Consider the following 55653-nt stretch of genomic DNA (forward strand, 5'->3'; position numbering starts at 1 on the left):
GGCATCGGACAAATCGACAGCCTTGTCGCGCTTGGTGCTGCGCTTCTTTTGGCGGTCGGCGCGTTACGCATTGGCAAAGGCGCGTGGGACGCGCTGATGGACCGGCAGGCTGACCCGGACATGATCGCCGGAATAAGTGCGATAGCAGCAGATTTTCCTGACGTTCACGGCTTTCACGACTTAAAGACCCGCGTCGCGGGCAGCCGCGTGTTCGTGAACCTGCATATCGAATTAGACGGACAGCAAAGCCTGAACGCAGCACATGCCATAGGCGCGGCGCTACGCCGGGCGATCACCGCCGCCTATCCCAACACCGATGTTCTCATCCACAAAGACCCCCTTGGTGTGGAAAAACACCCCGACGATCCGCGTCCTTAAGGTGGGTTTAAGCCCCACTAAGTGTTGAGTCCCCGCCCCTTCAGCAGCGCCTCGACACCGGGCAATCGCCCGCGGAACGCTTTGTATAGTTCTGCCGCGTCCACTGATCCCCCTGATGACAACACGGTGTCTTCCAAACGCCGCGCTGTATCGCGATCAAACGGGCTCCCCGCCTCCTCAAAGGCTGCAAACGCATCCGCATCCATCACTTCGGACCACATGTAACTATAATAGCCGCTGGAATAGCCGTCACCCGCAAAGACATGCGCAAAATGCGGGGTCGCATGGCGCATTCGAATTGCATGCGGCATCCCGATACCTTCCAGAATTTCCGCCTGTTTCTGCATAGGATCGACCGGCGCCGGGCCGTCGTGAAACGCCAGATCCACCAATGCCGATGCCACGTATTCGACAGTCTGAAATCCCATGTCATAGGTGGCAGCACCCAACATGCGATCCAACAAATCCTGCGGCATCGGCTTGCCCGTTTCTGCATGGATCGCAAATTCGGCCAATACCTCGGGGACTTCCAGCCAGTGTTCGTAAAGCTGGCTGGGCAATTCGACAAAGTCGCGCGCGACCGAAGTACCACTGATGCTTTCGTAGGTCACATCTGACAGCATCTGATGCAATGCATGGCCAAATTCATGAAATAATGTGCGCGCATCGTCATACGACAACAAGGCAGGCTTGCCCGCCTCGGGTTTGGCAAAGTTGCATACGTTGATCACGTGGGGGCGAACCTCTGAATCCAGCCGATTTTGCGACTGCATCGCCGAACACCACGCACCAGACCGTTTGGACGCGCGCGCAAAATAATCCCCGATAAACACAGCCACGTGTTCGCCGCGACGGGTCACGTTCCAAAGGCGCACATCAGGGTGATAAACCGGCCCGTCAATCGGGGCGAACTCCAGCCCAAACAACCGATTGGCACAGGCAAATGCGGCCTCGATCATCTTGTCCAATTGGAAATACGGCTTCAGCTCGGCCTCATCCAGATCATGCAACTGCTTGCGGCGCTGTTCGGAATAGTACCGCCAATCCCATGGCTCCAACGGACCATCCCAGCCATCAGCATGCAACATGCGCCCTAAGACTTTACTGTCTGCTTCGGCGGCAGCCTTTGCAGGCGTCCATACTTGCATCAACAAATCACGGACCGCAGCAGGGGTGCCTGCCATCTCGGTCTCGAGCTTGAAATCGGCAAAGCTCGCGTAACCCAACAATTTCGCGCGCGTCTCACGCAACGCCAGCGTTTCGGCGGCAAGCGCACGATTGTCCGTCTTGCCGCCATTTTCACCACGCGCTGTCCACGCTTCATAGGCCTTTTTCCGCAAATCGCGGCGATCAGAAAACTGTAGAAACGGCACGATAAGAGACCGCGAAAGCGTCACAACAGGCCCACCTGCATCCTTTTCCACGCCAGCCGCCCGTGCAGTAGCGACCACAAAATCAGGCAAACCAACCAGATCATCTGCACCAAGCTTCATCATCCATGCGCGTTCATCAGCCAAAAGGTTCTGCGTGAATTCTGTCCCCAGCACAGATAACCGCGCCTTAAGCTTGCGCAGCGCTGCGGCATCATCCCCCGCCAACTGCGCCCCGGCGCGCGTAAACCCACGCTGCGTCAACATCAGCACGCGCTGCTGCTCTGCGGTAAGGTCCAGATCATCGCGCACATCCCAAAGGGCCTCGACCCGCGCCACCAGCGCTTTATTTTCGGAAACCTCTGACGCATAGGCGCTCAGTTTTGGACCAAACTTGCGCTGCAGCTCCTCGCGTGCGGGATTACTGTCCGCCCCCGCCACACTGTAAAACGCACCCAATACACGGCTTAATGTCGCATCTGCGCGCTCAAGCGCTTCAATCGTATTGGCGAATGTCGGGGGCGCAGAATTTTCCGCGATCGCGGCAATATTCGCGCGCGACTCTGTCAACGCTGCATCAACCGCAGGCTCAAAGTCGCTGTCCGAAATCAGATCAAACGGCGGCAGGCCAAACGGCGCGTCCCAGATCGCAAGCAATGGGTTTGTCATGGCAAATCTCCTTTGCACAATAGCTAAGCCCCCGCCTCAGGTTTTGCCAGAACACTTGCCCTCGCTTTGTATAAAATACTCGAAACCCGCGTTCACCGCCCGCGCATACGGTGTTCAAACCGGCGCAACAGCAGCGACAAACTGATCGTCATCGTCAGATAAACAAGAGCGACAACATTATAGGTCTCGAAATACCGGAAATTACCTGCTGCGGTCACCTTGCCCAATTGGGTGACATCGGTAACACCCAAAACCGATACCAAACTCGAATCCTTGAGCATGGCCACAAAGTCATTGCCCAAGGGCGGCAAAATCGTCCGCAACGCCTGTGGAAAGACGATATGGCGAAACCGCTGCCAACGGCTCAGACCTAACGCCTCGGCGGCTTCGACCTGGCCCACATCAACCGCCTGAATTCCGGCGCGGAACACTTCGGCCAGAAACGACGCATAGGCCAAAGTAAGCGCGATTACCGCGCGCCACAAAAGCGAAAAATCCCGCGAACGCACAGGATCAAATCCCAGATGCCCCGCCAGCCAGTTCCAGGCAGCAACCATGCCGGGCGCGAAAACAAACGCGACGTAAAGCAGCAGCACGATAATCGGCACGCCACGCATGACCTCGACATAAAATCGGGCAATTTGGCGCACCAAAATCCGGCGTGACATCGCCGCCAAAGCAAGCCCCAGACCCAGAACACATGCCATCACATAGGCAATAAATGTGACATAGATTGTCACCCAAACCCCCTTGCGCAGGGTGGTCAGCACATTGTGATAGGTGTCATCAGTCAGGACGCGCCAAAACAGGAAAAGGCCGATCGCAATCACTGCAACCAGCCACCATGGAAAATCCTGTTTTTGGCCCTGTCGCGCCATCAGACCCACGCACCCCGGATAGAACCGGGGCACATGTATCGGCGGTTACTCACCCATTTTGTAGTCAAGAAACCACCGGGTGTTAAGGTCATCAATGGTGCCATCAGCCATCATATCAGCGATCGCCGCGTTAATCGGGGCGACCAGATCAGAGCCCTTTGGAAAGATGAACCCGAAATCTTCGGTGCCAAGCTTTTCGCCCACGATCTTCAAGGCGCCATCCGACGCAGCCACATAGCCATTGCCAGCGGTGCCATCCGTCAACACCAGATCAACGTCGCCCGTGCGCAACGCCTGCACAGTCGCCCCGAAAGTTTCCATCAACTTGATGCGCGGGTTGGCTTCGTCGCCATCAAGAACGTCGTAAACACCCACATAAAAAGGTGTCGTGCCGGGTTGCGCAGCCATCTGCAGACCAGGGTCGGCGGCAAAGCTGGCAGCATCGGCAAAACGGTCTTCGTCGCCGCGCACCAGCATCACCATTTCAGAGGTCATATAGCTGTCCGAGAAATCAATCACTTCGGCCCGATCGTCGCGGATCGTGATCCCGGTCATGCCCATGTCAAACTGCCCCTCTGACACAGCAGGGATCATCGCATCCCAGCTTATGTTTTGATAGGTAACAGTGGCATTCAGGCGCGCCGCGATCTCTGCCATTGCATCATATTCCCATCCGGCGGCAATCCCGTCTTGGTCCAGAAACTGTAACGGCGGATAGGCGTTTTCTGTCACCACGACAATCTCGCGGCCTTCCAGATTGGGCAGATGCCCCTCGGCAACAGACGATGTGGCAATCAGCATTGCGGCAAATGTTGCAAAAACTTTCATAGCGATCTCTCCAGAGAATACGTTTACGTCAGATTACGCGCCTTGGGCATGCACGAACAAGCCCTTGCCTGCGCAAACTGCGCAATCTGCGCGCGGCTTTATCTTAATGATGCGGGTCTGCGCATAGAGTGCATCATAAATCAGCAACCGCCCCTGCAACCCCTCACCCGCACCTGTGATCGCCTTCACTGTCTCAACCGCCATCATCGCGCCAATCACACCTGGCAACGGGCCAATGACCCCCGCCTCTGCGCAACTGGGCACCAGCGCTGGATCAGGCGCAACCGGAAATACACACGCATAGCACGGTGTTCCCTGCGCGGGGTCATAAAGACTGATTTGCCCTTCCCATTGGGTCAACGCAGCCGCGATCAAAGGCTTGCCCAGCGCCGCAGCAGTGCGGTTCACAAGATAGCGGGTGTCAAAATTGTCGGTGCCGTCCAACACGATATCGTAGTCGGCAAACAACCCATCCGCGATCTCTGGCGTCAAACGCCGCTGATAGGGGCGGACGGTGACAAATGGGTTTTGCGCACGCATCATCTCGGCGGCCGACTGTACTTTGGCCATGCCGATACTGCGATCCAAATGGATCACCTGTCGCTGTAAATTCGCATTTTCAACCGTATCGTGATCAATGACCCCGATGGTCCCCACGCCTGCCGCCGCCAGATACTGCAATGCTGGCGCGCCAAGCCCCCCAGCCCCGATCACCAGCACCTTGGCATCCCGCAGCGCCTTCTGGCCGGGACCACCGATTTCACGCAAGATGATATGGCGGGCATAGCGGTCAAGCTCGGTATCCGAGAACATTGCCGCAACGACCGGAGCCGCCGCTTGCGTGGCGATCCGTTCCCGCAGCTTGCGCAGCAGCGCCCGATAGCTTGCGATGATGCCGCCAAACGCGATCAAAAGCAGCCAAAGCCGGATATCGCTGCCAGTCGCCGCACGAAACGGATGACCGTCAGGCAACACAAGCTGAAGACCCATGACCCCAGCGATCAGCATTGCCAACATTGTCCAGCGCACGCGCATCGGCGCGCCCATAACGGCAAGGATCAGCCACATAACCGCGGCCATGGCGCCCACCATCATCATAGCCCGGTTGACCCGAAACCGCCCGCGTCACGCGCTGTCAGATCGAGCGCCGCCACGGATTTGAACCGTGCCTGCACCACCGGCGCGACAACCATCTGGGCAATCCGCATTCCGTGTTCAATGGTGAAATAATCCTGCCCCCAGTTGATCAAAATGATCCCGACCGGGCCGCGATAGTCGCTGTCAATTGTGCCGGGGCTGTTGACCAGGCCAATCCCGTGTTTCAACGCTAGCCCGGACCGCGGCCTGATCTGAACCTCAAACCCTTGCGGAATTGCCATGCGCAACCCTGTCGGCACCAGAACGCGGCGACCGGGCAGCAGCGTGATCGCGCGTTTGCCTGCCAAATTTGCGCGCAGGTCAGCGCCCGCCGCGCCCTGCGTTTCATACGATGGCAAACCGAGGGCCACATCGGCCCCGTCGTCCCATTGGATCAAAACGTCCGGCGTCATGTAATCGCCTTTGCGATACGTTTTGCCAATGCTTGGGCTGTCGCGTCTTTGGACATGCGTGGCCAATCCTCGGCGCCATCCGCCGTGATCAGGGTGACAGCGTTTTCAGTGCCGCCCATGATCCCTGTGGCGGGGGAAACATCGTTAGCGACAATCCAGTCGCACCCTTTGCGCAGACGCTTCGCGGTGGCATTCGCAGTGACATCATCTGTTTCCGCCGCAAAGCCCACCACCAGTTTTGGTCGACCCGTCGTCATCTGCGATACAGTCGCCAGAATGTCAGGATTTTCGGCAAATTCCAGCTTTGGCAGGCCCGTCTGGTCTTTTTTAATCTTGCTGCTGCCCGCATTTGCGACACGCCAGTCCGCAACAGCGGCCGCAAACACCGCCGCGTCCGACGCGGGCGCAGCACGTACAGCATCAAGCATCTCTTGTGCGGTCTGGACCCGCACCAAACGCACGCCCTGCGGCGGCGGGACATCCGCCGGCCCCGTCACAAACGTGACATCCCCGCCCAGCGCGACAAGCGCGCGCGCGATCGCCGTTCCCTGCGCACCCGACGACCTGTTTGCGATATATCGCACGGGGTCAATCGGTTCATGGGTCGGGCCAGAGGTCACAAGAATATGTTTTCCTTTCAGCGGACCATCAGACAAGGCCGCGTCGATCGCGGCGATTATTTCGGGGGTTTCCGCCAAACGACCGGGGCCAAATTCACCGCAGGCCATCACACCTTCATCAGGCCCGACAATAATCACACCATCGTTTTTTAATGTCGCAAGGTTGCGCTGTGTCGCTGGGTGGTCCCACATGCGCACGTTCATCGCGGGGGCTATCATGACACGTTTGTCAGTGGCCAACAGTAAGGTGGAGGCCAAATCATTGGCCAGGCCATGCGCCATCTTGGCCATTAAATCAGCGGTCGCAGGCACCACGACAACCAGATCGGCTGCGCGTGACAGCTCGATGTGGCCCATCTCGGCCTCTGCGGTAAGGTCGAAAAGGTCAGTGTATACCTTATTGCCTGACAAGGCGGACAAGCTAAGAGGGGTTACAAATTCCGCCCCTGCTTTTGTCAAAACGGGCGTGACTTTCACATCTTTCTCGCGCAGGCGCCGGATCAGATCAATTGCCTTAAAGGCAGCAATCCCACCGCCCACAATCAGCAAAATATGTTTATCCGCTAGCATAGTGTCTCTCCGATATCGACGCACCTGAACTTAGGGCAGTTGATACCGGAATGACAATGTCGCGTCTTACGCAAAAAACTGGCGAACCTCCGAACTTTGGCTCTCGAGGTTCTTGCGCATCTTCCCGAACGCCGCAGCTTCAAGCTGGCGCACGCGTTCTTTGGATAGACCCAGCTCTGTTCCCAAGCTTTCCAATGTCCGTGGGTCCTCGCGAATTTTCCGTTCGCGGATGATGAATTTTTCGCGGTCATTCAAAGAGGACAAAGCCATCGATAGCCAGTGCCGCAATGTGTCGTTGTCATGGCTGTTTGCGACCATTTCAGCAGCTTGCGGACTGTCATCTTCCAACGCGTCAACCCATGACCGGCCTTCGTCCTCTGAAGATTGCGTCGCATCCAAAGAATAATCCGACCCTGACAGACGTCCATCCATCATTTCAACATCATGTAGCGGCACGCCAACTTCTGTGGCGATCAGTTGATGCAGTTCGTGCTTTTCCAATGTACGCCCCTCGGCTGACGCTTCGCGCTCCAGCCGGGCCTGCACTCTTCTCATGTTGAAAAACAGCGACTTTTGAGAGGATGTAGACCCCGTGCGGACCATCGACCAGTTCCGCATGACATAGTCCTGCACCGATGCCTTAATCCACCACACCGCATATGTGGAAAATCGCACGCCCCGGTCTGGGTCAAATTTATCCGCGGCCTTCATCAATCCCACCGATGCTTCCTGAATCAGGTCGTTCATCGGTGCGCCGTAGCGTTTGAATTTTGACGCCATGGAAATCGCCAACCGCATGTACGCATTGATCAGGCGGTGCAATGCCTGTTCATCACGCTGGTCGCGCCACGCATACGCCAAAGAGAGTTCGGTTTCCGCATCCAGCAGTTCGGCTTTCATCGCCGTCCGCGAAAAACTTTGATCTGAAAGTCCGACAGTCGCCATCTGTTTTATCCCCGCTTGCTACATGAGCATTAACTTTGCTTTGTTCTTTCATTACGTATGGAAGGAACGTGCCGGATCAAAAAAAGGTTTCACAAAATATGTTGCCCAAACTCACACTCGTGCTAGGCGGGGCCGCGTCGGGAAAGTCTGCATTTGCAGAAGGCCTTGTTTTGGATACCAAATTATCCTCGATCTACATTGCAACGGCGCAGATTTACGATGAAGAGATGGCACAAAAAGTTGCGCGCCATCGCGACCAGCGCGGCACTGGCTGGCAGACAATCGAAGAACCGATCGCCGTCGCAGCCGCATTGGGGCGGGTCAACGCCGATCAGACGGTTCTGGTCGATTGCGCCACGTTGTGGCTGACAAACATTATTTTGGGCGGGTTGGATTTGGCCGATGAATGCAGTGCATTGACTGCGGCTTTGGCCAATTGCGCAGCCCCCGTGGTGATCGTGTCGAACGAAGTCGGGCAAGGAATTGTGCCTGACAACGCGCTGTCACGCCGGTTTCGTAACGCGCAAGGTACGTTGAACCAGCAGATCGCGGGCAAGGCCGACCTGGTGGTCGCTGTGATGGCGGGGCTGCCTTTGGTCTTAAAAGGACAACTGCCATGACCCGGCTCTGGTGGGTCCGCCACGGCCCGACCCACGAGAAAAACTTTGTCGGGTGGCGCGATGTGCCTGCCGATCTGTCCGATCAGGCGTTGATTGAAAGGGTGGCATCTTATCTCCCGGACCACGCGATTGTAATTGCCTCTGACTTGCGACGCGCCTCGGCAACCGCCAGTGCGATTGGCCGCAACCGCCAGCGGCTGCCCGACCATCCGGACCTACGAGAGTTCAATTTCGGGGCTTGGGACGGGTTACACTTTAGCGAAGTCGCAGAACGCGACCCCGACCTGAGCCGCCGGTTCTGGGAGGAACCCGGCGACTTAGCCGCACCCGAAGGTGAAAGCTGGAATACGGTCGCCTTGCGGGTCAATGCGGTCGTCGATGCGCTTTGCGCGCAGCACGTGGGACAAGACATCATTCTTATTGCCCATATCGGCGTCATCATGACCCAAATACAACGCGCGAGCGGCAGCACCGCCTATCAGGCGATGGGTCACAAAATTGATAACCTGTCCGTCACAGATATGACGCGCGGTCCCGATGGTTGGCAAATAGGGCGGATCAATCACATTCCGTGATGGAGGGTGTCAAAATTTGTCGTTGGCCAGCACCCGCAGCCCGCAATACACCTTTTGAAAAATAAACGGGATGACGGATCATGACATATGACCTTTACATCGGCGACCGGACTTTCAGCAGTTGGTCGCTGCGCGGCTGGCTGATGCTGGAAAAATTCGGACTGCCATATAACACGCATATGGTCGGGCTTTACGCCGGAACTTACCGTACCGAACTGGCGCATCTGGCCCCAGCCCGCACCGTACCCGCAATGCAAACCCCGGAAGGTTATGTGCTGACTGACAGCATGGCGATGGCCGAAACATTGGTCGAACGCCACCCAGATGTTGCACTCTATCCGCGCGACGGGGCCGCAAGGGCGCTGGCACGCACCATCAGTCACGAGATGCATTCCGGTTTCATGGCGTTGCGGGATGCCTGCCCGAATATGATCACCCATGTCTGGCAGGGCTTCCAACCGTCAGATCCGGTGCTTGCCGATCTTGCACGAATCGAGGAATTGTGGGCGTTGGCCCGATCCCGACACGGGCAAAACGGCCCTTGGCTCTTTGGGGATTATTCTTTGGCAGATGTTATGTATGCACCTGTCGCACTGCGCATTACGGCTTACGGCCTACCCGTGAGCCATGCAGCCCGAACGTATGTGAACACGCATCTCAGCGACCCTGCGTTCCTTGCATGGCGGGACGCGTCAAAATCAGAATCCTACGATCCATGGCCATATCCGTTGGGTTTACCGCGCAAACCCTGGCCTGGCGATCAATCTTAACCATTCGTAAACTACGACCGCGTACCCGTTAACCAAACGGGGGCACGATTATGGTGGCATTGGCCTATACGGTCGCATTTGAAGGCATCGAAGCCCGGCTGGTCGAAGTGCAGTGCGCTGTGACCCCGGGAATTCCTGCTTTTTCTATCGTGGGACTTGCTGACAAAGCAGTGTCAGAAGCACGCGAACGCGTACGCGCAGCGCTCACCGCGATGGCCATCGCGCTCCCTTCGAAACGGATCACCATAAACCTGTCGCCCGCCGATCTGCCAAAAGAAGGGTCACATTTTGACCTTCCGATCGCGCTTGCATTGCTTGCAGCGCTGGAAATCATCCCACGTGAAGATGCGGAACGCACGGTTGCGCTTGGTGAACTGTCGCTGGATGGGACATTGGTACCGGTCGTGGGTGCCCTTCCGGCGGCCATGACCGCAGCGAACGAAGATCGCACATTACTATGCCCCAAAGCCTGCGGCGCAGAGGCGGCATGGGTCGGCGCCGCAAATGTCATCGCGCCACGGACATTGGCCGATGTGGTCCGCCACTACACGGGGCAATGTGTGTTGGCCCCATCCGAGCCCGGCGAAGTGCACAATTTCAAGTCATCGCGCGACCTGTCAGAGGTAAAGGGCCAAGAGCGCGCAAAGCGCGCGCTTGAAATCGCGGCCGCCGGACGGCACCACCTGATCATGATCGGGTCGCCGGGGTCGGGGAAGTCCATGCTTGCGGCCCGCATTCCGGGAATTCTGCCGCCGCTATCTCCGGCAGAAGCTCTTGAAACCTCGATGATCCATTCGTTATCGGGTCTGCTTGACGAGGGGGGGATCAACCGTGAACGCCCCTTTCGCGAACCCCACCACACAGCGTCCATGGCGGCCATTGTGGGTGGCGGTCGCACCGCCAAACCCGGCGAAATCAGCCTTGCCCATAACGGCGTATTGTTCATGGATGAATTTCCCGAATTCACACGCACCGTCCTGGAAACACTGCGCCAACCGATTGAAACCGGCGAAGTCGTCGTCGCGCGCGCCAACGCGCACGTGCGATACCCATGCCGCTTTATGCTGGTTGCGGCGGCGAACCCCTGCAAATGCGGCTACCTTGCGGACCCGGCACGCGCCTGTGCCCGCGTGCCGCAATGTGGTGAAGATTACATGGGGCGGATATCGGGGCCATTGATGGACCGTTTTGATTTGCGCGTCGAAGTGCCGCCCGTGGCCTTCACCGACCTCGACCTGCCGGATGCCAGCGAAAGTTCGGCAGTTGTCGCGGCACGGGTGGCGGCGGCACGCGACATCCAGACCGCGCGGTTTGCCGGGCATGAACGCGCCCGGGTGAACGCCGACGCCGAAGGACATCTGTTAGAGGAAATCGCAACACCCGACCCCGAAGGTCGCGCCCTGTTAATCAAAGTCGCGGAACGGTTCGGTCTGTCAGCTCGCGGATACCATCGGGTGCTGCGGGTGGCGCGGACGATTGCAGACCTTGATGGGTCCGACAAGGTTCGCCGCCCCCACGTGGCCGAAGCGGTCAGCTATCGACTATCCATGGCAAAAGACATCTGAATGAATTCAGCGACCTCGCGCAGGGCAGCACGGGCTTCGGGGATGTAGCCATCAAACATGTGCCAGACGTGCGGCACGTCCGCCCATACCCGCAGGTCAGCCTGCGGCCCAAGCACCTGCGCCATGCGCACGGCATCATCGCGCAAGGCCTCGCCGCTGCCCACCTGAATCAGCACAGGCGGCGGGTTCACGAAGGTCGCAAATAGCGGTACGCGCGCGGGTCGGCGCGGTCCGCAGCACCTAAATACCGGTCAACGACTTCGGACATACGTCTTACGGGCAACAAGACCTCGGTTGCGGTCGTCAACGATTCACCCGCCAAGGTCAAATCCGTCCACGGCGACAGTGCGAACGCGGCACGCGGACGCTGATCGCGCAGCGTCAGATACGACAGCAAAGACAACATCAACCCGCCGCCCGCGCTGTCGCCCCCCAAGACGATATCCCGAGGGCGGTACCCTTTTTGCAGCAGCGCATCCCATGCAGCAACCGCATCATCCAAGGCAGCTGGAAACGGGTCCTGCTGCAAAAGGCGGTAGTCTGGCGCACAGACCCGCAGTCCCGTCAGGCTGGAAATGCGCCCCAAAAGGCCACTGTAGGCGGTGCCGCTTCCTGCAAAATACGCGCCGCCATGCAGATACAAGATGACACGACGAGGCTGGACTGGCCCGACGCTGATCCAGTGCAATGGGACCGCATTTGCAATTTCGGTCAGGTGACAAATGTAGGGCGGACCCGAAAAAATGAGCGGCGCAAACCTATCAAAGGTTCGCGCCGCACGTTCAGGCGAATTTGACAGGCCTAGAAACGGTCGCACCGCATGGCGCAAACCGAAATTCAATGTCCGCAATCGCAAACTAGGCTGCGCGGCGGCGCTCGATCGCTTCCCAGATTTTTGCGGCGATGTTGACGCCATCGAAACGCTCCAATTCTTGGATACCGGTGGGCGAGGTCACGTTGATTTCAGTCAGCCAGTCACCAATCACGTCGATGCCCACGAACACTTGGCCCTTTTCCCGCAACAGCGGACCAATGGCGGCACAAATTTCGCGGTCACGATCCGTAAGCGCCACTTTTTCAGGGCGACCACCCACGTGCATATTGGACCGTGTTTCACCAGCGGCGGGAACGCGGTTGATTGCGCCGACGGGCTCACCATCCACCAAAATCACGCGTTTATCCCCCTTGGACACCGCAGGAAGGTATTTCTGCATAATCAGCGGTTCACGATTAATACCGCTGAACAACTCGTGCAACGAGGCCAAATTGGCGTCCGCATGCGACAACTTGAAAACGCCCGCGCCACCGTTCCCGTACAGCGGTTTCAAAATGACATCGCCGTGTTGTTGACGAAAGCCGCGCAGGGTCTCAAGGTCGCGGGCGATCATCGTCGGCGGTGTCAGGTCCGGGAAATTCAGAACCAGCAATTTTTCTGGATAGTTGCGCACCCAGAACGGGTCGTTCACGACCAGTGTTTTTGGGTGGATCATGTCCAGAATGTGGGTCGTGGTGATATAGCCCATGTCAAACGGCGGATCTTGGCGCAGCCAAACCACGTCATATGTGCCCAAATCAACAGTCTGTTCGTCGCCAAGCGTAAAGTGATCACCTTTCACCCGCTGCACCGTCAACGGCCACCCACGGGCTGTCACCCGACCCTGATCAAACGCCAATTTGTCAGGCGTGTAATAAAACAGCGTATGTCCACGCGCCTGCGCTTCTTCTGCGATACGAAATGTGCTGTCGGCGTCGATATTAATCGGGCCGATCGGGTCCATTTGGATGGCGATTTTCAGCGACATGGGCAACCTCATTCTATGCGATGTTGGCTTGATACATGGCGCAGGGACAGGCGTTGTGCAATGGGGCAGTCAGAATTCCGCAAAGGCGTTTTCAATCACCTGAACCATGCCAATCCCGTTCACCAATGCCAAATCAAAACGCACATCAGTCAATTGGCCACGCGGTTCGCCCGCCAAAAACTCTGCCGCGCTTCCACAAATGCGGTCGATTTGGCGCCGCGAAAGACGTGTCGCAGCGCGGGCGAAATCGCGGCTTTTTTTGACCTCGACAAACACAACTGCATCACCGTCCCGAAAAATTAGGTCAATTTCACCGCTTTGACCGCGCCATCGACGTGCGGCGATGGCGTGATTGCGGCGTTCATAATCGCGCGCAACGATGTCTTCGGCCGCAAACCCCGAATGATACCCCACTGATCCCGTCATTCATCATCCTTCATCCCCAGCGCGATCTGATAGACCTGACGTCGCGGCAAGCCAAGCGCACCAGCGACCACTGCAGCCGCATCTTTGACGCGCATGGTTTTTGTCGCCTCGCGCAGGGCCGATTCGACGTCCATGTCGGCGACATCCGTTGCCCCTTCCCGTCCGACCAGCACCACCAATTCACCTTTTACGGCACGTCCGTCAAACGCGTCTGCCAAGTCATGCAATGTCCCGCGCGACACCTCTTCAAACTTTTTGGTCAACTCGCGGCAAACAACCGCCTGCCTGTCTCCGCCCAGTACATCGCGCAAATTTCCTAACATATCACCAACGCGTTTAGGGCTTTCGTAAAAGACTAACGTGAACGGCGTATCGCGCAGTGCAGCAATTTCGGTTTCGCGCGCTTGGTTGGACGCAGGCAAAAACCCAACAAAAGCAAAGCGATCCGTCGGCAATCCTGAAACTGTCAGCGCCGCTAAAACCGCCGATGCACCAGGTGCAGAGGTCACGGGCAAGCCTTCGGCAATCGCCGCGCAGCCCAATTCGTACCCCGGGTCAGCAACCAGCGGTGTGCCCGCTTCGGACACATAGACCACGGATTTACCGCCGCGAATATCTGCGACCAACCGCGCAATCGCGCCTTCACCACTATGATCGTGAAACGCCACAACCTTGCGCCCATTCAACGGAATCCCGTGAATTTCCATTAACTTGCGGGTTGTGCGCGTGTCTTCGGCAGCGATCAAATCCGCTGATGCCAAAATATCAAGGCCACGCAATGTCATGTCGCGCGCAGACCCGATCGGGGTTGCAACAAAGTAAAGTCCCGCCGATAGCGGCTTAATTATAAAATTCATGTCTGGACCCGGTTGCCCCCTGCTTTATGATGACGTCAAATGGCGGCGAAACTGCAGGCGACTTAATCCGCCGCAGCCTGCCCCACGATCCAGGAGAGATATTGCACATGTTTGCCCGTTTCAGAACCACCCGCAAGGCGGTAGCACAATTATTCGCATGGACGGCATTCGCGTGGCTGGCCGCATGTGATATGCCGTTGGCGCCCGACGCCAATACCGGCCCACAGATCGAACCAGGCAACCCAGTGCAGGTCGCGCTTTTGGTGCCGCGCGGTTCCGGATCGACCAGTGATGACTTCCTTGCACAAAACCTTGAAAATGCTGCCCGCTTGGCCATTTCCGACCTTGAGGGCGCAAAAATTGAATTGCGGGTTTACAGCACAGGCAGCGATCCAGCCACCGCCGCCGCCGTGGCCGTGGCAGCCGTGAACGATGGCGCGCAAATCATTCTTGGCCCGCTGTATGGTGAAGCCGCAAATGCCGCGGGCGTCGCCGTTGCAGGGCGTAACGTGAACGTTCTGGCGTTTTCCAACAACCCAAGCATCGCCGGCGGCAACGTCTTCATCCTTGGATCGACATTCAACAATACCGCCAACCGTTTGGTGCAATATGGCAACCGTACCGGAATTTCGCGCTATCTTATTGCCTATGGCGAAGACACCGGCGGTCAGGTCGGACGCGACGCGATCGCCAGTGCGATTCAGCGTAATGGCGCACAGGTTGTCGCCACCGAAGGCTATCCTCTGTCGCAACAGGGTATTTTCGGATCAACACAACGGATCGTCGCCAGCGTCCGCGATAGCGGTGCACAAGCTGTCTTTAGCACGGCAAGCGCGAATGCCGACCTGCCGATCATTGCAACGTCACTTCCCGATGCAGGGATGAATGTTGGCACGACCAAGCTGATCGGTCTGACACGTTGGGATACAGTCCCCCAGCTTTACGCGCTGCCAGGCGTTCAGGGCGGACTATTTGCAATGCCAGATCAGTCGACGGCAACGTTGTTTGCAAGTCGGTATGCGGGGACTTACGGTCAACAACCGCATCCGCTGGCTGGCCTAGCCTACGACGGGATCGCCGCTATTGGCGCATTGGTGGCCGGAGGGAAAAGCAATGCTTTGACCAAAGCCGCGCTCACGTCTCCGCAGGGGTTCCGCGGAACATCAGGTGCGTTCCGGCTTCTGCCAAATGGTCAAAACGAGCGCGCTCTCGCAATCGCAACAATTCAGAACAATCAGGTGGTCGTCCTTGAACAAGCCCCTCGTAGCTTCGCCGGCGCCGGTTTCTAATCAGGCCACCGACCTTACCCCTCTCACGCCGGACAGTTTCATCTGTCCGGCGTCTGATATTTTTGACCGGGCCGCCGTGGCGGCGCAGCTTGCCGATGCGATCGCGTCCGCAAGTTCTGAAAAAGACGTGCGCGCAGCGACTGTTGCCATCCTGACAGAAGCAAGGACTGCGGGGCGTAACGTGATCGCAGCCGCGTTCCAGGCCCAACCGTTTGCATCGCGGCCAACCAAACGGGCCTATAGCTGGTTGACCGACCAAGTGATCGAGCTGGTTCTCGATGTATCGATCAACACATTGCACCCTTTGCCGAACCCGACAGCGGGCGAACGCATGGCCCTGATCGCAGTCGGCGGCTATGGCCGCGGCGAGATGGCGCCGGAATCCGATGTGGATCTGTTGTTTCTGACCCCTTACAAACTGACCCCTTGGGCAGAAAGCGTGATTGAATCCATGCTTTACATGCTTTGGGATCTAAAGCTGAAGGTCGGCCATGCCAGCAGGACGGTCAAAGATTGCGTCCGCTTGGCCCGCGAGGATTATACCATCCGCACGTCGCTGGTCGAATACCGCTTTCTTGCGGGCGACCCGGCATTGGCGGACACGCTCGGAGAACGGCTCTGGCAGGATTTGTTCAAATCAACAGCGACCGAATTCATCGAAGCAAAATTGGCCGAACGCGCCGAACGCCATCGCAAACAGGGTGGTCAGCGGTACGTGGTCGAACCGAACGTGAAAGAAGGCAAAGGCGGGTTGCGTGACCTGCAATCCCTGTTCTGGATCAGCAAATATATCAATCACGTCCAACACGCATCTGAACTTGTCGGGCTTGGCGTGTTTTCCGCCGAAGAATTCGAAACCTTTCTGACGGCGGATGATTTTCTATGGGCGGTGCGCTGCCATTTACATCTGATCACCGGGCGCGCAGCCGACCAACTTACCTTTGACCTGCAGGTCGAGGTCGCAAGCGCGATGGGCTATACCGATCACGGCGGGCGGCGCGCGGTGGAACATTTCATGCAGGCCTATTTTCGCCAAGCCAACAGTGTTGGCGAATTGACGCGCATTTTCTTGACAGCCCTCGAGGCGACACATACCAAACCTGACCCAATGCTCGTGCGGCTTCTCAGCCGCCGCAAAAAGGCAAAGGCCCCATATGCGATTAAACAAAACCGGCTGACCGTCGCAGATGAAGCCGCGTTTTTTGCGGATAAGGTGAACCTGCTGCGCATTTTCGAAGAAGCCCTGCGCACAGGCACGTTGCTGCACCCGGACGCGATGCGCCTGATTGCAGCCAACCTTCACCTATACGACGATGACCTGCGTCAAAACCCCGAAGCCCACCGCATTTTTATCGATCTGCTGCTCAAACACGGCAACCCCGAACGGGCGCTGCGGCGGATGAACGAACTGGGTGTGCTGGACGCCTTTATTCCCGAATTCGCCCCCATCGTGGCGATGATGCAGTTCAATATGTACCACCATTACACCGTCGACGAACACACCATCCAGTGTATCAGCAACCTCGCCCAGATCGAACGCAAAGAACTGATCGAAGAGCTGCCCGTCGCCTCGGGCATTCTGGAAAGGGGCGTGAACCGCAAAGTGCTGTATGTCGCGCTGTTTTTGCATGACATCGGTAAAGGGCGTGACGAAGACCATTCCATCCTAGGCGCACAGATTGCCCGCAAAGTCTGTCCGCGACTTGGTCTGAACAAAAAGGACTGTGAAACCGTCGAATGGCTGATCCGCTATCACCTGCTGATGTCGGATGTCGCCCAAAAGCGCGACATCTCAGAACCGCGCACCGTACAAGGTTTTGCTAAAGCGGTGAAATCGGTTGAACGTCTGGACCTGCTGACCGTGCTGACCGTCTGCGATATCCGCGGCGTCGGGCCGGAAACATGGAACAATTGGAAGGCCGTGTTGCTGCGCAACCTGTACAAAGCAACCAAAGACGCGCTGGAAAACGGGCTGGAGGACATCAACCGCGAAAGTCGCGAAGCCGAAGCAAAACGTGCCTTGCGGACCGCGCTTGCAGAATGGACGCCAAAAGATCTGAAAACCGAAGTTGCGCGCCACTACGGCCCATATTGGCAGGGCTTGCCTCTGGCCACGCAAACGATCTTTGCCAACCTTCTGCGTGATATTCCGGACGATGAAATTCGGGTCGATATGATGCTGGACGCTGACCGCGACGCGACGCGGGCCTGCTTTGCGATGGTTGACCACCCCGGTCTGTTCAGCCGCATGACAGGCGCGCTGGCTCTTGTCGGGGCAAACATCGTCGACGCACGCACCTACACTTCCAAAGATGGCTACGCGACGGCCGTGTTCTGGATTCAGGACAACGACGGCAACCCCTATGAACATTCCCGCCTGCCGCGCCTGCGCCAGATGATCGTCAAGACCCTGAAAGGCGAAGTCGTCGCCCGCGAAGCCCTGAAAGAAAAAGACAAGATCAAAAAACGTGAACGGGCCTTTAAAGTACCGACGATCATCACCTTCGATAACGAAGGGTCGTCGATCTATACCATCATCGAAATCGACACACGCGACCGGCCCGGGTTGCTTTATGACCTGACCCGTACTTTGGCGAACAACTATGTGTATATCGCCTCTGCCGTCATCGCGACCTATGGTGAAAAGGTCGTTGACACGTTCTATGTCAAAGACATGGTGGGGCTGAAATACTACTCTGAATCCAAACGCGCGAACCTCGAACGCAAATTGCGCGAAGCCATTGCCCAAGGGGCAGAACGGGCCGCGACATGAAACCCATCCGTCTGATGTCCGGCTTTTTTACCGTCGGAATTTGGACCCTTCTCAGCCGGCTTCTTGGCTTTGTACGTGACATCATGATTGCGGCATACCTTGGCACCGGCCCCGTCGCCGAGGCGTTTTTGGTGGCATTTTCCTTGCCCAACCTGTTCCGCCGCTTCTTTGCCGAAGGCGCGTTCAACATGGCCTTTGTGCCGATGTTTTCCAAAAAACTCGAAGGCGGGGACGACGCGCATAAATTTGCACAAGATGCGTTTGTCGGGATGACCGTGATCCTGACCGGATTCACGATTGTCGGGATCATTTTTATGCCGTTTCTGGTCGCCGCGATGGCCAGTGGTTTCATCGGCGACGAAAGGTTCGACCTTGCCGTCGGCTACGGGCGGCTTGCGTTTCCCTATATCTTGTTCATCTCGCTGGCAGCACTGCTGTCGGGTGTTTTGAACGCGACCGGTCGGTTTATGGCCGCTGCCGCCGCCCCGGTGCTGCTGAACATTATATTCGTGCTGGCAATCGTTATTTCTGCGGCCATCGGTCGGCCCGCGTCTGATGCGCTTGGCATGGGCATCGACAATGCGCTGGGCCTTCAGGTGGGCGACAGCCTTGCCATGTCAGTCCCGCTTGCCGGTCTGGCACAAATGGCGTTGGTCTGGTGGGCGGCCAAACGCGCGGGATATCCGCTGCGCTTGCGTCGTCCCAAAATCACACCAGAACTGAAACGGCTTGCGCTTATCGCGGCCCCGGCCGCATTGGCCGGTGGGGTGGTGCAAATCAACCTGTTGGTCGGGCGGCAAGTTGCCAGCTTTTTCGACGGTGCGGTCGCGTGGCTCAATTATGCCGACCGGCTTTATCAACTGCCTCTGGGTGTGGTGGGTATTGCCATTGGTGTCGTACTGCTGCCGGATTTGTCACGCAGGCTGCGCGCGGGCGACGATACCGGCGGACAAAACGCGTTCAATCGCGCGTCTGAGATATGTCTTGCTTTGACGGTGCCTGCCGCCGTCGCGTTGATGGTTATTCCTTTGCCTTTGGTCAGTGTGCTGTTTGAACGCGGCGCGTTTGACAGCGACGATACCGCAGCCACCGCGCTCGCAGTGGCGGTTTACGGGCTGGGGCTGCCAGCCTTTGTGATGCAAAAAACGCTGCAACCGCTTTATTTCGCGCGCGAAGATACCAAACGTCCGTTCTATTTTGCGCTGGTGGCGCTGGCACTGAATGCGACGCTGGCCATCGGGCTTGCGCCGCTGATCGGCTATATCGCCGCTGCAATCGGCACGACCCTGACCGGCTGGGCCACGGTCCTTTTGCTGTGGAACGGCGCACGTAAGATGGGCGACGCGTCCCAGTTTGACGCGCGGTTCAAACGGCGGACTGGACGGATCGTTGTCGCGTCATTCGCGATGGGAGGCGTCTTGTGGGTGACCTCTGCTGTCATGACACCATTCTTTGGCATCGCGACCCTGCGTTACATCGCGCTGCTGGTCTTGGTGATCGTCGGGATTGTCAGCTACTTTGGTATCGGGCACCTGATTGGCGCATTCAAATTGGGTGAATTCAAACGCAATTTCCGCCGCTAGGACCGCTGGCGCATCCGCGCCAAAAACGTGGTCCAGCCACCCGGGGCAAGCAATGACGACAAGGCAAACCCGGTGGCAAAGCCGGACAACTCTGCGACCCAACCGTAACCCGCCCCGAAAATCACCCCGTAAACCAACTGAAGGCCCAGCAAAAATCCGATCAAGCGAAACGCCTGAAGCTGCTTATCGCCCTTTTGAGCAAGATTGACCCAAAGCGCATAGGTATACGCCCCGATCAAGCCATAAACCGGGGGAAACCCACCGATCAGCCGATATCCGGTGCTGACGACAAGGCCATAGACTGCTGCGCCCACAACGGCGCTTGCGATAAATATGCAAAACACCTTGAAGCCGCCATAAAAGTCGGCGGTGAATTTGCCCAAAGCCAAAGTCAGCGCCGCGCAAAACGCGACCTGCGTCGCATCGCCGTTAATGAATGGATAGGTGACGAACCGTTTGAGAACGTCAAATGAATAGTCGCCAAGGCGAATGACGCGGTCCATGACCGCGCCCGTAACCCCGTAGTCTTCGATCGCCATCATGCGCCAACCCACACCACGCGGACCACCGATCAGGCCGGAATTGGCCATTTGCAGCACCAGTTCGACACCGACAATCAGCGCAGCCAAAACTATAACAAAGGGCGAAATCGCGTTAATCGGGCTTTCAGGTTTCATCATGCGGCCTTGGGATGTTGAAGTTGACGGGTCCGTCTGGCATGGGTATGCCACGCCTGCCCTGAAATCCAGCCCGGACATGACACCAATGACAGATACCACATTCACGCCCCGCGTTTTCTCTGGGATCAAACCCTCTGGTGGATTAACGCTTGGCAACTACCTTGGCGCAATCAAACGCTTTGTCGGGATGCAGGGGCAGATGGAAACGATCTACTGCGTCGTGGACATGCACGCGATCACGGTCTGGCAGGATCCCAAAGAGCTAGCCAATATGACGCGCGAAGTCGCGGCAGGGTATCTGGCGGCAGGTCTTGATCCGTCGCAATCGATTTTGTTCAACCAAAGTCAGGTATCCGCACATGCGGAATTAGGCTGGATTTTCAATTGCGTGGCACGGGTCGGATGGATGAACCGGATGACCCAGTTCAAAGACAAGGCCGGCACAAACGCCGAAAAAGTATCGCTGGGGCTTTATGCCTACCCGTCGCTGATGGCCGCCGACATTCTTTTGTATCACGCGACCCACGTCCCTGTGGGCGAAGATCAAAAACAGCATGTGGAACTGACACGCGATATCGCCGCCAAATTCAATCATGACTTTGGGACCGATTTTTTCCCGATGACCAATCCGGTCATCGAAGGCCCCGCCATGCGGATCATGAACCTGCGCGACGGCACCAAGAAAATGTCGAAATCCGGCGAAAGCGATATGGAACGGGTCAATATGACCGATACCGCCGACACCATTGCCAAGAAATTCAAAAAGGCCAAGACCGATCCGGAACCGCTGCCCGAAACCGTCGAAGGGCTGGCTGGTCGTCCAGAGGCGCGTAATCTGGTCGAAATCTACGCGGCCTTGGACGATACGACCGCCGAAGCCGTCATCGCGCAATATCCCGGCGCAGGCTGGGGCACGTTCAAACCCGCGCTTGCTGACCTTGCCGTTGCCAAGCTGTCACCAATCTCCGAGGAAATGGCACGGCTGATGAATGATCCCGCCGAAATTGATCGGATTTTGCGCGACGGCGGTGAAAAAGCCCGCGCCATTGCAGAACCGATTTTGAAAAAGACCTATGATATCGTTGGCCTACTGCGGCCGTGACGGGCTACCATGTCAACGGCAGGTAAATCAGGCTCAAATGATTGCGAGTGAATTGAGGTAGTGATGGCGGAATCGCATACAAACAACTGGCGCTTGCTGCGGAAATACATCCAAGCCGAAAACGCATCCTATGCGGAACTGGTCGCGGCGCGTCCCAGAACGGCCAGTTTTGTCAAAATGAAAGACCGCTGGTTCAAACGCACGCGCCGGTCTTGGGTGTCGCTCAATGACAGGGGCATTGCCATTCCGCCAGCGTTCCTGACGCCCTATAATTTCCCAAAAGAGGCGTTTTTGCCCGACGACCTTGATAGCGTCATGGAATCTGGACGCCTGATTTACGAAATGACGCAGCTAAAATATCAGTTGCGCGGGCACAATGCCCTCCGCGAGCTTGATCGCTGGTCCACGTTCTGCCCGGAAGTTGTAGACCCCGATACGTCCTACGATATTCTAGAGCTATCGTCGGGCGGATGTGGCGGGGCCGAAGTCGCGCACCATTTTGGACACACTTATCAGCCAACTGATTTTCTTGCTGGTCGCGGGTCTGTCTACGCGCCGATACACGCGTCGCTGAACCTTTCGGTGATCGACTTCGACGGATCAAAAACCCCTTACGGATTTGCCGATAAGTCATTTGATATGGTCGCCTGTTTCCAAGCGATTGATGCCTACGGCGACGAAGAACATTATCCGGCCTTCATCGACGAAATGTTGCGTATTGCGCGCCGAAAAGTGGTGATTGTGTTCAACCCCGGCCTTCGCGCAAGGCGCGAAAAGTTGGAAAATGGTGACGAGGCGTTGATCAAAGCGCCGCTCACTGAGCGTTACAAAAACATCGCATTCATGCGCTGCCCTTCGACAGGTCGCCCTGCAGCTGTCATTCGGCCGTAACGGCCCCACCCGTCACAAAACTGAATCGCTTAGACGCCAGCATACAGGTGCGCCGCATCGATTCGCTCTGCGCGCCCCGCCCGGACGTCGTCGTTCCGCCCTATTGGACGCACGGGATCAAGAGGCGTTCGGTGTTCCCCGGCACCGAACGCCAACTTGGCCTGCGCCTGTTGCCTAACCCGTTGCCAGTCGGTGGTTGATGCTTCACAATCACGTCGTAACGGGAGAACCACCATCATGCGTAAGTTTTTGGTCGTCTTGGATGACAGTCGTGAATGCCTGAACGCGATGCGCTTTGCGGCGATGCGTGCTGCAAAATCGGGCGGCGGCGTTGCGATTCTATCGGTGATCCCGCCTGACGAATTCAACCATTGGATTGGCGTCAGTGAACTGATGCGCGCCGAAGCCCGCGAGCGGATCGAAGTCCATTACGAAGTATTCGCAAAATGGATGCGCGACCGTCAGAACGTACATCCCGAACTGATCATTCGCGAAGGCGAACCGCTGACGGAGATCATGAATCAAATTTCAGAAGACCCGGAAATCGGTGTTCTTGTCTTGGGCGCGGGCACCGATAACAAAGGCCCCGGCCCGCTTGTTACGCAACTGACCCGCCAGTCCGGCAGCTTGCCCATTCCAATCACCATCGTTCCCGGCGACTTGTCCAAAGAACGGCTTGAGGCGATCACATAGTTTAGAATAGTTCTAAACCTTGACATAAGGCGTCCCGAGGCGCATATCTGAAATCTGACAAAAAAGGTTTGCTCCATGTTTATTCAGACAGAATCAACGCCGAACCCGGCAACGCTGAAATTCCTGCCCGGCCAGAACGTGCTTGAGGTCGGCACCGCCGATTTCCCAAGCGCAGAAGCTGCAGAAAATTCGCCCTTGGCTAAACGTATCTTTGCGGCGGCACAGGTGACTGGTGTTTTCTTCGGCAATGATTTTGTGACCGTCACCAAAGCGGATGATGTCGAGTGGGATCATATCAAACCCGGCATTCTGGGTGCGATCATGGAACATTACCAATCCGGTCAGCCGGTCATGGCGGAAGATCACTCGCCTGCCAGCGGCCATGCCGCACACAGCGGCGAAGACAGCGAAATCGTTGACCAGATCAAAGAATTGCTCGACACGCGGGTGCGGCCAGCGGTGGCACAAGACGGCGGCGACATCACATTCCACGGGTTTGAACGCGGCGTTGTTTACCTGCACATGCAAGGCGCGTGCGCAGGTTGCCCATCGTCCACGCTTACCCTGAAAATGGGTATCGAAAACCTGCTGCGCCATTATATCCCAGAGGTGGTCGAGGTGCGGCCCGTTGCAGCGTAAACCAAACGTTATCGCATTTGACACATCGGCGGCGCATTGCGCCGCCGCTTTGTTGTTGGGCGACCGGATCATCACCCGCATCGATGACATGGCCAAAGGTCAAGCCGAACACCTGATGCCGATGCTCGAAGACATGCTGTCCGCCGAAGGGTTGGCGTGGAACGACATGGATGCGATTGGCGTCGGGGTTGGCCCCGGAAACTTTACGGGCATCCGCATTTCCGTCGCTGCGGCGCGTGGGTTGGCATTGGGTTTGAATAGACCTGCCATTGGCGTGTCATTGCTGGACGCGCAGGTGTTTGGAATGACGGGCGTTGTCGCATCCTGCCTGAGCGCACCCCGCGGCCGCGTCTATATCCAAGGATTCTGTAACGGCCCCATCACGGAACCCGCGCTTTGCGACATGCGGGCAGACGATATGCCGCCGCTTCCAGCGAAGGGCGAACCGCTGGTTTGCGGTGACGCCGCGAACGAAATCAGCGCGTTGATGGGGTGGCAACCGGTCGCGCCACTGCAGCCTTCCATCGCAGGGATTGCCTATTTGACGCGTCGGCGGATGCATTCTGCAACCGATCGCCCCGCGCCACTGTACCTGCGCGCTGCAGACGCCGCCCCGCCGCGTGACCCTGCACCGGTGATACTGTCGTGACGCCAGAACAGCTGGCAGACTTGCACGCGCTGGCGTTCACACAAACCCGCGCGTGGACAGCAGCCGAATTCGGAACGCTTCTGAACCAGCCCGGCGCGATTCTTGCGGGCCATCAACACAGCTTTGCTTTGCTCAGGGTGACACTGGATGAAGCCGAAGTTTTGACAGTTGCGACCGACCCCGCGCACCAACGCAAGGGGCTTGCGGCCACAGCCCTTGCAAGCGCCGAATTATCTGCCCAAAAATCAGGCGCAACCGCTGTTTTTCTTGAAGTTGCAGAAAACAACGCCGCGGCAAAAGCTCTTTACGCAAAGGCAGGTTACGTCCCAGTTGGTCGTCGACCGGGTTATTATTTGCCTAAAGATGGGGCAGCCGTCGCTGCCCTTGTTTTGCGCAAACAACTTTAGGTCGTATGACCCCACGTCAGCGCGGGTTTTGACCTGAACTTAGCCTCTTTGCGGCCATCTCGTGATGAAAAACCTGTTGATCTTCCCTGCTTAGCAATGCCTTATCTATCGATGGACCGACGCTCAGATCGGCTCGGCTTTTGATTGAGGGGGCGCATCGCGCCCGATAAACCTCGTGTAACGACTTGGGAGACCTAAAATGACCCTTATGCAAAAATTTCTCGGCGCCTCGGCTGCGCTGGCGTTGACTGCCGGCGCTGCCGCTGCAGACCCAGCAATCCTGTTTGACCTTGGCGGCAAGTTCGACAAATCCTTCAACGAAAGCGCCTATAATGGTGCGCAGCGTTGGGCCGAAGAAACTGGCGGCACCTACGCCGAAGTCGAAATCCAATCCGACGCACAGCGCGAACAGGCGATCCGTCGCTTTGCTGAAAACGGCAACAACCCGATCGTCATGGCCGGCTTTAGCTGGGCAACACCATTGTCCGACGTTGCTGCAGACTATCCAGACACAAAGTTCACCATCATCGACGGTGTCGCAGATCAGCCAAACGTTCGCTCCGTTCTGTTCAGCGAAGAGCAAGGGTCGTACCTAGTCGGTATGCTGGCGGCCATGTCGTCAAAAACAGGCACCATCTCGTTTGTGGGCGGCATGGATATTCCGCTGATCCGCAACTTTGCTTGTGGCTATGCCCAAGGTGCCAAAGCAGCGAATGCGGACATCACCGTGATTGCAAACATGACCGGCACAACGCCTGCCGCCTGGAACGACCCGGTGAAAGGGTCTGAACTGACATTGGCGCAGATCAGCCAAGGTTCTGACGTCGTTTATGCGGCTGCTGGTGGTACGGGTGTGGGTGTTCTGCAAACAGCCGCAGACAACAGCATCTATTCGATCGGCGTTGACAGCAACCAAAACTACATGCACCCCGGTTCGGTTCTGACGTCGATGCTCAAGCGCGTTGATAACGCTGTTTATGACAGCTTCACCACAGGTGACGCGATTGAAACAGGGATTAACGTGATGGGGCTTGATAACGGCGGCGTTGGCTATGCCGTTGACGAAAACAACGAAGCCCTGATCACTGCCGAAATGACGGCTGCACTGGATGACGCCGAAGCAAAAATCATTTCCGGCGAAATTTCGGTGCATAACTACAACTCTGACGAAACCTGCCCAGCCTACGACTTCTAAAGTCGCCTGACAGGCCACACCAGACAGGGCCGCGCTGTTCACTCTGCGCGGCCCTTTGCATTTCAGACAGGTGTCCCATGACTGCAGCCACAAAAACATTCTTTGACGCTTGGGGGATGGCAGACGCCGACGCCCAACGCGCCGTTATCGGGCAATCTGTAACACTAGACGCGACCTATGCTGATCCGCGGCTTGATACGCCTTTGGTTGGACCCGACGCAATTGCCGCATATGTGGCGATGTTTGCGGCAGCGGCGCCCGGTGCCGTGGCAGATGTTGTGAACGAGACGTCGCGCATTGGTGTCACCCGCGTGACAATCGCATTTCGCATGGCAGACGGAAAAGAACAGTTGGGTCAATATTTTGTCGAACATACACCAGATGGGATGATTTCCCGCATGGTCGGCTTTGTCGGAACAGGAGAGCCAGCATGACCGATGCCGCCCCCGCCATTGAACTTAAAGGCATTTCCAAGGCCTTTGGCCCGGTGCAAGCCAACAAAGATATTTCGATCCGCGTGATGCCGGGCACAATCCACGGCATCATCGGCGAAAACGGCGCCGGGAAATCGACCCTGATGTCAATTCTCTACGGATTTTACAAAGCCGACGCAGGCGAGATTTTCATCGCAGGCAAAAAGATCAATATCACCGACAGCCAGACGGCGATTGCTGCGGGCATCGGGATGGTGTTCCAACATTTCAAACTGGTCGAAAACTTTACTGTGCTTGAAAACGTGGTGCTGGGGGCCGAAGATTCCGGCCTGCTAAAACCGTCCCTCGCCCGTGCGCGGCGCGAGCTCAAAAGCCTTGCCGAAGAATATGAACTGAGTGTTGACCCTGACGCCGTCATCCAAGATGTCGGTGTCGGCATGCAACAGCGCGTTGAAATTCTAAAGGCGCTTTACCGCAAGGCCGACATTCTGATCCTGGACGAGCCCACAGGCGTGTTGACCCCCGCCGAGGCCGACCACCTGTTCCGTATTCTGGAAAACCTGCGCCGCGAAGGCAAAACCATCATCCTGATCACGCATAAGCTACGTGAAATCATGGAAATCACCGATACCGTCAGCGTGATGCGGCGCGGCGAAATGACCGCCACGGTCAAAACATCGGACACCAGTCCGCCCGAACTGGCGGAACTGATGGTTGGCCGCAAAGTTTTGCTGCGCGTTGACAAGGCGCCAGCCCAGATCGGCCGCAAAATTCTAGAGGTCCGCGACCTGAACGTGACGGATGCCAAGGGCATTCACAGGCTCAAAGGCGTCAGCTTTGATGTCCACGCAGGCGAAATTCTGGGGATTGCGGGTGTTGCGGGCAACGGGCAGTCCGAACTGCTCGAGGTACTGGGCGGCTATGAAACAGCCACTGGCAGCATCAAGATGAACGGCGAGGACATCGACCTGACCGGCGCAAAGTCGGATGGCCAAAGCCGTCGCGCGCGCGGCATCGCCCATGTCCCCGAAGACCGCCAGCGCGAGGGACTGATCATGGATTTCCATGCGTGGGAAAATGTCGGGTTTGGATACCACCGCGATGCGCGCTATCAAAAGAACGCGCTTTTTATGGATAACGCTGCGCTGAAACGCGACACTGCGGAAAAAATGGCCCGTTTTGATGTGCGCCCGCCCGACCCGAACCTTGCCGCCAAAAGCTTTTCCGGCGGCAACCAACAGAAAATCGTGCTTGCCCGTGAAATCGAACGCAACCCCGATTTGCTGCTGATCGGGCAACCCACACGCGGCGTCGACATTGGTGCGATCGAATTCATTCACAAGCAAATTGTTGCACTTAGGGATCAGGGCAAAGCAATTCTGTTGGTTTCCGTGGAGCTTGAAGAGATTTTGTCGCTCTCGGACCGGATCGCTGTTATGTTTGACGGAAAAATAATGGGCGAGCGGATGCCTCAAAACACTGACGAAAAAGAGCTGGGCCTGTTGATGGCCGGGATGAGCGGAGGCAATTCCTGATGGAAGTCATGCCAAAATGGGCTGACGTGATCCTGATCCCAGTGATCTCGATCTTGTTGGCTGCTTTTCTGTCTGCTTTGGTGATTTTGGCAATTGGCGAAAACCCGTGGTCCGCGCTGAAACTGATGATCGACGGGGCGCTCGGGTCCACCTACGGCTGGGGCTATACGATCTACTACGCCACCAACTTTATCTTTACCGGCCTTGCCGTTGCCATCGCATCGCATGCGCGCCTTTTTAATATCGGGGGCGAAGGCCAGGCGTTGCTGGGCGGTTTGGGCGTCGCAATCGTCTGCCTTTACGTGCCTTGGCCACATTGGTCGCTGGCATTGCTGGGGGCAACTGTGGCAGCGGCGGTTTTTGGTGCAGCTTGGGCTGCGTTACCGGCCTTTTTGCAGGCCAAACGCGGCAGCCACATCGTGATCACCACCATCATGTTCAACTTCATCGCATCCGCCCTGATGAACTATCTGTTGATTGGCGCGCTCAAGGCGCCCGGCATGGAACCCGCAACCGCGAAGTTTCCCGCAAATGCACATCTACCATCGTTTCAAGACATGTTCAGCTTTGGCGATGCCACGCTGTTTCGTGGCGCGCCCGCCAATATCACGTTTTTCATCGCGCTGATCGCGTGCGTCGTGGTCTGGGCATTGATCTGGCGGACCCGGCTTGGCTATGAAATCCGGTCGTTTGGCGAATCTGAATCCGCCGCCAGATACGCGGGCATCAGCCCGACTAAAATCATCATGGTTTCCATGCTTATCTCAGGCGCGCTTGCCGGCATGATGGCCATCAACAACGTACAGGGCGAGGCCGAACGGCTGGTCCTGAACGCAGCAGAGGGCGCTGGCTTTATCGGCATCGCCGTCGCGCTCATGGGTCGCAACCATCCTTTCGGGGTATTGTTGGCGGCCCTTCTTTTCGGCTTTCTATATCAAGGCGGCGCAGAACTCGCCCTATGGACGTCGATCCCCCGTGAGTTGATCATCGTAATACAGGCATTGGTGATCCTCTTTACGGGTGCACTAGACAATATGGTGCGCATGCCGCTCGAGCGGCTATTCCTGGCAATGAGGAGAGCATAAAATGATGGCAGGACCTTTTAAAATAGGTGTCGATGACGACACCGGCGCAGATCTGGGCTTTGTGCTCAGTTGTCTCGCGCTTGGTATGATCACGATGGACGAACTCCACATGTGGATTCACCACGTGATCGCGCAAACGCCCAACGGTGATGTGCCGCCGCATCTGGTGGCCTTGCTTGCGCTGAAAAAACCCGCAAGCGTGTTTCGCCCCAATGAGGCCGTGATGCGCCGCATCCCGCATGATCCGTTTATCACCGATGATCGTTTCGACGCGATGCTGGGGCTGCAATTCTTTTTGCGCCGCGACAAAACGCAGGCGGTGGATATCACCCAAGCCGAGGCCGAAGACGCCCTGCGCCAAAACCCCGAGGTCGCAGATCGTTTCTTCGCCCTCTTCCCGTTCCTGATGGAGAAAGTTGCCTAAATGGACTTTTCGACCCTCTTGCAAATGCTGGACGCAACCCTGCGTCTGGCGACCCCGCTTTTGCTGGCCTGTCTGGCCGGCCTTTATTCCGAGCGGGCCGGTATTTTTGACATCGGGTTAGAGGGTAAGATGCTGGCGGCGGCATTTTTGTCGGCAGCCATAGCATCTGTCACAGGCAACGTCTGGCTGGGGCTTTTGGCGGGCATCGGTGCGTCGATGGTTCTGTCCATTATCCACGGGTTGGCGTCGATCACCTTTCGCGGCAATCAATTAATTTCGGGCGTCGCGATTAATTTTCTTGCGGCGGGCCTTACCGTTGTTGTCGCCCAAAGCTGGTTCCAACAAGGCGGACGTACACCGCAACTGGCCGGTGGCGCACGGTTTAATCCGATCACGCTCCCTTTCGCGGAACAGCTGCGCGATGTGCCAATTCTTGGGGATATCTATTACGAACTGATTTCGGGTCATACGATCCTTGTCTATGTCGCCCTGCTGATGGTGCCGCTTACGTGGTGGGTTCTTTATCGCACCCGTTTCGGCCTTCGCCTGCGCGCCGTGGGTGAAAACCCGGCGGCGGTTGATACGGCTGGTGTTTCGGTTGTTGGCCTGCGCTATGCCGCCGTGGCGATCTGCGGCGTGCTTTGCGGTATCGCGGGTGCCTACCTCGCAACCGCCCTGCAAGCCAGTTTCACCAAAGACATGAGCGCCGGACGCGGTTATATCGCCCTTGCCGCCTTGATCTTTGCAAAATGGCGGCCGTGGTATGCGCTGTATTCGTGCCTGCTGTTTGGCTTCCTTCAAGCCATGGCACTGCGGTCTGACGTGGTTGAGCGGGTGATCGGGTTTGCCTTAAACGCGCAGCTTCTGGACGTTTTGCCCTTTATTTTGGTTGTTGTACTAACCGGCTTTGTCGGCAAGGCGACTGGACCCAAAGCAGGAGGCGAAGCTTATGTCAAAGAACGCTGATGCACTTGCCACCCAAATTCAGGCCATCGCTGGCGATGCGCCGGTACAGATCGGCCTGATCCTTGGGTCTGGTCTTGGGCATATTGCTGACACTGTCGATGGCGTTGCAATTCCTTATGGCGACCTGCCTGGGTTTCCCCATGCGGGCGTGTCCGGCCATAATCCAAACCTTGTGATAGGCGATCTTGAAGGCGTGCGTGTCGCGGTTTTTGGGGGCCGCGCGCATTACTATGAAAACGGCAAACCCGATGCGATGCGCCTGCCGCTCGAGGTGCTGCGCGCATTGGGCGCTGACAGGGTCATCGCAACCAACGCGGCCGGGTCAATGCAGCCTGCTATGCCGACAGGATCGATCATGTGCCTGTCTGACCACATCAACTTTTCAGGGTTGAACCCGCTGATCGGCGAACCGACCGACGCGCGCTTTGTCCCGATGAAAGACGCCTACGACCCCGCGATGCGCAGCGCACTGCGGGCTGCGGCAGATGCAGCAGGGGTCGACATGGCTGACGGCGTCTATGCATGGTATTCAGGGCCATCTTTTGAAACGCCCGCCGAAATCAGGGCGATCAAGATGCTGGGCGCGGATGCTGTTGGCATGTCCACGGTACCCGAAGTGATTCTTGCGCGGTTCCTTGGACTGCGGGCCGCTGCGATCAGCACGATCACCAACATGGCAGCCGGGATGAGCAACGAATCCATCAGCCACGAACATACGAAAGCGATGGCCCCCATCGGCGCCGCAAAATTGGAAAAAGTGCTGCGTGCGTTTCTGAAGGCGCAAGCATAGTCCGGGCATCGGCGTTAGATAGCGTCAACTGGGCAATTCGGCACCGCATGCGCATAATATCTGTGCAAGCGTTTGACACTGTGCGGGGAACGCGGTTTGGTGCGCATACTGGCACAAGCGCCTGGATCTGTTCATGCAAGTTTACCTCCCCATCGCCGAAGTCTCGGTGAACGCGTTTCTTCTGTTAGGAATCGGCGGTCTGGTCGGTATTTTATCGGGCATGTTTGGCGTGGGCGGCGGGTTTTTGATCACCCCGCTCCTGTTCTTTATCGGCATTCCGCCGGCCGTAGCCGTGGCGACCAGCACAAACCAAGTGGTCGCGTCTTCGTTTTCGGCGCTGCTTGCACATCTCAAACGCAAAACTGTCGACATGGTGATGGGCACCGTCCTTCTGATCGGCGGATTAGTCGGCTCTGCGCTTGGGGTTTTGCTATTCAACTATTTGCGGTCCCTTGGCCAAGTCGATCTGTTGGTGCAGCTTTGTTATGTACTGTTTCTGGGCGTCATCGGCAGCCTGATGTTTGTCGAGAGCTTGAACGCAATCCGGCGGGCCAATCGCCCGGGCGCGCGCCCTGTCCGACGCAAACACAACTGGGTGCATAACCTTCCGCTTAAGATGAAATTCCGGGTGTCCGGTCTCTATATCTCGGTCATCCCGCCCTTACTTGTTGGTATTTTCGTCGGGGTTTTGGCCGCGATCATGGGCGTTGGTGGCGGTTTCATCATGGTCCCCGCGATGATCTACCTTCTGGGGATGCCAACCAAGGTTGTGATCGGCACATCGCTGTTTCAAATCATCTTTGTTGCGGGGTTCACCACCGTTTTACACGCCACCACCAACCACACCGTTGATGTCGTTCTTGCGCTACTGCTGCTGATCGGCGGTGTGATTGGCGCACAATTCGGCACCCGTATCGGGGTCAGGATGAAGGCGGAACAGCTGCGGATTCTTCTGGCGATGCTGGTGCTGGGTGTTTGTATCAAGCTCGCGTTTGATCTGTTGGTGCACCCGACCGAACTATATTCGTTGACGGTGGGCCTGCCATGATCCGCCTGATTGCCCTCCTTTTGGCCATCGCCCTGCCCGCGCAAGCACAAGAAGAAATTGTCTTGGGGCTGTCGCGCGATCAGGTCGGGATCACAGCGTCTTTTGATGGGTCCGAAATCCTTGTTTTTGGGGCGATCCGGCGCGAAACACCGATTCCGAATGACAGCGCGCTTGGCGTCATCGTGACCATTTCAGGGCCTGATGTGCCTGTCGATATTTGGCGCAAAGACCGCCGTTTGGGCATCTGGGTCAATACCGACACTGTCGAAGTGGACGCCGCCCCGTCATTCTATGCCGTCGCCACGTCCGCACCGATGCGTGACGTCTTGAACCATGTCGAAGATTTACAATACCGCATTACAACCCCGCGCACGATCAAGGCGATCGGTGGTCAGGTCAGCGACAGCGTGGCATTTATGAATGCCTTGATCCGCATTCGGACCAACGAAGGATTGTATCAGCGGCTAGAGGGCGCGGTGGGGCTTGATCAGGACACGTTGTTTCGCACGGCGATCACATTGCCGGCCAACCTGACCGAAGGCATTTACGAGGCGCGTATCTTTTTGACCCGTGATGGCCGGGTGATCGACGAATACGTCACTGAAATCCCGGTGCATAAGGTGGGCTTGGAACGCTGGCTTTATAACCTCGCCCAAGATCAGGCGCTGCTTTATGGCCTCATGTCTCTTGCGATCGCGATCGCGTCGGGATGGGGCGCATCTGCGATTTTCAGCTTCATCCGCCGCTAACCGCGACCGATATGCGGCATGGTCGTCGCCATCACCATCATGGACTGCACATTGGCCTCTGGCGGCAATGACGCCATATGAAATACCGATCTTGCGACATCGTCCACAGCCATCGTTGGCAGCGGATCGAGCCCTTGCGCCGCGCGGGCCTGTTCAAGGCCGCTCACCATTTCGGTCCGCGCATTCCCAATATCGATCTGCCCGCAAGCAATGTGAAACGCACGGCCATCGAGGCTCAGCGTTTTGGTCAGGCCAGACACGCCGTGTTTCGTCGTCGTATAACAGATTGACCCTTCGCGTGGGCTATGTGACGAAATTGACCCGTTATTGATGATCCGCCCGCCCTGTGGCGTTTGATGCCGCATCTGCCGGAACGCGGCCCGCGCGCACACAAACATCCCCGTCAGGTTCACATCCACAACGCGCTGCCAGTCTGCTAAGCTGATCTGATCAATCGTCGTTTGTGGCCCAAACATACCCGCGTTGTTAAACAAAACATCCAAATGACCGAAATCATTAAAGGCCGCATCAACCGTGGCTTCGTCGGTCACATCACAGGCATAGGGAACCGCATGCGCCCCGGCAATCGTCGCCAGTTCATCTGCGCGTCGCGCGATCAAACCAACGCGCCAGCCATGCCCCAGAAAATAATCCGCTGTGACGCGCCCAATTCCACTGCTCGCGCCGGTGATCATAATCGTTTTCATGCATCCTCGCTTTTTAATTCCAGCGGCGCGACCGGCACCTCTAGGTCATCAATGCGTAACACCCCGCTTGGACGCGACAGACGGTTGCGCACCACCCAACGCAACTGCGTTTCCGCGCGCGTAATCGCCACATAAGTCAGACGTTTCCATAACGGTTGCCCTGCCTCGATCCGGCCCATACGGCTTGCGGCATAGATGTCGGGTGCAAAAACCTGCACAGTATCCCACTGCGACCCCTGCGCTTTGTGAATCGTCACCGCCGCACCGTGCAAAAACGTGGCGCCCATACGGGCCGCAAAGGGAATGAACGGTTCCGCGTCGCCCTCTTGTTCGATTTTCACAATGCTTGCGACACCAACTTGCGGCTCCTCCGCCCCGATCACATGCAGTTTGGAAAATCCGGGGCGCTTGCCTGGCCCCATGTAGATGACCTGCGCGCCCTTGATCAAACCGCGCGCCTCAAGATCGAGCCGCTTTTTGCGGTGTTTCACAGGCAGTTCGATCCCGTCACAGATTAACGGCTCGCCCGCTAGCAATTCGTCGACAGGCGCACCAAACGCGCCGCGGAACGCGTGGATCAGCCGGATGCGGGTGGCATTGCGCCAAACCAGACAAGGCGACCGCGCCATCAAATCCGCTTCGACGCGCTGCGCCATCACCACGCGTTCATCGGTTTTCGCCGCGTCTTCGACCATGCGTTCAAAGGCTTGAAAATCCAGCTGTGGATCGGCCAGCGCGTGTGCCAGATCAAGGATCGGATTTCCCGCATCCTGACGGTGGATACGGTTCAGCGAAAGTACGCGTTTTTCAGGCAGGGTTTCAAAGACCATCCCACCCGACGACTGCACCGGCGGCAACTGTGCAGGATCCCCGAACAAAATGAGGGTCGGAAAAATTTCTTTCAGATCTTCGAACTGCTTGGCGTCCAGCATCGAACTTTCATCAACAAACCCTATATCAAGCGGCTCTTCACGGCGCTTCCAGCCGGTGATGAAATCGCTCCCGCGCAGACCGGCCGCCGCCAGAGCCGCCGGAATGGATTTGTTGATCTGATATGATGCAAAAGCACGATCAAGGGCGATGTCAGTCAGCCCTTCGATTTCGGGTCGGTCGCCCTGACCCGCAAGCCATTCAGCGACCTTTTCGTATTCAGGGTCATACACCGGTGTGTACAAAATCCGGTGGATGGTGGTCGCTGGTACGCCGCGATTGCGCAGCACGCTGGCGGCCTTGTTGGTGGGCGCCAAAATCGCCAGCGTCCGGCGGTCTTTGCGTTTGCGCCCTTCCCAATCGCCGGAAATGATATCAACGCCCGCCTCTTCCAGCGCTTTATACAGCTTGGCCAGCAGCATGGTTTTGCCCGACCCCGCCTTGCCGATCACGGCCAGCACAGATGACACATCCGACATCGGTGGGGTCAGCAGGCTATCGTCCAAATCCACGCCGGATTGGCGCAGGATGGTTGCAACGTTGTCCCAGGCCTCGGCCTGATCTTCGGAAAATGTAATCACGGGTGCATTCATGCCGCGACAGTATCTGGACCGTCGCGGCGGGACCAGTGGCTTAGGCGACCTTTTGCATCTGTTGTATAGAGCGGCCGAACGAGCGATCGAACCAATGTTCCGAAATTTCCGAAGACAGCCCGGCCCGGCGCAAAACCCGCACCCGGTCCTCGGGTCGATAAGGCCACAAGCCGACACTAATTTTATCCCGTCCTTCGCCGGTGCTGCCCAATACCTCGGGCGATGCGCCGATCATCGCGTAAATGCGCACCATGCGCGGGTCGAAAACACCCAACAAATGTGTCAATGAAAAAGCACGCATCAATTCGCCACCGGCCAGCATCATGGCGGCCGCGACTTGCGGTGTCGCCTGCGCGCCCAGAACAAATCGGGTGCATTCCCAAATCAGCGGGCTGCAAATCTCGTGACCGCCTAACAGGTGGCCAAAATGGTCGTTGACCATCGTGCGTTCGCTTGTTGGCAAAAATCGCATCGACCCGCCGTGCGTCCCGTCCTGATTTTGCCAGATAACGTATAGCGGGTTCATGGCATCATATTCGTCGCGCTCCCAGCCCTTGTCATCAACCGTCACGGCCCATTTCAGGCGTTCGGAGAACTGAACGGCACGATCGCGGTGCATGGTATCTTGTAAAACAGGGCAATGATGCAGGTCATTGCCATAGATGTAACGCAGCATGGTTTTATTCCCTCTGAGCAATTATCGATGCTCAAGGGTAGGCATGCGAACCGGCGCAATTCGTTAATCACGCGCTCGGTCAGTTAACCAAAATTTAAGGATTTTACGTGCGAAGCGATTCAACTGCCGTTGCGGCCGGGCCAGTCGCCTTTGGCTTCTGGTGCGCTTCCACCCACGATAATCAACCCCAGCGTGGCCGCGCGCGCGACGGCATGTGTTGTATTCATCGCGCCTAACTTGAAGCGGGCGCTTTCGATGTAGGCCCGCAGCGTATGTTCCGAAATAGAGAGTAACACCGCCGCTTTGCTACGACTATGCCCCACACCCAGGTAGGTCAGCGCATCAATTTCACGGGGAGAAAGCTGCCGGAACGGTTCCGGTGCCCGCTTCTGTTCAAGTTCAAGCGCCTTACGGTTCATGTAATGCCCGACCAAAATCAAATCGCGTTGATTGCCTTCGATAAAGTCGGTCCATGCGTCATCGTCACACGTGTGGGATACTGACAGCAACGCAAATTGGCCATTTGGTCCGCGAATGGGGATCGACAATCCTTGGGTGCCGATACCGTGTTCAATCGCATCCTTTTGGAAATTTCTAGCAGGCTTTGATCGCCAGTCCAGATCGCGCCAATCAATCGGGTGAAACCTTTGAAAGCACCCGATAACGACAGGGTCTATCCGGATATAATCCTGCTCGACATAGCGTTGCGCCCATACCGGGTCATAGGTGCCAAACCCGTATTGCCCGCCGTTCGAACTGACCCAGTGATAAACGACGTGATCAACGCCAAATTGATCGCGCAACCCAACAACCAGATCTTGGATCTGCTCAAACGCGTCTGCTTGCCCCAAACATTCCAGAAAGCTGTCGAGTTTCAGCGCAGTCCCCCCTGTTCATGAGAGACGCGGTATCCCGCGTCGCCGCGATTTCCGATGATGCAACTAACGCAGTATTTTCAAGCTGCGCTGCCAGCATGTGTAGCTCATTCGTATTCGCAAATCTCTTCAAATCGGCTAGTACGTCGATAATCCAATCATGCCCCATACTGGTCTCTCTATTCAATCACTAATGCTTGATGATCATCAAGGCTCACATTTGTAGTATGAAATAGAACGCCAAAACTTCATACTCCCCAAAAATGGGGGGTATGAAGTTTTTTTCTTATCTGAAACCGTTTTCCAGCACGAATACGATCCTTAACGGTTGCGCGCGTTCTCTAATGCGTCGTCATAGGACCGCAACCCAGCAACAGGCGACTGGACAAGGACGGCCATATTTCCCGGCTTATGCTCATTACGACGCATTTTTGTGTGCGCAGCAGGGATTTCTTCCCAAGTAAAGACCTCTGACATGCATGGATCAAGACGCCGTTCAATCATAAGTTGGTTTGCCGCACTCGCCTGTTTCAGGTTCGCAAAGTGGCTTCCTTGCAGGCGTTTCTGGTGCATCCACATGTAGCGCACGTCGAGCGTCAGGTTATAACCCGTCGTACCAGCGCAAATTACAACCATCCCGCCACGTTTGCAGACAAATGTCGAAACCGGGAATGTCGCCTCACCGGGGTGTTCAAAAACGATATCAACGTTATTGCCTTTGCCGGTGATTTCCCAAATTGCCTTGCCGAATTTCCGCGCCTCGGTGAACCACGTTTTATATTCGGGTGTATTGACCGTCGGCATTTGGCCCCAGCAATTAAAATCGTTGCGATTAATGACCCCCTTGGCCCCCAAGGACAGGACAAAATCACGCTTGGATTCGTCACTGATGACGCCGATTGCGTTTGCCCCAGCAGTGTTGATCAACTGGATCGCATAAGATCCCAGTCCACCAGACGCGCCCCAAACAAGGACGTTCTGGCCGGGTTTTAATTCATGGGGATGGTGGCCAAACAACATCCTGTATGCGGTCGCCAATGTCAGCGTGTAGCACGCGCTTTCTTCCCAAGTCAGGTGCTTGGGGCGCGGCATCAGCTGCTGTGACTGAACGCAGGTGAACTGTGCAAAAGATCCATCCGGGGTTTCGTACCCCCAAATGCGCTGGCTTTCGGAAAACATTGGGTCGCCACCGTTGCAGTGTTCATCGTCGCCGTCGTCCTGGTTGCAGTGAATGACAACTTCGTCGCCCACCTTCCACCGCTTTACCTTGTCGCCGACGGCCCAGACGATCCCAGAAGCGTCAGACCCCGCAATGTGGTAATCCGCACCGTGGACGTCAAACGGACTGATCGGAATGCCAAGCCCCGCCCAAACCCCGTTATAGTTCACACCGGCGGCCATAACCAACACCAGAACTTCGTGGCTGTCGGGCAGCGGCGTATCCACGACTTCGATCTGAAACGCCTTTTCAGGCTCGCCGTGCCGTTCACGGCGGATAGTCCACGCATACATTTGTGCTGGAACATGCCCCAGAGGCGGCAGTTCACCAACCTCGTAAAGCGCCTTTTGTGGCGCGGCTTGGGCAGTTTTCTGGTCTAGGGGCATCCGGGTCTCCATCGCTGAAATCCATGTAAATTGCTGCGCCGCAGAATCGGCGCGTATCTGATGAATAATATCCGCAGCGCAATTATGCAACAACTTGACGTTCTTTTTTGTAATTTTATGTCTGCCGCGTCGCAGCGTAAATTTCCTGAGCCCGACATGTTGCCATAGCGCCATCGATATTATGGCAACACAATGCAACCTGCGGGCGGTAAATGTAGGCGGATAGCGAGATCGTGGCAGCAATGCCGCCCACGGGGGAACACCTGTGCCGCGCTGGCGGCAGGTGGACGTCAGTCTACAAAATGATGCGAAATGGAGTTCGCATAATAAGTTAAAATGCCCTGCCCGACCGCCGTTACTTCGATTTGATCGCCCGTAACAACAACGCAACCGCGCGTGGCAAACCGGTCCAACGCCTCTGACACGATTTCTTCGGCGGGACGACGCGGCAATGGCATACGCCGCTGCTTCAGCGCCGTCAGCCTGTCTTCTACGGTGGCGACCAACACTGCTTTGCTGGTTACTCCCTCATGGGTCAGCGCATAGGCGACGATCGGCACCCCAAGCACAGGAATGACCTGCATGATCCGGCTCTTTAGTTCGGCGGCGACCGCGTTGGTCAGGTCACCCGACGTCGCATCGCGGAACTTGGACAGTTCCAGTGGCGCACCAAAGCTGACGGAAGCAGTGCCGAATGTATCAAACCGGCGCGTCACCCGTAGCCAGACATGACGCAACACGCGCACGACAATCGACCACAGCGACGGGCGAAACCGACGCGTGCCAGACCTGTCCGCGGCAATCAGAATCGTATCTTCGAGTACGCGGTCATAGTTCAGCGCCACAGGCACAAAGATTACTTCGCGCACCGATGGGTCAAAATCGTCGATGATGTAATTCAGCAGTCCAACGCGCGGTTCCGCCATTTTGCCGTCCAAACTTAGACCGCCTTCAGGGAACACTGCCTGACTCACACCGCCACGTGTCGCCATCTGAACGTAGCGGGCCAGTACCTTGCGATACAGCGCACCACGCGATTTGCGGCGAATAAAATATGCGCCCATCGCCCGAATGATCGGTGAAAGCGGCCAAACCCGCGCCCACTCGCCCACGGCATATGACAGCGCGCCCGCATTGGCCGCAAGATAGGTCACCAATACATAATCCATATTACTGCGATGGTTGATGACAAAAACCACGGCGGCGTCCGGATCAATGTCGGCTAGTCGCTTGCGGTCAAAAGTGCCCAGCCGGATCCGATAGAGCGACTTTGACAGCCACCGCGCCAATCTGATCCCGATACTGAAATAAGCCGTTGCCGAAAATGATGGTACAATTTCGCGGGCGTAACTCTTTGCTTTTTCAAACGCCACGTTTTCGGGAACATTTTCTTTGCGGGCATAATCCACAATCGCTTGCGTGACCTCGGGGTCATAAATCAGGCGCTGGATCATGTCATATCGGCGCGCCAGCTTGAACGGCTCTATCGGGCGCTGCAGACGCTGATTGACCTGCGCAATGACCCGTTCTGCGCGCTTGCGAAAGAACCAGCGCACTGACGGAAACAAGAAATGCGACGCAAAGGTCACTGCCGCGAACAAGATGATCAGGGCAAAGGCCCACAGTGGCATTGAAATGGTTTGCGTCATCGCGTGAACCTGACAGGGAATGCGCGCCGCGTAAATCCCGTCATGCCGCAACGCAGCGAATTGACAGCGCCACAAAATATCCGATAATGTCACAAATGCGTAATTTAGTTGCGCTGTTAAAATCGGAGTATCGACATGACGCAACCGCAGAAAGACCGCCCCTGGCTATTTCGGACCTACGCCGGGCACTCTACCGCCGCTGCGTCAAACGCGCTTTATCGCGGCAACCTTGCAAAGGGACAGACCGGGCTGTCGGTTGCTTTCGATCTACCGACCCAAACCGGGTATGACAGTGACCACGTCCTGGCCAAAGGCGAAGTCGGCAAAGTCGGGGTGCCGGTGAACCATCTGGGTGACATGCGTGCGCTGTTTGCCGATATTCCGCTTGATCAGATGAATACGTCCATGACGATCAACGCAACCGCACCATGGCTGTTGTCGCTGTATATTGCCGTCGCCGAAGAACAAGGCGCCGACATCAGCGCCCTGCAAGGCACCGTACAAAACGACATCATCAAAGAATACCTGTCGCGTGGCACCTATATTTGCCCGCCTGCGCCGTCATTACGCATGATCACCGATGTCGCCGCCTATACCCGCGAACATCTTCCGAAATGGAACCCGATGAACGTGTGCTCATACCACCTTCAAGAGGCCGGAGCGACACCAGAGGAAGAATTGGCATTTGCGCTGGCCACCGCGACCGCCGTGCTGGATGACCTGCAAGGCAAAGTCCCCGCCGACGATTTCCCTGCAATGGTGGGCCGCATTTCGTTTTTCGTAAATGCCGGTATTCGGTTTGTGACCGAACTTTGTAAAATGCGGGCCTTTGTTGAATTGTGGGACGAAATATGCGCAACCCGCTACGGGGTAGAAGACGCGAAATACCGCCGTTTCCGTTATGGCGTGCAGGTGAATTCGCTTGGATTGACGGAACAGCAGCCGGAAAACAACGTCTACCGCATTTTGCTTGAAACACTTGCTGTCACCTTGTCAAAAAACGCCCGCGCCCGCGCCGTGCAATTGCCCGCCTGGAACGAAGCATTGGGTCTACCGCGTCCGTGGGACCAGCAATGGTCGCTTCGGATGCAGCAAATTCTGGCATATGAAACGGATCTTTTGGAATTCGACGATCTTTTCGACGGCAATCCGGCAATTGACCGCAAAGTCGCTAGCCTGAAAGAAGGCGCCCGTGCCGAGTTGGCGCAAATCGATAAAATGGGCGGCGCGGTGCAGGCCATCGGCTATATGAAATCGCGCCTTGTCGAAAGTAACGCCGCCCGGATCGCGGGCATTGAATCAGGTGCAACGACAGTGGTCGGCGTTAACAAATGGCAGGCGGGCGAACCATCACCCCTGACGGCAGGCGATGACGCCATCATGGTCGCCGACCCAAAGGCCGAGGCCGACCAGTTAGGCCGCCTAAAGGCGTGGAAACAAGACCGCGACGGTGCCGCAGTCGCCAAGGCAATCGCCGCCCTGCGCCAAGCCGCCCAAGACGGCAGCAATATCATGCCTCCGTCAATCGCCTGTGCACGCGCAGGCGTCACAACTGGCGAATGGTCCGACGTCATTCGCGCCGTTTTCGGCCAGTATCGCGCCCCAACGGGCGTTAGTGATGCACAGTCAAATCGGACCGAAGGGCTTGATGACCTGCGTGAACAGGTGGACCGGGTCAGTGACAAACTCGGGCGCAGGCTTACCTTTCTTGTTGGAAAACCGGGGCTCGACGGTCACTCGAACGGCGCAGAACAAATCGCGGCCCGCGCACGCGACTGCGGCATGAAGATCGCATATGACGGAATCCGACTGACCCCCGATGAAATCGTGGAGTCTGCACGCGAAAATCAGGCCCATATCATCGGGCTGTCGATTCTGTCAGGTTCACACATCTCGCTCGTGCAAGCGGTCATGGAAAAACTGGCGACGGAAGGAATGACAATTCCCGTCGTGGCCGGCGGAATCATTCCGGAAGACGATGCGCGGGCGCTGCGCGAAATGGGAGTAGCACAGGTTTACACACCCAAAAACTTTGAATTGAATAAAATCATGAGCGACATTGTCACAATGTTTGACAGCTAAACCTGCGCTAATGTGTCTTCTAATAAAAATGTCTTTTTAGACAGGATCAGTCGGTTTTACATTTCCGTTTAACCGAGTCAAAGCTATTTCATTGCCATAGCTTGGGAGAATTTTATGAAAACTGATCTATCTGAAATGTCGCGAAACGAACTGCTATCTTTGAAATCTGATATCGACCTTGCGTTGAACGCGCTTGCTGAAAAAGAAAAGAAAGCCGCCCTAGCCGCCGCCGAAAAGGCAGTTGCAGCCTATGGTTTTTCGCTCGCTGAAATCACAGGCAGCACGAATGGCCGCAAAGGGAAGGCAGGGGTTAAAACCTCTGCTGCCCCTAAATACCGCAACCCCGATGATGCAAATCAAACCTGGACCGGCAAAGGGCGTCAGCCCGCATGGTTCAAAACCGCGATTGCGGCGGGCAAGTCACCCGACGCGATGGAAATCTAAAGATGCGGGGCGGTCATTCTTCTCTCCCTCTTTTTAAACTGGCGGCATAAGCTGCAGTCAAAAGCATCAGGAGACAAAGAATGACCATCCACATCGGCGCCGAAAAAGGCGATATCGCCCCGACCGTTTTGATGCCCGGCGATCCTTACCGGGCGAAATGGGCTGCGGAAACGTTCCTTGACGATGCGCGCTGCATCAATCAGGTGCGCGGCATGTTGGGGTTTACGGGCACGTGGCGCGGCCATCCGGTGACGATCCAAGGCTCTGGAATGGGCATGCCATCCTTGTCGATCTATGCAAATGAATTGATCAAAGATTTCGACGTCCAGACCCTGATCCGAATCGGATCCTGCGGCGGGATGCAAACCCACGTTGGTATCCGCGACGTCATTCTTGCGATGACCGCATCAACACTGTCCACACCATCACGCGGGATTTTCAAAGAACTGAACTTTGCACCTTGCGCTGATTACGGACTGCTCGCTGCGGCCCACGCAGCAGCATCCGCAAAACGGGTGCCGACCCATGTCGGTGGCATCTATTCGTCAGACGTGTTTTACGATGAACGGCCCGACCTGAATGAACAAATGATCCGGCACGGCATTCTTGGTGTCGAAATGGAGGCTGCCGAGCTTTACAATCTGGCCGCACGCCACGGTCGTCGTGCGCTGGCGATCCTGACCGTCAGCGACCACCTGATCACACACGAAGCCCTGCCCGCCGAGGATCGCGAACGGTCCTTTGGGGACATGGTTGAAATCGCTCTCGAAGCCGCTTTTGCGCCCGCGGCCGCGTAACATGAAAACCCGCAAATTGGGCAACGGCCCCACCGTGTCCGCCATCGGTCTAGGCTGCATGAGCTTTGCCGGGGCCTTTGGGGATACCGACACGGCAACGAGCCACCGCTGTCTTGATGCCGCGGTGGACCATGGTATCACATTCATTGACACCGCCAACGTCTATGGCGCGGGGCGTTCGGAAACCGTCATCAGGGGCTGGCAGCATCCACGCAAGCACGACATGGTGATCGGAACCAAGGGCGGCATCGTCCGTGACCCGCTATACCCGGTCAATAACCGCCCGGATTACCTGCGCGCAGAACTGCAAGGGTCGCTGCAGCGGCTGGGTCTGGATCACGTCGCGCTTTACTACATCCACCGCCGCGATCCTTCGGTCCCGATCGAAGATCTGGCCGGCGCGCTGGGGATGATGATCAAGGAAGGGCTGATCGGCGGTTACGGCCTGTCCGAGGTTTCACCCGCGACGGTGCGCAGGGCGCACGCCGAAAAGCCCTGCACCGCTGTCCAAAGCGAATATTCACTTTGGACCCGGCAGCCGGAATTGGGCTTGCTGCAAACGACGGCAGAACTGGGTGTTGGATTTGTCCCCTTCTCGCCTTTGGCGCGGGGTGTATTCAGCGACACCTACCCGAACACGGCCACAATGGGCGCGGGCGATTTTCGCAGGCAGATCCCCCGCTTTTCAACCGACAATTACCCACGCAATCAGGCGCTGATAGACCCGTTCAAGGCCTTTGCACGCGCACGCGGCTGGTCGGTCGCCAGCACCGCGCTTGCATGGGTTTTGGCGCAAGGCGATCACCTGATCCCGATCCCGGGGACAAGGACTGCGGTGCATCTCGATGAATGGGCACGGGCGGATGCGATCACACTTTCTGCTGAAGACCTGCAAGACATCGCCCGCATTCTTCCGGCGGGATTCGCGCACGGGGACCGGTATTCAGCCGATCAGATGCGAACGATCGAGCGATATTGCTAGGCTCCGTGGCTGCGGCCATACGGGTTCACCTTTGGCGTTACCCATCCGGCTAAATTGGCGGGCTTTAATACTTCCATCCGCAACGGATAGCATGGGGCGGCATCGCTTGAGTGCTGTGCGCCGCAGTCTCCTCCGGGGCAGGCGCTGAGGACTGCAAGCAGGTCAATTTCCGCGAACAACTCGATAAAATCGCCGGGGCGCACCGGGCTCGCTTTCATAAAGTATTGGCCGGTGTCACGGGTGAAACCGGTACACATAAACACATTCAACACATCATGGACCAACGGTTCAGCGGCGTCCAATGACAGCCCCGTATGGGCTGCCAAGGCGCGGGTCAGGTTAGAATGGCAACAATGATGATAATCCACCCCCGACAGCAGTCGCCCGGTGTAAGGATCACACCGGGTGCCAATCACGTCATGCACGGCCCCACCAAAATCATCGATCCCGTACCACTGCAGCGTGTCGTATGTCACGGTCGCCATCGGGCGCAAGCTGGGAAACGATGACCACAACCGATCCCCTCGACTGACGTGGCTGCCGTGCAATGCGCGCGTCTTTCCTGAATAGAACCGTTCTGTCAGGTCGTGCACATTGAACAGGTTTAAATCACCCACCTGTGGACCATCGATGGAATGAATACGCAGAAAATGTCCGGCAGGGACAATAATAGCGGCGGCATCACGGGGTGGTACAATCACATCGTCCACTGCAGTCACCGCCTCGCGCGCCGCCGTATAAAGTAACATATCAGGTGCAGGCAGGGTTTCAGTCGGATAACAAATCACGGGCGGGATCGCCCGGCGCACGTCAGCATCATCTGGAGAATTGGTCATTCATTTAGCACACACCGATATCACGCATCACACAAGAGAAAACCTGAGAGAGTGCGCGATTCAAATGTTCCTGAACTTCGCATCTACAACCGACAGCGGTTAACGGGCCAGTTTTCTAAGCAAACGCGCGAATGGATTTCTTTGCAGCCTTCTAATTTTTTCTTGCTCCGCAGTGACATTTTCTGCCGACCATAATTCTGGTGCCAGTGAATAGTGTGGTTTTAGCCATGTTATCAACTGCTCAACTGAATCATTTACGATATCGAATTCAAGAAACCGTGCATCTTTACGGCTCGAAAAGAAATCTGTTACTCGCTTGTGAAAAGCGGGCTTGTATGAACGCCATATTTGTTCTGTCTCAACTTCTGAAACGCCATAAGCACGTCCAATACGTTCGTGTAAAGCGCCACGAGCCTTTATGTTCCTGCCAAAGTGCCGTTTGCGCGACGCTACCCAACTGTCAGTGTCCCGCGTATTCAGCAGAAAATACGCGTCAGGGTATTCACCATACAGTTCTTCAAAAAAGTAGTTTGCCTCTAGATAAAGTTTGCCATCAGCGTAACTAAACTCTGAATACACATCAAAATCATCAATAGTCGCGAGTATTGGACGCCCGCTTAGTACGTTTGTGACGACGACGCCGGCTAAAAACCGACCATCGGCCAAATCCCAGTGGACAGAATTATAACCAGAATTCGCAAAGAACTTATGGATCGTCGTTGTCGCAGTTTTACTAAAGCCTATAACAAAAACCTTAGGGCGATCACCCCCAGTTACCTGGGAGCTTTGCTCACGCGAAGTAATTTTTTTAGACAACACGTTCCACCATCATGCCCTTGATATGGGCGATTGCTTTGGCGGGGTTCAGGCCTTTGGGGCATGTCTTGGCGCAGTTCATAATCGTGTGACAGCGGTACAGCTTGAACGGGTCTTCCAAATTGTCCAAACGCTCGCCCGTGGCTTCGTCACGGCTGTCAATGATCCAGCGATAAGCATGCAGCAAGGCGGCTGGCCCTAGGTAGCGATCGCCGTTCCACCAATACGACGGGCAAGACGTCGAGCAACAAGCGCACATCACACATTCATACAGGCCGTCCAGCTTTTTACGGTCGTCAATCGACTGCTTCCATTCTTTGGCGGGGCGGTTTGTCTTTGTCTCAAGCCAAGGCATGACAGACGCATGCTGCGCATAAAAATGGGTCAGATCGGGAATCAGATCTTTGACGACCGACATATGCGGCAACGGATAGATTTTCACATCGCCTTTGATTTCATCTATGCCATAAATACAGGCCAGCGTGTTGATCCCGTCGATATTCATCGCGCAAGACCCACAAATACCTTCACGGCACGACCGACGGAACGTCAGCGTTGGGTCAATCTCGTTCTTGATCTTGATCAGCGCGTCCAGAACCATCGGACCACAGGTGTCCATATCAATAAAGTAGGTATCCAACGCCGGATTTTTGCCATCATCGGGGTTCCAGCGGTAAACCTGCACCTTGCGCAAATTGGTTGCGCCCTCGGGTTTCGGCCATGTCTTCCCAACGGTCATCCGGGAATTTTTAGGGAGTGTCAGTTGCACCATTGTGATGTTCCTTCCGATAGGGGCGCAATGCCCCGAAATTTCTTAGAGCGCCCGCAGCCTTGCAGGCCGAATAGGCAATTGGCCGGTCAATTCGATGACGCAGCTTTCATAAACTTCCAACGGGTCGCGCCCGCTTAACAGGTCAGCCGACAGCCCGATGTTAATGCCGGTTGATACGCCTGTTTTATTATTCACGCCCACTGTGACGCCGCCTGTCGGTGCTTGGGCCGCTTGCGCACGCTCTTCGCAACGCTGCGCGGCCTCTTCTGGTGTGGGCGGTGTTGTTTCACAGCCAGCCATCAAAACGACGCAGGTAAACGCCGCCCACCGCATCATAGCAACACCCCAAAAACGTTACTGGCGGTGCAACGTAATGTGTCTGGCCGTTGCGCGATCTTCACAACCAAATCGTTTGTTGCGGGTGTCATGCCCACAACGGCCGCTTGCGCGATGGTGACAATTTCTGGACCGGACGCGTTATCGATGATGCAGTCCGTGACGGGTGCAGCATCCACACCCGGAAATTTGGTTTGTACAACGCTATTCACAACACCCTTTGCAGCAACGCGCGCCAGCGCATCACTTTGGGGGCCCAGATTGGTCATACAACCAGACAGCGCCAGCGTCGCGATGCCAGCAGCAAAAGCCAGACGCATTAGAACGTCCTTTCTTTTGGTGCGATTTTTGCCTCAGAAATGCCGCCTTGGGCTTCGGTGGTCAGCGGCGTGGTGATAACGGGACGATGGCTTAGCGTTACTTTATTGCCATCCACACGGCTGATTGTGTGCACGCGCCAATTGACGTCATCACGGGTGGCGTAATCTTCGTGGGCGTGGGCGCCGCGGCTTTCCTTGCGCGCTTCGGCGCCAACAATCGTGGCCAACGCGTTTGGCATCAGGTTGGTCAGCTCTAGCGTTTCCATCAGGTCAGAGTTCCAGACAAGACTGCGATCGGTGACCTTCAGGTCATCCATCTTACCCGCGATGGCGGTCATCTTCTCAACACCTTCTTGCAAGGTTTTATCGGTGCGGAACACAGCCGCATCGGCCTGCATGGCTTTTTGCATCTCAAGGCGCAGATCTGCCGTTGCGATGTTGCCCTTTGCATGACGCAACCCGTCAAAACGGTCAAAACAAGTATCAACCGATTTTTGGTTAAGCGTTGGATTTGGCGCCTTGCGGTCCACAACCTGACCCGCGCGGATCGCCGCAGCACGCCCAAACACCACAAGGTCAATCAACGAATTCGACCCAAGACGGTTGGCACCGTGCACAGACGCGCAGCCCGCTTCACCCACAGCCATCAGGCCGGGAACAACGGCGTTCGGATTTGCAGCAGTCGGATTAAGCACCTCGCCATAATAATTGGTAGGAATGCCGCCCATGTTATAGTGAACCGTCGGCAGAACCGGGATCGGTTCTTTGGTCACGTCCACGCCCGCGAAAATCTTGGCCGATTCAGAAATGCCCGGCAGGCGTTCGGCCAATGCTTCTTTGGGCAGGTGGTTCAGGTTCAGGTGGATGTGGTCGGCATTGGCGCCCACACCGCGGCCTTCGCGGATTTCCATCGTCATACAGCGGCTGACATAATCGCGTGGCGCGAGGTCTTTGTAGTTGGGCGCATAGCGTTCCATGAAACGTTCACCCGCCGCGTTGGTCAAATACCCACCTTCGCCGCGCGCGCCTTCGGTGATCAGACAGCCTGCGCCGTAAATGCCCGTGGGGTGAAACTGGACAAATTCCATATCCTGTAATGGCAACCCTTGACGGGCAACCATGCCACCACCGTCACCCGTACAGGTATGGGCAGACGTGGCGCTGAAATACGCACGGCCATAGCCGCCTGTGGCCAGAACAACCGTTTTAGCGTTGAACACATGCATGGTACCATCGTCCAGCTTCCATGCGATCACACCCTGACACACGCCATCGTCCGACATGATCAGATCCAGCGCGAAATATTCGATATAGAACTCGGCCTGCTGTTTCAGTGACTGCCCGTAAAGCGTGTGCAAAATCGCGTGGCCGGTGCGGTCGGCGGCGGCACAGGTGCGCTGCACGGGCGGCCCTTCGCCGAACTCAGTGGTATGGCCGCCAAACGGGCGCTGATAAATCTTGCCTTCTTCAGTCCGCGAAAAAGGCACGCCGTAATGTTCCAGCTCGTACACCGCTTTCGGTGCCTCGCGCGCCAGATATTCCATCGCGTCAGTGTCACCCAGCCAGTCAGAGCCTTTGACCGTGTCATACATATGCCACTGCCAGCTATCGGGCCCCATGTTGCCAAGGGACGCGGCGATACCGCCTTGAGCGGCAACGGTATGCGACCGTGTCGGGAAAACTTTGGTGATACACGCCGTCCGCAGGCCCTGTTCGGCCAGACCAAGTGTTGCGCGCAGCCCGGCACCACCTGCCCCCACGACAATCGCGTCATAGGTATGGGTTTCGTATTCGTATGCAGCCATGACTTGATGCTCCGGGGAATTAAAGGGCGATGCGCACGATTGCGAAGATCGCAAAGGCGGCAGCAGCGTAGGACAAACAGGTGGTGCCAATGATCAGCGCTTTGCGCGTCATTCCACCGGTGTAATCTTCAATCGTGGCGCGCACACCGTTTGCAAAATGGGTGAACCCCACCAGCAAGGTCAGGATCGCGATGATCGCCGGGAAGGGGCGCTGGTAATAGGCCAGCACGTCTTCGTAGGGTGACCCGAGGATCGCGCCGAATGAAAAGATAAACATGATCACCAGTGGCAGTAGCGCCACAGATGTAATCATCATATGCCAGTGATGTTCCGTGCCTGTTTTGGCAGAACCCAGGCCTTCGGCGCGCTTACGGTCAGTGATAAATCCCATGATCCGCCTCCCTTATAGAACGATTGCGACGAAGATCGTCAGCAAGACAGACACAACCAACGCAGCCTGTGCGTAAAGTTCGGATTGATCGACCTCAAGCATCCGGCCCGAATCCCAAATCAGGTGGCGGACACCGAATAACAGGTGGTACCACATCGCCCACGTAGACAAGAACAACACCAGATCACCGAACCAACTGGTCAGAAACCCGTTTGCGGTGGCAAAAGCGTCAGGTCCAGTTGCAGCGGCCACAAACCACCAAACGATCATCAACGCAGAGACCAGCAACGACAGGCCAGTGATACGTGTAAAAATCGACGTCATCGAGGTCCACTGTGGGCGGTAATACTGCCCAATCATGAACGGTGACAGCGGACGGTTGTCCTGTTTTTCGTCGGCCATGCATGTTTCCTTTTTTGGCTAGGCTGCCGTTTCGGTCGCGCCATTTATGTTCTTTTTGCACGACTCTTGGCCAAGAGTCACGCAAACTAAGATGTATAAGCTGTGAAAAAGCGCCGCATCAGTGCAAATAATCCGCTTTGTGATCACAGTAAATTTTTATGTGATCACAAAACAGGGCCCGACTGATTTACTCAGGCATCAATGCCCAATAATCCAGATCCAGCAGGACATCGGGATGATATTTGCCATCCTCGCCTCGCAGAACGCCTGCCGCGCCCTTGGTTGCCAAAAGGCGCAGCCGGATCGCACCAACACCCGGCGCGTCCACATCTGCTGTATCCAGCACCTCTGACCATGCCCGCACGGTATCCCCTGCAAAGCAAGGATTTGCATGCGCACCGCCGTTCAGCGCGACCACCATCTGCGCGTTCGCCAGCCCGTTAAACGACAGGGCGCGCGCAAGAGAAATCACATGCCCACCGTAGATCAACCGCTTGCCGTCTGGACGCTGGGTCGCGTCAAAATGCACCTTGGCTGTGTTCTGCCACAGGCGGGTGGCCAGCATATGCTCTGCCTCTTCGATCGTGACACCATCCACGTGGTCAATCACCTCGCCCACGGCATAATCCGACAGGCGATGCGGTTCGCCAGCAAGCGCAAAATCATAGTTGCTGAAATCCAGACCCTTTGGAATCTCAAGGTTCTGTGGCGCCACCGCATCCGCCAAAACCGGCAGAACAGGTTCCGGCGCCGGGTCATCGCCCCGTTTGCGGACCATGACCCAACGCACATAGGTCATCAGCACCTCATCGCGCTGATTGCGCCCGGTGGTCCGCACCCAAACCACACCGCTTTTCCCGTTTGAATTCTGCTTGACGCCAATCACCTCTGATGTGGCGGTAATCGTGTCACCGGGCCACAGTGGCGTGATCCAGCGCCCCTCGGCATAGCCAAGGTTGGCCACCGCGTTCAGTGATATATCCGGAACAGTCTTGCCAAACACAGTGTGAAACGTGACCAAGTCGTCCAGCGGGCTGAACGGCAGGCCACAGGTTTGCGCAAATCGGTCGGACGAATGCAACGCATGCCGGGCGGGATAAAGGGCGTGATACAGCGCCCGCTCTCCCATGTTGATCGTGCGCGGGACGGCATGTGTGATCACATCGCCGACTGCGTAATCTTCAAAAAACCGGCCTGCGTTGGTTTTGGTCATTGTTGCCCCAGCTTCATCTCAGGTGTGTAAGGTGTTTCGATATCCTTGGTCACGGCTTGGCCGCAGCGCATGACGCCATTGGCCTGATCAAACGCATACGTGGGGCTACCGTATAATTCCCAGCCCTTTGACAGGGCATCCGATACCTTGTGGCAAAACGCTGATGTGTCATCTTCTGTTAATAAGCGATAAATTTTCATGTCTTATCCAAACGGGTTATAGCCCAGCGCAATGTGGATGCCGGCGACAACGCCAAACACCACAAAGGTCGCCACCACGGCTGTGATTTCTTTTTTGATCGGAGTGTCGTGGGCGGGCGTCCAGTCGGGCGCAGCGCGGTTGATCAACTGTATCTCGGACGAGGCCCAAACCAGCATGCCGCCAAACAACACAAACGACGCCGTGTCGCCGTTGACCAGCAAATGCGCCACGGACCAGATCATTACAGCTGTCAATTGCGGGTGGCGGATATATTGCGTTATGCGCGCCTTGGACCCGCTGGCGGCGAACAGGTAGAACGCCAGCAACATCATTAGGTTATTGATGCCAGTCAGCGCGGGCGACCGGCCCCAATAGAACGTCGTATCGGCCATGCGATACCCGATGACCATCAGCACGATCCCGGCAATCGACGCGACTGTGACAACCAATTTGCCCTTATCGCCCATCGCGGCGCGGTGCGCAGGGGCAAGACGTTTCCAGAAATGGCTGCCTGACCACAGAATCAGGCCAAGAAGAATAAGTGTCATATGCGCTCCAATGCGGCGATAGCTTCAGCTTTGGCCAAAGTCGCGCGTGCGGTGACGATATGCAAGTTCTCAACGATGCGGCCATCGACAACGGCGACCCCCTGCCCTTCGGCCTCTGCGGCGGTAAAGGCGTCGATTTGGCGACGCGCAAGGTCAATGTCCTCGGCGGTTGGGCCAAAGGTCGCATTCGCAATTTCAATCTGCGCAGGGTGTATCAGGGTTTTGCCATCGAACCCCATATCGCGACCCTCGGTGCACTCTGTGCGCAATCCGTCTTCGTCCTTGAACGCATTATAAACGCCGTCCAGCGCGACAATCCCAGCCGCCTTGGCCGCAAGCAAGCAAAGCTGGAGCGACGTGATCATCGCCGCACGTCCGCGCGCATTCAGGTCTTTGGCAAGGTCATTGGTCCCCAACACAAACCCCGCCACCCGCGGGTGCGCCGCAATGCTGGCGGCATTCAATATGCCCTGCGGGGTTTCCATCATCGCCCAAATCGGCAAATCGGGCACTAGCGCCGCCAAGGCATCCACGTCAGCCACACTGTTTACTTTGGGTAAAAGCACCGCATCACAGACCATGGCAGCAATCGCCGCAGCATCATCTGCCCCCCAGTCCGTGTCCAACCCGTTCATCCGCACGATTTTTAGCCGCGGACCATAGCCACCTTCGGTCAGGGCCGCAGACAATGTGGCGCGTGCCGCGACCTTTGCATCGGGCGCAACTGCATCCTCCAGGTCAAACAGAATGACATCCACGGCCAATGTGCGTGCCTTGTCCAAAGCGCGATCTTTGGACCCGGGGATGTACAAAGCAGAACGGTAAGGGCGGGTGTGCATGTGATGTCCTCGCAATAAAGTTGCGAAATACTGCCCAGATATTGAACGATACTTCAAGGTCAAATTTGCCGCACTGCGGCATTCGAGGCGCCGTTACGGTGTGTTAACCAATTTTTCGTACTCACGCTGGCAAAGTCATCATCAGATTTAACCTGATGAAATAAGGTATCGCTGATGAACAATAACCTATTTCTTATGTCATTCGGGATCGGCGCCATGATGCTGGCCGCCAATCACGTCAACGCGCAAACCTGCGCAGATCATGCGACAGTGGTTGAACGACTGGCCACGCAATTTGGCGAACGCCGTCACTCTATCGCTTTGGCCCACGACAATACCGTCGTCGAAATATTCGTGGCAATGGATTCAGGAAGCTGGACAATCACGGCGACAGCACCGGGCGCGCCGACATGTCTGGTTGCAGCAGGTCAAGCCTTTGAATACATATCACAAAATATCACCGCGTCAGGGCAACCAGTGTAACTTTTTCAAAAATATTTTCTTTTTCATGCAACCGAAGTGCGTCCATCTCGTTCTCTCATCACAAGGCACGGCGACGATGTTGCCCACGCCATCACACAGTGAAAAGGATACGAAGATGAAACACTTTATGACAACAACCGCCCTGACACTTCTTGTTGGCACATCTGCTTTTGCGCAGACGACATTGTCGACAGACGCCGATGTCACCGCAGACACTGAAATGTCCGCACAAGCTGATGTAAATGCTGAAACAGACCTGTTGGATGATGCTGGCAACGCGCTTGCTGAAGCGGGCGACAACATCGAAGCAGGTGCAGAAGCGACAGGCGACGCGATCGCTGAAGCTGGTTCCGACATGAAAGACGGCGCACATGACATGTTCGCTGATATGAACGACGCGATCACAAGCCCACGCATCGAAAACGGTGAACTGGTTGCCGCCGACCTGACATTGATGACAACTGCCGAAATCGAAGGCGCGGTCGTTTATGACATGAACGATGAAGAAATTGGTGAAATCAGCACCATCTTGATGTCTGAAACAGGTGAAGCCGAAGCCGCGATCATCGACGTAGGTGGTTTCCTGGGTCTGGGCGAAAAGCCAGTCGCAGTACCATTTTCTGACTTGGCCCTGTTCCAAGCGAACGCTGATGCCGACGTCGTAGTATACGTAGACTACACAGAAGAAGCGCTGAAAGCGATGCCAGAGTACGAAGAATCTTAATCGCGACCCCGACTAAACTTAACCCCCGGCCGCTTGCGGCTGGGGGTTATGCTATTGCGACCCAGATAAGGCGGACGCCCGTGGCGACCAGCAAAATATAAGTCAGGCCAAAGAAAAGTCGCTCGGGCACCAGATCATGCGCCCGCACCCCGATCCACGCCCCGATCAGCGCAAAGGGGGCCAAGACCAAACTGCCCAGCAGCGTATTCCATGTGAAAATTCCCAAGAACACATAGGGTACCACCTTCATCCAGTTCACCGCCCAAAACGTGATGACGGTCGTCGCCTGATACATTGTCTTGTTCAGGCCTTGCGATAGCAGAAACACCGCGGTTGGCGGACCACCCGCATGGCTGACGAAACTGGTAAATCCGCCCACCAACCCCGCCAGCAACGCGAACTTGCGTGAAAACGGCGCCTGCCCGATGGTCAACCAGCCCAGCGCACGGCTGGCCTGAAATGCGACGAAGGCCAGACAAATCGCCCCAATCAGCAGTCTGAAAAAATCAGCATCTACAGCCGTGTAAACCCATGCGGCAAAGGCCACGCCGGGCACAGCGCCTTGCATCATGCCTTTTGCGGATGGCCAGTGCCATTTACCCCAATAGGGTTTCAACGTGGCGACATCGATCAACATGAACAGCGGCAAGATAATCGCCAAGGCGGCCCCCGGCGGCACCACTAACGCCAGAATCGCCCCCGCGACAAAGGCGGCTCCTGACCCGAATCCGCCTTTGGAAATACCGCCGAATACAATCGCAGGGATACCTACTGCAAAAAACTGCCAATCAAATTCGATCATGGGTGGCTCCTGAAATGCCGTGGATTCACCTTTCGTTAGCGCCTTACAGGGTACGGAGCCACCAGTTATTCAGACATGCCGCGATGCAGCGCTCTTGCGTGCGCGCTCTCAAACGCTTACCCAATGTCGCAAATCCAACCCACCAAAGGATCCTTTTCCATGGCTAGACCCAAGATTGCCCTTATCGGCGCCGGACAAATCGGCGGCACGCTTGCACACCTCGCAGCGGTCAAAGAACTCGGCGACGTTGTGCTGTTCGACATCGCCGAAGGCTTTCCACAAGGTAAGGCGCTTGATATCGCTGAATCCGGCCCTGCTGCGAAATTTGATGGCAGCTTTAAAGGCACCAACGATTACGCGGATATCGCAGGCGCAGACGTTTGCATCGTAACGGCGGGCGTTCCTCGCAAGCCGGGCATGTCACGCGATGACCTCTTGGGTATCAATCTTAAGGTCATGAAATCCGTGGG

At 56.5% G+C, this 55653-nt stretch carries 62 protein-coding genes (2 of these 62 only partly in view); 30 read left to right on the forward strand and 32 right to left on the reverse strand.

Annotated elements, in window-relative coordinates; translation table 11 throughout:
• On the forward strand, positions 1–378 hold the final stretch of the coding sequence (locus tag ACXJGX_RS15005) for a cation diffusion facilitator family transporter (RefSeq protein WP_474783113.1). Its footprint begins 531 nt before the window's first position; only the last 378 of its 909 coding nucleotides appear in the window; its start codon lies beyond the left edge, outside the window; its stop codon occupies positions 376–378.
• 17 nt (positions 379–395) lie between these two features.
• On the opposite strand, the gene ACXJGX_RS15010 is transcribed toward ACXJGX_RS15005, so the two are convergent.
• From ACXJGX_RS15010 to ACXJGX_RS15040, 7 genes are all read right to left on the reverse strand, one after another.
• Complete coding sequence (locus ACXJGX_RS15010) at positions 396–2417, reverse strand: M3 family metallopeptidase (protein WP_474783115.1); 2022 nt, start codon at positions 2415–2417, stop codon at positions 396–398.
• A 92-nt stretch (positions 2418–2509) separates the two neighbouring features.
• Complete coding sequence (locus tag ACXJGX_RS15015; protein ID WP_474783117.1) at positions 2510–3295, reverse strand: amino acid ABC transporter permease; 786 nt, start codon at positions 3293–3295, stop codon at positions 2510–2512.
• Between the two features lie 45 nt (positions 3296–3340).
• Positions 3341–4096: a transporter substrate-binding domain-containing protein gene (locus ACXJGX_RS15020; protein ID WP_474783264.1), complete on the reverse strand. Its 756-nt coding sequence runs from the start codon at positions 4094–4096 to the stop codon at positions 3341–3343.
• Positions 4097–4156: 60 nt separating this feature from the next.
• Positions 4157–5221, reverse strand: coding sequence for a HesA/MoeB/ThiF family protein (locus tag ACXJGX_RS15025; protein ID WP_474783119.1), 1065 nt, complete (start codon positions 5219–5221; stop codon positions 4157–4159).
• Positions 5218–5673, reverse strand: a complete 456-nt coding sequence (gene dut / locus ACXJGX_RS15030) for a dUTP diphosphatase (RefSeq protein WP_474783121.1) — start codon at positions 5671–5673, stop codon at positions 5218–5220. The genes ACXJGX_RS15025 and dut overlap by 4 nt, the downstream gene beginning before the upstream one ends.
• Positions 5670–6863 carry a bifunctional phosphopantothenoylcysteine decarboxylase/phosphopantothenate--cysteine ligase CoaBC gene (gene coaBC, locus ACXJGX_RS15035; protein ID WP_474783123.1) on the reverse strand — a complete coding sequence of 398 codons (1194 nt, stop codon included), beginning with the start codon at positions 6861–6863 and terminating at the stop codon, positions 5670–5672. Before coaBC ends, dut begins: the two co-directional genes overlap by 4 nt.
• A 66-nt stretch (positions 6864–6929) precedes the next feature.
• Positions 6930–7808: an RNA polymerase factor sigma-32 gene (locus ACXJGX_RS15040; protein WP_474783125.1), complete on the reverse strand. Its 879-nt coding sequence runs from the start codon at positions 7806–7808 to the stop codon at positions 6930–6932.
• 98 nt (positions 7809–7906) lie between these two features.
• Between ACXJGX_RS15040 and cobU the strand changes: the two genes are divergently transcribed.
• From cobU to ACXJGX_RS15060, 4 genes are all read left to right on the forward strand, one after another.
• Positions 7907–8428 carry a bifunctional adenosylcobinamide kinase/adenosylcobinamide-phosphate guanylyltransferase gene (cobU, locus tag ACXJGX_RS15045; RefSeq protein ID WP_474783127.1) on the forward strand — a complete coding sequence of 174 codons (522 nt, stop codon included), beginning with the start codon at positions 7907–7909 and terminating at the stop codon, positions 8426–8428.
• On the forward strand, positions 8425–9003 hold the full coding sequence (locus ACXJGX_RS15050) for a histidine phosphatase family protein (RefSeq protein WP_474783129.1): 579 nt from the start codon (positions 8425–8427) through the stop codon (positions 9001–9003). The genes cobU and ACXJGX_RS15050 overlap by 4 nt, the downstream gene beginning before the upstream one ends.
• An 80-nt stretch (positions 9004–9083) precedes the next feature.
• Complete coding sequence (locus ACXJGX_RS15055) at positions 9084–9773, forward strand: glutathione S-transferase (RefSeq protein WP_474783131.1); 690 nt, start codon at positions 9084–9086, stop codon at positions 9771–9773.
• A 50-nt stretch (positions 9774–9823) separates the two neighbouring features.
• Positions 9824–11338 carry a YifB family Mg chelatase-like AAA ATPase gene (locus tag ACXJGX_RS15060; RefSeq protein ID WP_474783133.1) on the forward strand — a complete coding sequence of 505 codons (1515 nt, stop codon included), beginning with the start codon at positions 9824–9826 and terminating at the stop codon, positions 11336–11338.
• Here the strand turns inward: ACXJGX_RS15060 and ACXJGX_RS15065 are convergent.
• The 5 genes from ACXJGX_RS15065 to rsmI all read right to left on the reverse strand — a co-directional run bounded on the left by ACXJGX_RS15065 (position 11308) and on the right by rsmI (position 14423).
• The gene (locus tag ACXJGX_RS15065; protein WP_474783135.1) at positions 11308–11529 is read right to left on the reverse strand and encodes an alpha/beta hydrolase; all 222 of its coding nucleotides are present in this window, start codon (positions 11527–11529) and stop codon (positions 11308–11310) included. The two genes, ACXJGX_RS15060 and ACXJGX_RS15065, sit on opposite strands and share 31 nt — an antisense overlap.
• Positions 11526–12026 carry an alpha/beta hydrolase fold domain-containing protein gene (locus ACXJGX_RS15070; protein ID WP_474783137.1) on the reverse strand — a complete coding sequence of 167 codons (501 nt, stop codon included), beginning with the start codon at positions 12024–12026 and terminating at the stop codon, positions 11526–11528. The genes ACXJGX_RS15065 and ACXJGX_RS15070 overlap by 4 nt, the downstream gene beginning before the upstream one ends.
• Positions 12027–12195: 169 nt before the next feature.
• Positions 12196–13140, reverse strand: coding sequence for a glutathione synthase (gshB, locus tag ACXJGX_RS15075; protein WP_474783139.1), 945 nt, complete (start codon positions 13138–13140; stop codon positions 12196–12198).
• A 69-nt stretch (positions 13141–13209) separates the two neighbouring features.
• Positions 13210–13566 (reverse strand): YraN family protein, encoded by a 357-nt coding sequence (locus ACXJGX_RS15080; RefSeq protein ID WP_474783141.1) that lies wholly within the window; start codon positions 13564–13566, stop codon positions 13210–13212.
• Positions 13563–14423 (reverse strand): 16S rRNA (cytidine(1402)-2'-O)-methyltransferase, encoded by an 861-nt coding sequence (gene rsmI / locus ACXJGX_RS15085; RefSeq protein ID WP_474783143.1) that lies wholly within the window; start codon positions 14421–14423, stop codon positions 13563–13565. Before rsmI ends, ACXJGX_RS15080 begins: the two co-directional genes overlap by 4 nt.
• Before the next feature lie 107 nt (positions 14424–14530).
• On the opposite strand from rsmI, the gene ACXJGX_RS15090 reads away from it, so the two are divergent.
• Genes ACXJGX_RS15090 through murJ form a run of 3 tightly spaced genes read left to right on the forward strand, consistent with a single transcriptional unit; the run spans position 14531 to position 20068 of the window.
• A complete protein-coding gene (locus ACXJGX_RS15090) occupies positions 14531–15712 on the forward strand; it encodes a penicillin-binding protein activator (RefSeq protein WP_474783266.1) in 1182 nt (393 codons plus the stop codon).
• Positions 15672–18485: a [protein-PII] uridylyltransferase gene (locus ACXJGX_RS15095; RefSeq protein WP_474783145.1), complete on the forward strand. Its 2814-nt coding sequence runs from the start codon at positions 15672–15674 to the stop codon at positions 18483–18485. Before ACXJGX_RS15090 ends, ACXJGX_RS15095 begins: the two co-directional genes overlap by 41 nt.
• A complete protein-coding gene (gene murJ / locus ACXJGX_RS15100) occupies positions 18482–20068 on the forward strand; it encodes a murein biosynthesis integral membrane protein MurJ (RefSeq protein WP_474783147.1) in 1587 nt (528 codons plus the stop codon). Before ACXJGX_RS15095 ends, murJ begins: the two co-directional genes overlap by 4 nt.
• Here murJ and ACXJGX_RS15105 read toward each other — a convergent pair.
• A complete protein-coding gene (locus ACXJGX_RS15105; RefSeq protein ID WP_474783149.1) occupies positions 20065–20748 on the reverse strand; it encodes a rhomboid family intramembrane serine protease in 684 nt (227 codons plus the stop codon). The two genes, murJ and ACXJGX_RS15105, sit on opposite strands and share 4 nt — an antisense overlap.
• Positions 20749–20833: 85 nt before the next feature.
• Here ACXJGX_RS15105 and trpS point away from each other — a divergent pair, with 85 nt between their 5' ends.
• The 15 genes from trpS (at position 20834) to ACXJGX_RS15180 (ending at position 33355) form a co-directional block, all read left to right on the forward strand.
• Positions 20834–21850 (forward strand): tryptophan--tRNA ligase, encoded by a 1017-nt coding sequence (gene trpS, locus ACXJGX_RS15110; RefSeq protein ID WP_474783268.1) that lies wholly within the window; start codon positions 20834–20836, stop codon positions 21848–21850.
• Between the two features lie 63 nt (positions 21851–21913).
• Positions 21914–22741: a hypothetical protein gene (locus ACXJGX_RS15115; RefSeq protein ID WP_474783151.1), complete on the forward strand. Its 828-nt coding sequence runs from the start codon at positions 21914–21916 to the stop codon at positions 22739–22741.
• 237 nt (positions 22742–22978) lie between these two features.
• Entirely contained in the window at positions 22979–23434 is a 456-nt protein-coding gene (locus ACXJGX_RS15120; protein WP_474783153.1) for a universal stress protein, read from the forward strand.
• Positions 23435–23509: 75 nt separating this feature from the next.
• On the forward strand, positions 23510–24073 hold the full coding sequence (locus tag ACXJGX_RS15125) for a NifU family protein (RefSeq protein WP_474783155.1): 564 nt from the start codon (positions 23510–23512) through the stop codon (positions 24071–24073).
• Positions 24063–24722, forward strand: coding sequence for a tRNA (adenosine(37)-N6)-threonylcarbamoyltransferase complex dimerization subunit type 1 TsaB (tsaB, locus tag ACXJGX_RS15130; RefSeq protein WP_474783157.1), 660 nt, complete (start codon positions 24063–24065; stop codon positions 24720–24722). The genes ACXJGX_RS15125 and tsaB overlap by 11 nt, the downstream gene beginning before the upstream one ends.
• The gene (locus ACXJGX_RS15135) at positions 24719–25129 is read left to right on the forward strand and encodes a GNAT family N-acetyltransferase (RefSeq protein ID WP_474783159.1); all 411 of its coding nucleotides are present in this window, start codon (positions 24719–24721) and stop codon (positions 25127–25129) included. Before tsaB ends, ACXJGX_RS15135 begins: the two co-directional genes overlap by 4 nt.
• Before the next feature lie 199 nt (positions 25130–25328).
• The gene (locus tag ACXJGX_RS15140) at positions 25329–26324 is read left to right on the forward strand and encodes a BMP family lipoprotein (RefSeq protein ID WP_474783161.1); all 996 of its coding nucleotides are present in this window, start codon (positions 25329–25331) and stop codon (positions 26322–26324) included.
• Positions 26325–26401: 77 nt separating this feature from the next.
• Positions 26402–26758 (forward strand): molecular chaperone GroEL, encoded by a 357-nt coding sequence (locus ACXJGX_RS15145; RefSeq protein ID WP_474783163.1) that lies wholly within the window; start codon positions 26402–26404, stop codon positions 26756–26758.
• Positions 26755–28293: an ABC transporter ATP-binding protein gene (locus tag ACXJGX_RS15150; RefSeq protein WP_474783165.1), complete on the forward strand. Its 1539-nt coding sequence runs from the start codon at positions 26755–26757 to the stop codon at positions 28291–28293. Before ACXJGX_RS15145 ends, ACXJGX_RS15150 begins: the two co-directional genes overlap by 4 nt.
• Entirely contained in the window at positions 28293–29378 is a 1086-nt protein-coding gene (locus tag ACXJGX_RS15155) for an ABC transporter permease (RefSeq protein ID WP_474783167.1), read from the forward strand. The genes ACXJGX_RS15150 and ACXJGX_RS15155 overlap by 1 nt, the downstream gene beginning before the upstream one ends.
• Before the next feature lies 1 nt (position 29379).
• Positions 29380–29802 carry a hypothetical protein gene (locus ACXJGX_RS15160; protein WP_474783169.1) on the forward strand — a complete coding sequence of 141 codons (423 nt, stop codon included), beginning with the start codon at positions 29380–29382 and terminating at the stop codon, positions 29800–29802.
• Positions 29803–30768, forward strand: a complete 966-nt coding sequence (locus ACXJGX_RS15165; RefSeq protein ID WP_474783171.1) for an ABC transporter permease — start codon at positions 29803–29805, stop codon at positions 30766–30768.
• The gene (locus tag ACXJGX_RS15170; RefSeq protein ID WP_474783173.1) at positions 30752–31558 is read left to right on the forward strand and encodes a purine-nucleoside phosphorylase; all 807 of its coding nucleotides are present in this window, start codon (positions 30752–30754) and stop codon (positions 31556–31558) included. The genes ACXJGX_RS15165 and ACXJGX_RS15170 overlap by 17 nt, the downstream gene beginning before the upstream one ends.
• Before the next feature lie 133 nt (positions 31559–31691).
• Positions 31692–32606, forward strand: a complete 915-nt coding sequence (locus ACXJGX_RS15175) for a sulfite exporter TauE/SafE family protein (protein WP_474783175.1) — start codon at positions 31692–31694, stop codon at positions 32604–32606.
• Positions 32603–33355, forward strand: coding sequence for a TIGR02186 family protein (locus ACXJGX_RS15180; protein WP_474783177.1), 753 nt, complete (start codon positions 32603–32605; stop codon positions 33353–33355). The genes ACXJGX_RS15175 and ACXJGX_RS15180 overlap by 4 nt, the downstream gene beginning before the upstream one ends.
• On the opposite strand, the gene ACXJGX_RS15185 is transcribed toward ACXJGX_RS15180, so the two are convergent.
• The 6 genes from ACXJGX_RS15185 to ACXJGX_RS15210 all read right to left on the reverse strand — a co-directional run bounded on the left by ACXJGX_RS15185 (position 33352) and on the right by ACXJGX_RS15210 (position 40390).
• Complete coding sequence (locus ACXJGX_RS15185) at positions 33352–34062, reverse strand: SDR family oxidoreductase (protein WP_474783179.1); 711 nt, start codon at positions 34060–34062, stop codon at positions 33352–33354. The genes ACXJGX_RS15180 and ACXJGX_RS15185 overlap by 4 nt on opposite strands.
• On the reverse strand, positions 34059–35585 hold the full coding sequence (locus ACXJGX_RS15190) for an ATP-dependent DNA helicase (protein ID WP_474783181.1): 1527 nt from the start codon (positions 35583–35585) through the stop codon (positions 34059–34061). The genes ACXJGX_RS15185 and ACXJGX_RS15190 overlap by 4 nt, the downstream gene beginning before the upstream one ends.
• Before the next feature lie 40 nt (positions 35586–35625).
• Complete coding sequence (locus tag ACXJGX_RS15195) at positions 35626–36261, reverse strand: acyl-homoserine-lactone synthase (RefSeq protein ID WP_474783183.1); 636 nt, start codon at positions 36259–36261, stop codon at positions 35626–35628.
• Positions 36262–36380: 119 nt separating this feature from the next.
• Positions 36381–37121, reverse strand: a complete 741-nt coding sequence (locus tag ACXJGX_RS15200) for a helix-turn-helix transcriptional regulator (RefSeq protein ID WP_474783270.1) — start codon at positions 37119–37121, stop codon at positions 36381–36383.
• 336 nt (positions 37122–37457) lie between these two features.
• A complete protein-coding gene (ccrA, locus tag ACXJGX_RS15205; protein ID WP_474783185.1) occupies positions 37458–38741 on the reverse strand; it encodes a crotonyl-CoA carboxylase/reductase in 1284 nt (427 codons plus the stop codon).
• Positions 38742–39031: 290 nt separating this feature from the next.
• A complete protein-coding gene (locus tag ACXJGX_RS15210; protein ID WP_474783187.1) occupies positions 39032–40390 on the reverse strand; it encodes a 1-acyl-sn-glycerol-3-phosphate acyltransferase in 1359 nt (452 codons plus the stop codon).
• A gap of 135 nt (positions 40391–40525) precedes the next feature.
• Here ACXJGX_RS15210 and ACXJGX_RS15215 point away from each other — a divergent pair, with 135 nt between their 5' ends.
• From ACXJGX_RS15215 to ACXJGX_RS15230, 4 genes are all read left to right on the forward strand, one after another.
• Entirely contained in the window at positions 40526–42472 is a 1947-nt protein-coding gene (locus ACXJGX_RS15215) for a methylmalonyl-CoA mutase family protein (protein ID WP_474783189.1), read from the forward strand.
• Positions 42473–42586: 114 nt separating this feature from the next.
• A complete protein-coding gene (locus ACXJGX_RS15220) occupies positions 42587–42916 on the forward strand; it encodes an H-NS histone family protein (protein ID WP_474783191.1) in 330 nt (109 codons plus the stop codon).
• 80 nt (positions 42917–42996) lie between these two features.
• Entirely contained in the window at positions 42997–43713 is a 717-nt protein-coding gene (deoD, locus tag ACXJGX_RS15225; RefSeq protein ID WP_474783193.1) for a purine-nucleoside phosphorylase, read from the forward strand.
• Position 43714: 1 nt separating this feature from the next.
• Entirely contained in the window at positions 43715–44695 is a 981-nt protein-coding gene (locus tag ACXJGX_RS15230; protein WP_474783195.1) for an aldo/keto reductase, read from the forward strand.
• Here ACXJGX_RS15230 and ACXJGX_RS15235 read toward each other — a convergent pair.
• From ACXJGX_RS15235 to ACXJGX_RS15290, 12 genes are all read right to left on the reverse strand, one after another.
• On the reverse strand, positions 44692–45531 hold the full coding sequence (locus tag ACXJGX_RS15235; protein ID WP_474783197.1) for an urea carboxylase-associated family protein: 840 nt from the start codon (positions 45529–45531) through the stop codon (positions 44692–44694). The genes ACXJGX_RS15230 and ACXJGX_RS15235 overlap by 4 nt on opposite strands.
• 99 nt (positions 45532–45630) lie before the next feature.
• A complete protein-coding gene (locus tag ACXJGX_RS15240; protein ID WP_474783199.1) occupies positions 45631–46347 on the reverse strand; it encodes a sulfotransferase in 717 nt (238 codons plus the stop codon).
• Positions 46340–47119: a succinate dehydrogenase iron-sulfur subunit gene (locus tag ACXJGX_RS15245; RefSeq protein ID WP_474783201.1), complete on the reverse strand. Its 780-nt coding sequence runs from the start codon at positions 47117–47119 to the stop codon at positions 46340–46342. The genes ACXJGX_RS15240 and ACXJGX_RS15245 overlap by 8 nt, the downstream gene beginning before the upstream one ends.
• Positions 47120–47161: 42 nt before the next feature.
• On the reverse strand, positions 47162–47455 hold the full coding sequence (locus tag ACXJGX_RS15250; RefSeq protein ID WP_474783203.1) for a hypothetical protein: 294 nt from the start codon (positions 47453–47455) through the stop codon (positions 47162–47164).
• The gene (locus ACXJGX_RS15255) at positions 47452–47775 is read right to left on the reverse strand and encodes a succinate dehydrogenase (RefSeq protein ID WP_474783205.1); all 324 of its coding nucleotides are present in this window, start codon (positions 47773–47775) and stop codon (positions 47452–47454) included. The genes ACXJGX_RS15250 and ACXJGX_RS15255 overlap by 4 nt, the downstream gene beginning before the upstream one ends.
• Positions 47775–49580 carry a succinate dehydrogenase flavoprotein subunit gene (gene sdhA / locus ACXJGX_RS15260; RefSeq protein WP_474783207.1) on the reverse strand — a complete coding sequence of 602 codons (1806 nt, stop codon included), beginning with the start codon at positions 49578–49580 and terminating at the stop codon, positions 47775–47777. Before sdhA ends, ACXJGX_RS15255 begins: the two co-directional genes overlap by 1 nt.
• Before the next feature lie 19 nt (positions 49581–49599).
• Positions 49600–49971: a succinate dehydrogenase, hydrophobic membrane anchor protein gene (gene sdhD / locus ACXJGX_RS15265; RefSeq protein WP_474783209.1), complete on the reverse strand. Its 372-nt coding sequence runs from the start codon at positions 49969–49971 to the stop codon at positions 49600–49602.
• Between the two features lie 12 nt (positions 49972–49983).
• Positions 49984–50373 (reverse strand): succinate dehydrogenase, cytochrome b556 subunit, encoded by a 390-nt coding sequence (gene sdhC, locus ACXJGX_RS15270; protein WP_474783211.1) that lies wholly within the window; start codon positions 50371–50373, stop codon positions 49984–49986.
• 187 nt (positions 50374–50560) lie between these two features.
• Positions 50561–51586 (reverse strand): MaoC family dehydratase, encoded by a 1026-nt coding sequence (locus ACXJGX_RS15275; RefSeq protein WP_474783213.1) that lies wholly within the window; start codon positions 51584–51586, stop codon positions 50561–50563.
• The gene (locus ACXJGX_RS15280; RefSeq protein WP_474783215.1) at positions 51583–51786 is read right to left on the reverse strand and encodes a DUF1737 domain-containing protein; all 204 of its coding nucleotides are present in this window, start codon (positions 51784–51786) and stop codon (positions 51583–51585) included. The genes ACXJGX_RS15275 and ACXJGX_RS15280 overlap by 4 nt, the downstream gene beginning before the upstream one ends.
• 3 nt (positions 51787–51789) lie before the next feature.
• On the reverse strand, positions 51790–52335 hold the full coding sequence (locus ACXJGX_RS15285) for an NnrU family protein (RefSeq protein ID WP_474783217.1): 546 nt from the start codon (positions 52333–52335) through the stop codon (positions 51790–51792).
• Positions 52332–53174, reverse strand: a complete 843-nt coding sequence (locus ACXJGX_RS15290) for an HpcH/HpaI aldolase/citrate lyase family protein (RefSeq protein WP_474783219.1) — start codon at positions 53172–53174, stop codon at positions 52332–52334. The genes ACXJGX_RS15285 and ACXJGX_RS15290 overlap by 4 nt, the downstream gene beginning before the upstream one ends.
• A gap of 174 nt (positions 53175–53348) precedes the next feature.
• Here ACXJGX_RS15290 and ACXJGX_RS15295 point away from each other — a divergent pair, with 174 nt between their 5' ends.
• The gene (locus ACXJGX_RS15295; RefSeq protein WP_474783220.1) at positions 53349–53657 is read left to right on the forward strand and encodes a hypothetical protein; all 309 of its coding nucleotides are present in this window, start codon (positions 53349–53351) and stop codon (positions 53655–53657) included.
• Between the two features lie 115 nt (positions 53658–53772).
• Entirely contained in the window at positions 53773–54381 is a 609-nt protein-coding gene (locus tag ACXJGX_RS15300; protein WP_474783222.1) for a PRC-barrel domain-containing protein, read from the forward strand.
• A 46-nt stretch (positions 54382–54427) separates the two neighbouring features.
• Here ACXJGX_RS15300 and ACXJGX_RS15305 read toward each other — a convergent pair whose 3' ends face one another.
• A complete protein-coding gene (locus ACXJGX_RS15305; RefSeq protein ID WP_474783224.1) occupies positions 54428–55183 on the reverse strand; it encodes a sulfite exporter TauE/SafE family protein in 756 nt (251 codons plus the stop codon).
• 159 nt (positions 55184–55342) lie between these two features.
• On the opposite strand from ACXJGX_RS15305, the gene mdh reads away from it, so the two are divergent.
• Positions 55343–55653, forward strand: partial view of a malate dehydrogenase gene (mdh, locus tag ACXJGX_RS15310; RefSeq protein WP_474783226.1) — the 5' portion only. Its footprint extends 652 nt past the window's final position; 311 of the gene's 963 nt are visible here — the first part of the coding sequence; the start codon lies at positions 55343–55345; its stop codon lies beyond the right edge, outside the window.

It is taken from the genome of Yoonia sp. SWMV100, from assembly GCF_056108365.1.

What these genes read in the sequence shown, in the direction of transcription:
- ACXJGX_RS15125 (WP_474783155.1), top strand. Translation starts at nt 23,510, where the DNA reads ATGTTTATTCAGACAGAATCAACGCCGAACCCGGCAACGCTGAAATTC.
- ACXJGX_RS15090 (WP_474783266.1), top strand. Translation starts at nt 14,531, where the DNA reads ATGTTTGCCCGTTTCAGAACCACCCGCAAGGCGGTAGCACAATTATTC.
- ACXJGX_RS15290 (WP_474783219.1), bottom strand. Translation starts at nt 53,174, where the DNA reads ATGCACACCCGCCCTTACCGTTCTGCTTTGTACATCCCCGGGTCCAAA.
- cobU (WP_474783127.1), top strand. Translation starts at nt 7,907, where the DNA reads ATGTTGCCCAAACTCACACTCGTGCTAGGCGGGGCCGCGTCGGGAAAG.
- ACXJGX_RS15165 (WP_474783171.1), top strand. Translation starts at nt 29,803, where the DNA reads ATGGACTTTTCGACCCTCTTGCAAATGCTGGACGCAACCCTGCGTCTG.
- trpS (WP_474783268.1), top strand. Translation starts at nt 20,834, where the DNA reads ATGACAGATACCACATTCACGCCCCGCGTTTTCTCTGGGATCAAACCC.
- dut (WP_474783121.1), bottom strand. Translation starts at nt 5,673, where the DNA reads ATGACGCCGGACGTTTTGATCCAATGGGACGACGGGGCCGATGTGGCC.
- ACXJGX_RS15230 (WP_474783195.1), top strand. Translation starts at nt 43,715, where the DNA reads ATGAAAACCCGCAAATTGGGCAACGGCCCCACCGTGTCCGCCATCGGT.
- sdhA (WP_474783207.1), bottom strand. Translation starts at nt 49,580, where the DNA reads ATGGCTGCATACGAATACGAAACCCATACCTATGACGCGATTGTCGTG.
- deoD (WP_474783193.1), top strand. Translation starts at nt 42,997, where the DNA reads ATGACCATCCACATCGGCGCCGAAAAAGGCGATATCGCCCCGACCGTT.
- ACXJGX_RS15185 (WP_474783179.1), bottom strand. Translation starts at nt 34,062, where the DNA reads ATGAAAACGATTATGATCACCGGCGCGAGCAGTGGAATTGGGCGCGTC.
- gshB (WP_474783139.1), bottom strand. Translation starts at nt 13,140, where the DNA reads ATGTCGCTGAAAATCGCCATCCAAATGGACCCGATCGGCCCGATTAAT.
- ACXJGX_RS15180 (WP_474783177.1), top strand. Translation starts at nt 32,603, where the DNA reads ATGATCCGCCTGATTGCCCTCCTTTTGGCCATCGCCCTGCCCGCGCAA.
- ACXJGX_RS15170 (WP_474783173.1), top strand. Translation starts at nt 30,752, where the DNA reads ATGTCAAAGAACGCTGATGCACTTGCCACCCAAATTCAGGCCATCGCT.
- ACXJGX_RS15115 (WP_474783151.1), top strand. Translation starts at nt 21,914, where the DNA reads ATGGCGGAATCGCATACAAACAACTGGCGCTTGCTGCGGAAATACATC.
- ACXJGX_RS15245 (WP_474783201.1), bottom strand. Translation starts at nt 47,119, where the DNA reads ATGGTGCAACTGACACTCCCTAAAAATTCCCGGATGACCGTTGGGAAG.
- murJ (WP_474783147.1), top strand. Translation starts at nt 18,482, where the DNA reads ATGAAACCCATCCGTCTGATGTCCGGCTTTTTTACCGTCGGAATTTGG.
- ACXJGX_RS15305 (WP_474783224.1), bottom strand. Translation starts at nt 55,183, where the DNA reads ATGATCGAATTTGATTGGCAGTTTTTTGCAGTAGGTATCCCTGCGATT.
- ACXJGX_RS15155 (WP_474783167.1), top strand. Translation starts at nt 28,293, where the DNA reads ATGGAAGTCATGCCAAAATGGGCTGACGTGATCCTGATCCCAGTGATC.
- ACXJGX_RS15255 (WP_474783205.1), bottom strand. Translation starts at nt 47,775, where the DNA reads ATGCGTCTGGCTTTTGCTGCTGGCATCGCGACGCTGGCGCTGTCTGGT.
- ACXJGX_RS15235 (WP_474783197.1), bottom strand. Translation starts at nt 45,531, where the DNA reads ATGACCAATTCTCCAGATGATGCTGACGTGCGCCGGGCGATCCCGCCC.
- ccrA (WP_474783185.1), bottom strand. Translation starts at nt 38,741, where the DNA reads ATGCCCCTAGACCAGAAAACTGCCCAAGCCGCGCCACAAAAGGCGCTT.
- ACXJGX_RS15040 (WP_474783125.1), bottom strand. Translation starts at nt 7,808, where the DNA reads ATGGCGACTGTCGGACTTTCAGATCAAAGTTTTTCGCGGACGGCGATG.
- ACXJGX_RS15210 (WP_474783187.1), bottom strand. Translation starts at nt 40,390, where the DNA reads ATGACGCAAACCATTTCAATGCCACTGTGGGCCTTTGCCCTGATCATC.
- ACXJGX_RS15195 (WP_474783183.1), bottom strand. Translation starts at nt 36,261, where the DNA reads ATGCTGCGTTACATCTATGGCAATGACCTGCATCATTGCCCTGTTTTA.
- ACXJGX_RS15280 (WP_474783215.1), bottom strand. Translation starts at nt 51,786, where the DNA reads ATGAAAATTTATCGCTTATTAACAGAAGATGACACATCAGCGTTTTGC.
- ACXJGX_RS15020 (WP_474783264.1), bottom strand. Translation starts at nt 4,096, where the DNA reads ATGCTGATTGCCACATCGTCTGTTGCCGAGGGGCATCTGCCCAATCTG.
- ACXJGX_RS15105 (WP_474783149.1), bottom strand. Translation starts at nt 20,748, where the DNA reads ATGATGAAACCTGAAAGCCCGATTAACGCGATTTCGCCCTTTGTTATA.
- ACXJGX_RS15160 (WP_474783169.1), top strand. Translation starts at nt 29,380, where the DNA reads ATGATGGCAGGACCTTTTAAAATAGGTGTCGATGACGACACCGGCGCA.
- ACXJGX_RS15295 (WP_474783220.1), top strand. Translation starts at nt 53,349, where the DNA reads ATGAACAATAACCTATTTCTTATGTCATTCGGGATCGGCGCCATGATG.
- sdhC (WP_474783211.1), bottom strand. Translation starts at nt 50,373, where the DNA reads ATGGCCGACGAAAAACAGGACAACCGTCCGCTGTCACCGTTCATGATT.
- ACXJGX_RS15215 (WP_474783189.1), top strand. Translation starts at nt 40,526, where the DNA reads ATGACGCAACCGCAGAAAGACCGCCCCTGGCTATTTCGGACCTACGCC.
- ACXJGX_RS15015 (WP_474783117.1), bottom strand. Translation starts at nt 3,295, where the DNA reads ATGGCGCGACAGGGCCAAAAACAGGATTTTCCATGGTGGCTGGTTGCA.
- ACXJGX_RS15140 (WP_474783161.1), top strand. Translation starts at nt 25,329, where the DNA reads ATGACCCTTATGCAAAAATTTCTCGGCGCCTCGGCTGCGCTGGCGTTG.
- ACXJGX_RS15060 (WP_474783133.1), top strand. Translation starts at nt 9,824, where the DNA reads ATGGTGGCATTGGCCTATACGGTCGCATTTGAAGGCATCGAAGCCCGG.
- ACXJGX_RS15120 (WP_474783153.1), top strand. Translation starts at nt 22,979, where the DNA reads ATGCGTAAGTTTTTGGTCGTCTTGGATGACAGTCGTGAATGCCTGAAC.
- ACXJGX_RS15050 (WP_474783129.1), top strand. Translation starts at nt 8,425, where the DNA reads ATGACCCGGCTCTGGTGGGTCCGCCACGGCCCGACCCACGAGAAAAAC.
- ACXJGX_RS15250 (WP_474783203.1), bottom strand. Translation starts at nt 47,455, where the DNA reads ATGATGCGGTGGGCGGCGTTTACCTGCGTCGTTTTGATGGCTGGCTGT.
- ACXJGX_RS15300 (WP_474783222.1), top strand. Translation starts at nt 53,773, where the DNA reads ATGAAACACTTTATGACAACAACCGCCCTGACACTTCTTGTTGGCACA.
- ACXJGX_RS15025 (WP_474783119.1), bottom strand. Translation starts at nt 5,221, where the DNA reads ATGATGATGGTGGGCGCCATGGCCGCGGTTATGTGGCTGATCCTTGCC.
- ACXJGX_RS15220 (WP_474783191.1), top strand. Translation starts at nt 42,587, where the DNA reads ATGAAAACTGATCTATCTGAAATGTCGCGAAACGAACTGCTATCTTTG.
- ACXJGX_RS15175 (WP_474783175.1), top strand. Translation starts at nt 31,692, where the DNA reads ATGCAAGTTTACCTCCCCATCGCCGAAGTCTCGGTGAACGCGTTTCTT.
- sdhD (WP_474783209.1), bottom strand. Translation starts at nt 49,971, where the DNA reads ATGGGATTTATCACTGACCGTAAGCGCGCCGAAGGCCTGGGTTCTGCC.
- ACXJGX_RS15285 (WP_474783217.1), bottom strand. Translation starts at nt 52,335, where the DNA reads ATGACACTTATTCTTCTTGGCCTGATTCTGTGGTCAGGCAGCCATTTC.
- coaBC (WP_474783123.1), bottom strand. Translation starts at nt 6,863, where the DNA reads ATGCTAGCGGATAAACATATTTTGCTGATTGTGGGCGGTGGGATTGCT.
- rsmI (WP_474783143.1), bottom strand. Translation starts at nt 14,423, where the DNA reads ATGAATTTTATAATTAAGCCGCTATCGGCGGGACTTTACTTTGTTGCA.
- ACXJGX_RS15080 (WP_474783141.1), bottom strand. Translation starts at nt 13,566, where the DNA reads ATGACGGGATCAGTGGGGTATCATTCGGGGTTTGCGGCCGAAGACATC.
- ACXJGX_RS15150 (WP_474783165.1), top strand. Translation starts at nt 26,755, where the DNA reads ATGACCGATGCCGCCCCCGCCATTGAACTTAAAGGCATTTCCAAGGCC.
- ACXJGX_RS15055 (WP_474783131.1), top strand. Translation starts at nt 9,084, where the DNA reads ATGACATATGACCTTTACATCGGCGACCGGACTTTCAGCAGTTGGTCG.
- ACXJGX_RS15190 (WP_474783181.1), bottom strand. Translation starts at nt 35,585, where the DNA reads ATGAATGCACCCGTGATTACATTTTCCGAAGATCAGGCCGAGGCCTGG.
- ACXJGX_RS15145 (WP_474783163.1), top strand. Translation starts at nt 26,402, where the DNA reads ATGACTGCAGCCACAAAAACATTCTTTGACGCTTGGGGGATGGCAGAC.
- ACXJGX_RS15275 (WP_474783213.1), bottom strand. Translation starts at nt 51,586, where the DNA reads ATGACCAAAACCAACGCAGGCCGGTTTTTTGAAGATTACGCAGTCGGC.
- ACXJGX_RS15010 (WP_474783115.1), bottom strand. Translation starts at nt 2,417, where the DNA reads ATGACAAACCCATTGCTTGCGATCTGGGACGCGCCGTTTGGCCTGCCG.